Source organism: Ensifer sp. ZNC0028, assembly GCF_000799055.1.
Lineage (GTDB): Bacteria > Pseudomonadota > Alphaproteobacteria > Rhizobiales > Rhizobiaceae > Ensifer.
Genome location: NZ_JTLA01000012.1, coordinates 1 through 52,103, shown reverse-complemented (window position 1 = coordinate 52,103; position 52,103 = coordinate 1). Strand labels below are relative to the sequence as shown.

The 52,103-nt window shown below is 62.7% G+C and carries 48 protein-coding genes, 1 tRNA gene and 3 pseudogenes; 29 read left to right on the top strand and 23 right to left on the bottom strand.

Going from position 1 to position 52,103, the window contains the following annotated elements:
* Nucleotides 1-218: pseudogene (locus L981_RS03565) on the bottom strand (globin); the annotation flags it as partial.
* A gap of 141 nt (nucleotides 219-359) precedes the next feature.
* Here L981_RS03565 and L981_RS03560 point away from each other — a divergent pair.
* Nucleotides 360-920 (top strand): TetR/AcrR family transcriptional regulator, encoded by a 561-nt coding sequence (locus tag L981_RS03560; RefSeq protein ID WP_043611737.1) that lies wholly within the window; start codon nucleotides 360-362, stop codon nucleotides 918-920.
* Nucleotides 921-1,040: 120 nt separating this feature from the next.
* Nucleotides 1,041-1,382: an SMR family transporter gene (locus L981_RS03555; protein ID WP_043611735.1), complete on the top strand. Its 342-nt coding sequence runs from the start codon at nucleotides 1,041-1,043 to the stop codon at nucleotides 1,380-1,382.
* A 19-nt stretch (nucleotides 1,383-1,401) separates the two neighbouring features.
* Here L981_RS03555 and L981_RS03550 read toward each other — a convergent pair whose 3' ends face one another.
* Nucleotides 1,402-2,424, bottom strand: a complete 1,023-nt coding sequence (locus L981_RS03550; protein WP_043611733.1) for a substrate-binding domain-containing protein — start codon at nucleotides 2,422-2,424, stop codon at nucleotides 1,402-1,404.
* 362 nt (nucleotides 2,425-2,786) lie between these two features.
* Between L981_RS03550 and L981_RS03545 the strand changes: the two genes are divergently transcribed.
* The 6 genes from L981_RS03545 to L981_RS03520 all read left to right on the top strand — a co-directional run bounded on the left by L981_RS03545 (nucleotide 2,787) and on the right by L981_RS03520 (nucleotide 8,970).
* Nucleotides 2,787-4,049 (top strand): ABC transporter substrate-binding protein, encoded by a 1,263-nt coding sequence (locus L981_RS03545; protein WP_043611732.1) that lies wholly within the window; start codon nucleotides 2,787-2,789, stop codon nucleotides 4,047-4,049.
* Nucleotides 4,050-4,165: 116 nt separating this feature from the next.
* The gene (locus L981_RS03540) at nucleotides 4,166-5,149 is read left to right on the top strand and encodes a carbohydrate ABC transporter permease (protein WP_043611730.1); all 984 of its coding nucleotides are present in this window, start codon (nucleotides 4,166-4,168) and stop codon (nucleotides 5,147-5,149) included.
* Nucleotides 5,149-5,979, top strand: a complete 831-nt coding sequence (locus L981_RS03535; protein WP_043611729.1) for a carbohydrate ABC transporter permease — start codon at nucleotides 5,149-5,151, stop codon at nucleotides 5,977-5,979. The genes L981_RS03540 and L981_RS03535 overlap by 1 nt, the downstream gene beginning before the upstream one ends.
* 12 nt (nucleotides 5,980-5,991) lie before the next feature.
* Complete coding sequence (locus tag L981_RS03530) at nucleotides 5,992-7,020, top strand: ABC transporter ATP-binding protein (protein ID WP_043611727.1); 1,029 nt, start codon at nucleotides 5,992-5,994, stop codon at nucleotides 7,018-7,020.
* Between the two features lie 109 nt (nucleotides 7,021-7,129).
* Nucleotides 7,130-7,921, top strand: coding sequence for a ThuA domain-containing protein (locus L981_RS03525; protein ID WP_371258817.1), 792 nt, complete (start codon nucleotides 7,130-7,132; stop codon nucleotides 7,919-7,921).
* A gap of 5 nt (nucleotides 7,922-7,926) precedes the next feature.
* Nucleotides 7,927-8,970, top strand: a complete 1,044-nt coding sequence (locus tag L981_RS03520) for a Gfo/Idh/MocA family protein (RefSeq protein ID WP_043611760.1) — start codon at nucleotides 7,927-7,929, stop codon at nucleotides 8,968-8,970.
* 36 nt (nucleotides 8,971-9,006) lie between these two features.
* Here L981_RS03520 and L981_RS03515 read toward each other — a convergent pair whose 3' ends face one another.
* Nucleotides 9,007-10,281: an alpha/beta hydrolase gene (locus L981_RS03515; protein ID WP_245281562.1), complete on the bottom strand. Its 1,275-nt coding sequence runs from the start codon at nucleotides 10,279-10,281 to the stop codon at nucleotides 9,007-9,009.
* A 340-nt stretch (nucleotides 10,282-10,621) separates the two neighbouring features.
* On the opposite strand from L981_RS03515, the gene L981_RS03510 reads away from it, so the two are divergent.
* Genes L981_RS03510 through L981_RS03485 form a run of 6 tightly spaced genes read left to right on the top strand, consistent with a single transcriptional unit; the run spans nucleotide 10,622 to nucleotide 16,993 of the window.
* Nucleotides 10,622-11,677 carry a dipeptidase gene (locus tag L981_RS03510; RefSeq protein WP_043611724.1) on the top strand — a complete coding sequence of 352 codons (1,056 nt, stop codon included), beginning with the start codon at nucleotides 10,622-10,624 and terminating at the stop codon, nucleotides 11,675-11,677.
* Between the two features lie 48 nt (nucleotides 11,678-11,725).
* Complete coding sequence (locus tag L981_RS03505; RefSeq protein WP_043611722.1) at nucleotides 11,726-13,366, top strand: ABC transporter substrate-binding protein; 1,641 nt, start codon at nucleotides 11,726-11,728, stop codon at nucleotides 13,364-13,366.
* A gap of 42 nt (nucleotides 13,367-13,408) precedes the next feature.
* Entirely contained in the window at nucleotides 13,409-14,470 is a 1,062-nt protein-coding gene (locus L981_RS03500) for an ABC transporter permease (protein ID WP_043611720.1), read from the top strand.
* Nucleotides 14,467-15,399 (top strand): ABC transporter permease, encoded by a 933-nt coding sequence (locus L981_RS03495; RefSeq protein WP_043611718.1) that lies wholly within the window; start codon nucleotides 14,467-14,469, stop codon nucleotides 15,397-15,399. Before L981_RS03500 ends, L981_RS03495 begins: the two co-directional genes overlap by 4 nt.
* Entirely contained in the window at nucleotides 15,396-16,229 is an 834-nt protein-coding gene (locus L981_RS03490; protein ID WP_043611715.1) for an ABC transporter ATP-binding protein, read from the top strand. The genes L981_RS03495 and L981_RS03490 overlap by 4 nt, the downstream gene beginning before the upstream one ends.
* A complete protein-coding gene (locus L981_RS03485) occupies nucleotides 16,226-16,993 on the top strand; it encodes an ABC transporter ATP-binding protein (RefSeq protein ID WP_043611713.1) in 768 nt (255 codons plus the stop codon). Before L981_RS03490 ends, L981_RS03485 begins: the two co-directional genes overlap by 4 nt.
* Nucleotides 16,994-17,067: 74 nt before the next feature.
* On the opposite strand, the gene L981_RS03480 is transcribed toward L981_RS03485, so the two are convergent.
* The 10 genes from L981_RS03480 to L981_RS03435 all read right to left on the bottom strand — a co-directional run bounded on the left by L981_RS03480 (nucleotide 17,068) and on the right by L981_RS03435 (nucleotide 26,381).
* Entirely contained in the window at nucleotides 17,068-17,805 is a 738-nt protein-coding gene (locus L981_RS03480) for a hypothetical protein (RefSeq protein ID WP_245281561.1), read from the bottom strand.
* A gap of 191 nt (nucleotides 17,806-17,996) precedes the next feature.
* On the bottom strand, nucleotides 17,997-19,229 hold the full coding sequence (locus L981_RS03475) for a class I SAM-dependent methyltransferase (RefSeq protein WP_043611711.1): 1,233 nt from the start codon (nucleotides 19,227-19,229) through the stop codon (nucleotides 17,997-17,999).
* 8 nt (nucleotides 19,230-19,237) lie between these two features.
* The gene (gene rfbG, locus L981_RS03470) at nucleotides 19,238-20,305 is read right to left on the bottom strand and encodes a CDP-glucose 4,6-dehydratase (protein WP_043611708.1); all 1,068 of its coding nucleotides are present in this window, start codon (nucleotides 20,303-20,305) and stop codon (nucleotides 19,238-19,240) included.
* A complete protein-coding gene (gene rfbF, locus L981_RS03465) occupies nucleotides 20,302-21,069 on the bottom strand; it encodes a glucose-1-phosphate cytidylyltransferase (protein ID WP_043611707.1) in 768 nt (255 codons plus the stop codon). Before rfbF ends, rfbG begins: the two co-directional genes overlap by 4 nt.
* Before the next feature lie 100 nt (nucleotides 21,070-21,169).
* On the bottom strand, nucleotides 21,170-22,279 hold the full coding sequence (locus L981_RS03460) for a DegT/DnrJ/EryC1/StrS aminotransferase family protein (protein ID WP_043611705.1): 1,110 nt from the start codon (nucleotides 22,277-22,279) through the stop codon (nucleotides 21,170-21,172).
* 99 nt (nucleotides 22,280-22,378) lie between these two features.
* Nucleotides 22,379-23,530 carry a methyltransferase domain-containing protein gene (locus tag L981_RS03455; RefSeq protein ID WP_043611702.1) on the bottom strand — a complete coding sequence of 384 codons (1,152 nt, stop codon included), beginning with the start codon at nucleotides 23,528-23,530 and terminating at the stop codon, nucleotides 22,379-22,381.
* Complete coding sequence (locus tag L981_RS03450) at nucleotides 23,527-24,384, bottom strand: phytanoyl-CoA dioxygenase family protein (RefSeq protein WP_043611700.1); 858 nt, start codon at nucleotides 24,382-24,384, stop codon at nucleotides 23,527-23,529. Before L981_RS03450 ends, L981_RS03455 begins: the two co-directional genes overlap by 4 nt.
* Entirely contained in the window at nucleotides 24,381-25,106 is a 726-nt protein-coding gene (locus tag L981_RS03445; protein WP_043611697.1) for a WbqC family protein, read from the bottom strand. The genes L981_RS03450 and L981_RS03445 overlap by 4 nt, the downstream gene beginning before the upstream one ends.
* 1 nt (nucleotide 25,107) lies before the next feature.
* Nucleotides 25,108-25,644, bottom strand: a complete 537-nt coding sequence (locus L981_RS03440) for a GNAT family N-acetyltransferase (protein WP_082005872.1) — start codon at nucleotides 25,642-25,644, stop codon at nucleotides 25,108-25,110.
* The gene (locus L981_RS03435) at nucleotides 25,629-26,381 is read right to left on the bottom strand and encodes a cephalosporin hydroxylase family protein (RefSeq protein WP_043611694.1); all 753 of its coding nucleotides are present in this window, start codon (nucleotides 26,379-26,381) and stop codon (nucleotides 25,629-25,631) included. Before L981_RS03435 ends, L981_RS03440 begins: the two co-directional genes overlap by 16 nt.
* Nucleotides 26,382-26,570: 189 nt before the next feature.
* Here L981_RS03435 and rfbC point away from each other — a divergent pair, with 189 nt between their 5' ends.
* From rfbC to L981_RS03410, 5 genes and pseudogenes are all read left to right on the top strand, one after another.
* Nucleotides 26,571-27,131, top strand: a complete 561-nt coding sequence (gene rfbC, locus L981_RS03430) for a dTDP-4-dehydrorhamnose 3,5-epimerase (RefSeq protein ID WP_043611691.1) — start codon at nucleotides 26,571-26,573, stop codon at nucleotides 27,129-27,131.
* 64 nt (nucleotides 27,132-27,195) lie between these two features.
* A pseudogene (locus L981_RS03425) lies at nucleotides 27,196-27,666 on the top strand (aminoacyl-tRNA deacylase).
* Nucleotides 27,667-27,894: 228 nt separating this feature from the next.
* On the top strand, nucleotides 27,895-28,209 hold the full coding sequence (locus L981_RS03420; RefSeq protein WP_043611689.1) for a hypothetical protein: 315 nt from the start codon (nucleotides 27,895-27,897) through the stop codon (nucleotides 28,207-28,209).
* A 275-nt stretch (nucleotides 28,210-28,484) separates the two neighbouring features.
* The gene (locus tag L981_RS03415; RefSeq protein WP_043611686.1) at nucleotides 28,485-29,162 is read left to right on the top strand and encodes a L,D-transpeptidase; all 678 of its coding nucleotides are present in this window, start codon (nucleotides 28,485-28,487) and stop codon (nucleotides 29,160-29,162) included.
* A pseudogene (locus L981_RS03410) lies at nucleotides 29,159-29,712 on the top strand (OmpA family protein). Before L981_RS03415 ends, L981_RS03410 begins: the two are co-directional and overlap by 4 nt.
* 113 nt (nucleotides 29,713-29,825) lie before the next feature.
* Here L981_RS03410 and L981_RS03405 read toward each other — a convergent pair.
* Nucleotides 29,826-29,902, bottom strand: a tRNA-Arg gene (locus L981_RS03405).
* A 367-nt stretch (nucleotides 29,903-30,269) separates the two neighbouring features.
* Between L981_RS03405 and L981_RS03400 the strand changes: the two genes are divergently transcribed.
* Genes L981_RS03400 through L981_RS03390 form a run of 3 tightly spaced genes read left to right on the top strand, consistent with a single transcriptional unit; the run spans nucleotide 30,270 to nucleotide 33,621 of the window.
* Entirely contained in the window at nucleotides 30,270-31,814 is a 1,545-nt protein-coding gene (locus L981_RS03400; protein ID WP_156133949.1) for a glycosyltransferase family 39 protein, read from the top strand.
* A 44-nt stretch (nucleotides 31,815-31,858) separates the two neighbouring features.
* Nucleotides 31,859-32,866, top strand: a complete 1,008-nt coding sequence (locus L981_RS03395) for a UbiA family prenyltransferase (RefSeq protein ID WP_052201556.1) — start codon at nucleotides 31,859-31,861, stop codon at nucleotides 32,864-32,866.
* Complete coding sequence (locus L981_RS03390) at nucleotides 32,863-33,621, top strand: HAD family hydrolase (protein ID WP_052201555.1); 759 nt, start codon at nucleotides 32,863-32,865, stop codon at nucleotides 33,619-33,621. Before L981_RS03395 ends, L981_RS03390 begins: the two co-directional genes overlap by 4 nt.
* On the opposite strand, the gene L981_RS03385 is transcribed toward L981_RS03390, so the two are convergent.
* From L981_RS03385 to L981_RS03375, 3 genes are read right to left on the bottom strand one after another with little or no spacing between them, the layout of a single operon-like run.
* Complete coding sequence (locus tag L981_RS03385; protein ID WP_043611680.1) at nucleotides 33,605-34,633, bottom strand: NAD(P)-dependent oxidoreductase; 1,029 nt, start codon at nucleotides 34,631-34,633, stop codon at nucleotides 33,605-33,607. The two genes, L981_RS03390 and L981_RS03385, sit on opposite strands and share 17 nt — an antisense overlap.
* Nucleotides 34,634-34,669: 36 nt before the next feature.
* Entirely contained in the window at nucleotides 34,670-36,142 is a 1,473-nt protein-coding gene (locus tag L981_RS03380; RefSeq protein WP_052201554.1) for a GMC family oxidoreductase N-terminal domain-containing protein, read from the bottom strand.
* Nucleotides 36,105-36,503 (bottom strand): hypothetical protein, encoded by a 399-nt coding sequence (locus tag L981_RS03375; protein WP_043611678.1) that lies wholly within the window; start codon nucleotides 36,501-36,503, stop codon nucleotides 36,105-36,107. Before L981_RS03375 ends, L981_RS03380 begins: the two co-directional genes overlap by 38 nt.
* A 193-nt stretch (nucleotides 36,504-36,696) precedes the next feature.
* Between L981_RS03375 and L981_RS33180 the strand changes: the two genes are divergently transcribed.
* On the top strand, nucleotides 36,697-37,140 hold the full coding sequence (locus L981_RS33180) for a GtrA family protein (protein WP_082005871.1): 444 nt from the start codon (nucleotides 36,697-36,699) through the stop codon (nucleotides 37,138-37,140).
* 68 nt (nucleotides 37,141-37,208) lie between these two features.
* On the opposite strand, the gene L981_RS03365 is transcribed toward L981_RS33180, so the two are convergent.
* The 3 genes from L981_RS03365 to xylF all read right to left on the bottom strand — a co-directional run bounded on the left by L981_RS03365 (nucleotide 37,209) and on the right by xylF (nucleotide 40,597).
* Nucleotides 37,209-37,994 carry an ATP-binding cassette domain-containing protein gene (locus L981_RS03365; protein ID WP_034793927.1) on the bottom strand — a complete coding sequence of 262 codons (786 nt, stop codon included), beginning with the start codon at nucleotides 37,992-37,994 and terminating at the stop codon, nucleotides 37,209-37,211.
* Nucleotides 37,995-38,006: 12 nt separating this feature from the next.
* Complete coding sequence (locus tag L981_RS03360; protein WP_043611676.1) at nucleotides 38,007-39,332, bottom strand: sugar ABC transporter permease; 1,326 nt, start codon at nucleotides 39,330-39,332, stop codon at nucleotides 38,007-38,009.
* A gap of 227 nt (nucleotides 39,333-39,559) precedes the next feature.
* Nucleotides 39,560-40,597: a D-xylose ABC transporter substrate-binding protein gene (xylF, locus tag L981_RS03355; RefSeq protein ID WP_043611674.1), complete on the bottom strand. Its 1,038-nt coding sequence runs from the start codon at nucleotides 40,595-40,597 to the stop codon at nucleotides 39,560-39,562.
* Nucleotides 40,598-40,943: 346 nt separating this feature from the next.
* On the opposite strand from xylF, the gene L981_RS03350 reads away from it, so the two are divergent.
* A complete protein-coding gene (locus tag L981_RS03350; protein ID WP_043611672.1) occupies nucleotides 40,944-42,170 on the top strand; it encodes an ROK family transcriptional regulator in 1,227 nt (408 codons plus the stop codon).
* A gap of 117 nt (nucleotides 42,171-42,287) precedes the next feature.
* Nucleotides 42,288-44,651: an EAL domain-containing protein gene (locus tag L981_RS03345; RefSeq protein WP_043611671.1), complete on the top strand. Its 2,364-nt coding sequence runs from the start codon at nucleotides 42,288-42,290 to the stop codon at nucleotides 44,649-44,651.
* Nucleotides 44,652-44,726: 75 nt separating this feature from the next.
* Here the strand turns inward: L981_RS03345 and iolG are convergent, their stop codons facing one another.
* Nucleotides 44,727-45,719 carry an inositol 2-dehydrogenase gene (iolG, locus tag L981_RS03340; protein WP_043611669.1) on the bottom strand — a complete coding sequence of 331 codons (993 nt, stop codon included), beginning with the start codon at nucleotides 45,717-45,719 and terminating at the stop codon, nucleotides 44,727-44,729.
* A gap of 336 nt (nucleotides 45,720-46,055) precedes the next feature.
* Between iolG and L981_RS03335 the strand changes: the two genes are divergently transcribed.
* Nucleotides 46,056-46,310, top strand: a complete 255-nt coding sequence (locus L981_RS03335) for a hypothetical protein (protein WP_043611667.1) — start codon at nucleotides 46,056-46,058, stop codon at nucleotides 46,308-46,310.
* 3 nt (nucleotides 46,311-46,313) lie between these two features.
* Here L981_RS03335 and L981_RS03330 read toward each other — a convergent pair whose 3' ends face one another.
* Both L981_RS03330 and L981_RS03325 read right to left on the bottom strand, forming a co-directional pair.
* Complete coding sequence (locus L981_RS03330; protein ID WP_043611665.1) at nucleotides 46,314-46,763, bottom strand: hypothetical protein; 450 nt, start codon at nucleotides 46,761-46,763, stop codon at nucleotides 46,314-46,316.
* 75 nt (nucleotides 46,764-46,838) lie between these two features.
* Nucleotides 46,839-47,810 carry a LysR family transcriptional regulator gene (locus L981_RS03325; RefSeq protein WP_043611663.1) on the bottom strand — a complete coding sequence of 324 codons (972 nt, stop codon included), beginning with the start codon at nucleotides 47,808-47,810 and terminating at the stop codon, nucleotides 46,839-46,841.
* Between the two features lie 287 nt (nucleotides 47,811-48,097).
* Between L981_RS03325 and chvE the strand changes: the two genes are divergently transcribed.
* From chvE to mmsB, 3 genes are all read left to right on the top strand, one after another.
* Entirely contained in the window at nucleotides 48,098-49,165 is a 1,068-nt protein-coding gene (gene chvE / locus L981_RS03320; RefSeq protein ID WP_034793892.1) for a multiple monosaccharide ABC transporter substrate-binding protein, read from the top strand.
* A gap of 98 nt (nucleotides 49,166-49,263) precedes the next feature.
* Nucleotides 49,264-50,799 carry a multiple monosaccharide ABC transporter ATP-binding protein gene (gene mmsA / locus L981_RS03315; protein ID WP_043611661.1) on the top strand — a complete coding sequence of 512 codons (1,536 nt, stop codon included), beginning with the start codon at nucleotides 49,264-49,266 and terminating at the stop codon, nucleotides 50,797-50,799.
* Nucleotides 50,799-52,007, top strand: coding sequence for a multiple monosaccharide ABC transporter permease (gene mmsB / locus L981_RS03310; protein ID WP_043611659.1), 1,209 nt, complete (start codon nucleotides 50,799-50,801; stop codon nucleotides 52,005-52,007). The genes mmsA and mmsB overlap by 1 nt, the downstream gene beginning before the upstream one ends.
* Nucleotides 52,008-52,103 lie beyond the last annotated feature (96 nt).

The window sequence follows — 52,103 nt, the reverse complement described above, 5'->3', positions numbered from 1 at the left end:
CCACGCTTTTCGACGTAGATCGGAGGCCCGCCGAGCCAGCCGGTCAGATACTCGTAGAATTTTTCTTCGCTTCCGGAAAGATCGGGCGGATGCACGGCGCGGCAGCGCGCCGCTTCCGGCAGCGTGTCCATCAGCTCGTAGAAGCGGCGCGTCAGCGCGCGAACCGTCGGGTCGCCGCCGATGGCTTCATAGAGGGTCGTGGTTTCCGGTTCCGCCATGGTCTGCGTCCTTCGTTCGTTCGGTCCTAACGCGCCGCGACCGGGCGGACAACGATTTTCAGAACACGGAATTTGCGGCGATTCATCGCGGACCTTCTCTCTTCTCTTGACAAACCGTCCAGACGGTATCTTTATGCAGACATGACAGAAGCTCATCGCCGCAAGAAACAGCCGGAACAGGTGCGCCAGCAATTGCTGGAGGTTGCCGCACGCCTTTCGCACGAGCAGGGGGTGGCCGGCATCACGCTCGATGCCGTGTCGCAGGCGGCCGGGGTCAGCAAGGGCGGGCTGCTGCACCATTTCCCGAACAAGCTCGCGCTTCTCGACGGGCTGTTCGACGATCTGGTGACGCGGTTCGATCGTGAGATCGAGGCGGCGATGGCGCGAGACCCGGCAGAGAAGGGTCGCTTCACGCGCGCCTACATCGACGTCTGCTTCGCGCTCGATCCCGCCACCGACGTGCCGGGTTGGCGCATGCTGACGATCGCGCTGATTGCCGAGCCGCATCTGAAGAGCCGCTGGCGCGACTGGGTCAGCCGGCGATCGGCGGAGTTTGCGGAGACGGATGGCTCGACCGGCTGCGTTCTTGCGCGCTTTGCCTGCGACGGTGTGTGGCTCGCGGATCTGATGCAGAGCCACGATCTCGATGCCGTGGCACGGATCGGTCTTGTTGAAAATCTCAAGGCGCTTTCGGCGCAATAGATCACTTCATCGTTTTATCGAAACATTGAAGTGATCTAAGTCTTTGAAATCACGCAGCTCCGGACGGAAAACCGCTTTGCACTTTTCCTGGAACTGCTCTGATCCGGAATGGAGTCTCCCATGAACCCCGCTATGCTCTATACCGTCCTGGTTGCAGCGATCGTTTTCGAGGTGCTCGGCACCTCGGCGATGCAGGCAGCGCAGCATTTTAGCCGCCTGGGGCCGACCGTGATGATGGTGGTCTGCTACGCGATCGCCTTCTTCTTCCTGTCCTACACACTGCGCTTCATCCCCGTCGGCATCGCCTACGCGGTCTGGAGCGGCCTTGGCATCGTCCTGATTTCGCTCGTCGGCTATTTCGCCTTCGGGCAGAAGCTCGATCTGGCGGCCATCCTCGGCCTCGGCCTGATCATCGCCGGCGTGCTTGTCCTCAACCTCTTTTCCAAGTCGACTTTCCACTGACGTGGCCAGCCGCCTGAGGTCATTTGTCCGGCGGAGGGGGCGCAGTCGATTCCCTGAGGATCAGTTCGACCGGCCAGAGCTCGTGAACCTCTTCGGTTGGCCGGCCTGAGAGAAGCTGCAGCACGAGGTCGGCCGAGCGGGCGCCGGCCGCGCGCATCGAAGAGCGCGTCGCCGAAAGCGACGGCACCATGTTGTCCGCCGTGAGGTAGGGGAAGACGTCGTCATGGGCGATGACCGAGACCTCGCGGCCGATCTCCAGACCCATCGACCGTGCTGCCCGGTAGATGCCGAGTGCCGTCATCATCGAGCCGGCGACGAAGGCAGTCGGGCGGGGCGTCTGTTCCAGGAACGAGCGCGCGAAGCGGAAACCGAGTTCGTCGGTGAAGTTACCGTGGGCGACGAGGCGCGGATCGAAGGGGATACCGCGCGCCTGCAGCGCGTCTCGATATCCCTTGTCGCGGTGAAGCGAGAAGGTGCGGCCCTGCCGGCCGTTGATCATGGCGATGCGGCGATGGCCGAGATCGATGAGGTGCGAGGTCGCGCGGCGGATCGCGCCCTCGTTGTCGATGTCGAGCCAAGCGTGCGGCACGTCGATATCGGAGCGGCCGTGCACCAGGAAGGGCATGCCGAGCTTGTGGAGGAGGGCGATGCGCTCGTCGTTCGGTTCGGGCGAGTGCACGATCACGGCATCGACGCGGCCGCTGACGGCAAGCCGACTATAGAGCTGGATTTCACCCGTGGGGTTCTTGTCGTCCATCGGGCTGACGAGAATGTCGATATCCTCGGTGCCGAGCCGTTCGGCAAGGCCGCCCATGAATTCGGAGAAATGGAACTCGCCGGAGCGGCCCATGACCACGCCGATCGCGCCGGCGCGACCGGTGGCGAGCCGCACGGCGTTGATGTTCGGACGATAGCCGAGGCGGGTTGCCTCTTCGGCCACGCGCTTGCGCGTCTTTTCGCTGACTTCGGGGTAACCGCTCAGCGCTCGGCTGACCGTTGTCGGCGAAAGGCCCAGTTGTTGTGCGAACTCCCTCAGTTTCATTCGATATGCGTTTCCTCAGCCTAGCCCGGTCCCAGAAGTATACACCTTCGCTGCCCGTAACAATCGGTTTGTCGGCGAGGTCGGGTGCCGTCAAAGGATGTCAGTTTTACCAAAGCGTTTTCAATTAACGCAGATCCCCTTTGATTTTACGGGGTGCTGCGAGAGGCAGAAGAATTTTGCCTTCCTCCGTTATTTATATGAAAAATAACGTGTATTTAGGGTTTGTCCACGCTTGAGCGACTTTTCTAAGTGTGTGGATTGACAGTTTTTCCATCTTCTGCCAACTTTTTCTCATCCAAACCGCTTTCGAATTTGCCGAGGAGCTTTCGTGCGGTGGAGGGGGAACAGGAGGAGTCGACCCAATGACAACCACGCTCAATGTGCTGAGTTTTTGTGCCGCAATCGTTGTAGCCGGGACGGCTGGCGCCGCCGAGCTTTCGCTCGCCGCCAACACGACCGGCAAGAACGTCCATTTCATTCGCGAACAGCTGGACATTTTCGAGAAGCAGACCGGGCACAAGGTGAGCCTGGTCACCATGCCGCCGTCGAGCAGCGAGCAGTTCAGCCAGTACCGGCTGTGGCTTGCCGCCGGAAACAAGGATGTCGACGTCTACCAAACCGACGTCGTCTGGGCGCCGCAGCTGGCCGACCAGTTCGTCGATCTGACGGAAGCGGCAAAGGACGTTGTCGGCCAGCACTTCCCGTCGATCATCGCTTCGCAGACGGTGAACGGTCGCCTCGTGGCCTTGCCGGTTTTCACCGACGCGCCGGCACTGTTCTATCGCAAGGACCTGCTCGAAAAATACGGCAAGACGCCGCCGAAGACCTGGGACGAGCTGGCGGCGACCGCCAAGGAAATCCAGGAAAAGGAGCGGGCCGCTGGCCAGGCCGATCTCTGGGGCTATGTCTTCCAGGGCAATGCCTATGAGGGCCTGACCTGCAACGCACTCGAATGGGTCAAATCGTCGGGTGGTGGCCAGATCGTCGAGCCGGATGGCACGATCTCGATCAACAACGAGAAGGCGGCCGCCGCGATCGACCGCATCAAGGGATGGGTCGGCACGATCTCGCCGCAGGGTGTGCTTGCCTACCAGGAGGAGGAATCTCGCGGGGTCTGGCAGACCGGCAACTCCGTCTTCATGCGCAACTGGCCCTATGCCTATGCGCTCGGCAATGGCGACGACAGCGCGGTGAAGGGCAAGTTCGCCGTCGCACCGCTGCCGACGGCCACCGATGGCGACCAGCCGTCGTCGACGCTTGGCGGCTGGAACGTCGCCGTCTCCAAATATTCCGACGATCAGGAAGCGGCGATTGCGCTGGCCAAGTTCCTCTCGTCGGCCGAGGTGCAGAAGCGCCGGGCGATCGAGCTTTCCAACCTGCCGACGGTTGCAGCACTCTACGACGATGCGGACGTCGCCAAGGCCCAGCCGTTCATGCCGGCCTGGAAGCCAATCTTCGAAAGCGCGGTGCCGCGCCCGTCCGCCGTCACCAAGGTCAAATACAACGAGGTTTCCGCCAAGTTCTGGAACGCGGTCCATAACTCGCTTTCCGGCAACGGCACGGCCGCGGAAAATCTCGAACTGCTCGAAGTCGAACTCACCGAGATGAAGGGCGACAACTGGTGATCCTCCCGGGGGCGAGGGGAGTGCTTCTCAAGCCTCCCTTCGCTCCACCGAGCCACCGCCATTCCTCTCCGACCAATCGCTCGGCCGCGCGCCGAATGGCAAAGGTGAGTACAGACATGACCGACCTTTCCGTCGCAGACCCGCCTTCCGCTCTCGGGCAGCAGGCGGGCATCCGCTCCGACCTTAATGCCGAGCGCATCCGCTCCGCCTGGATCTTTCTCGCACCGACGCTTCTGGTGCTGGCCCTCGTTGCCGGCTGGCCGCTCATCCGCACTGTCTATTTCAGCTTCACCAATGCGTCTCTGACCAATCTCGAAGGCGCCGAGTTCGTCGGCTTCAAGAATTACCTTTCCTGGATCACGCTGAAGAGCGGGCGCACGGTCTACAACGGCCTGCTTGCCGATCCCGCCTGGTGGAACGCCGTCTGGAACACGCTGAAGTTCTCGGCGCTCTCGGTCACCATCGAGACGGTGCTCGGTCTTGCCGTTGCGCTGGTGCTGAACGCAAACTTCCCGGGCCGTGGACTGGTGCGCGCGGCGATCCTGATCCCCTGGGCGATCCCCACGATCGTGTCCGCCAAGATGTGGGCCTGGATGCTCAACGACCAGTTCGGCATCCTCAACGATCTTCTGCTCGGCCTCGGCCTGATCAGCCAGAAGATCGCCTGGACCGCCAATCCCGAGACCGCGATGGTCGCCGTCTTGATCGTCGACGTCTGGAAGACGACGCCCTTCATGGCGCTGCTCATTCTCGCCGGACTGCAGATGGTGCCTTCCGATATCTACGAAGCGGCGAAAATCGATGGCGTGCATCCGCTCAAGGTCTTCTGGCGGCTGACGCTGCCCTTGATCCGTCCGGCGCTGATGGTGGCGGTGATCTTCCGTATGCTCGATGCGCTGCGCATCTTCGATCTGATCTATGTGCTGACGCCCAACAACGCCCAGACCAAGACGATGTCGGTACTGGCCCGCGAAAACCTGTTCGACTTCGACAAGTTCGCCTATGGCGCCGCGGCCTCGACGATGCTGTTCCTGATCATTGCGGCGATTACCGTTGCCTATATGTGGTTCGGCCGCGTCAATCTGGAGGGAGAACGCTGATGGTTGCCACCCTCGCCAAGCGCACGGCGTTCTACGCCCTTGTTGCCGCCATCATCATCATGGCCGTCTTCCCGTTCTACTATGCGGTGCTGACGAGCTTCAAATCCGGAACGGCGCTGTTCCGGGTCGACTACTGGCCGACCGAGATCTCTTTTGACAACTATGCCGGCATCGTCACCAGCAGCGGCTTCCTGCGCAACCTTGCCAACTCGCTCATGGTCGCAACGATCGTGGTCTGCGTCTCGCTGCTGCTTGCGGTCACCGCCGCTTACGCCTTGGCGCGGGTGCGGTTTCGTGGACGCGCGCTGCTGCTTCTGACGATCCTGTCGGTGTCGATGTTCCCGCAGATCGCGGTGCTTGCGGGCCTCTTCGAACTGATCCGAGCGGTCGGGATCTTCAACACGCCGTTGGCTCTGATCTTTTCCTACATGATCTTTACGCTGCCCTTCACGGTGTGGGTGCTCACCACCTTCATGCGTGACCTGCCGGTCGAGATCGAGGAAGCGGCGATCGTCGATGGCGCTACGCCGTGGGTGATCATCACCCGCGTGTTCATGCCGCTGATGTGGCCGGCGCTGGTGACGACGGGGCTGCTCGCCTTCATCGCCGCCTGGAACGAGTTCCTGTTCGCGCTGACCTTCACGTCATCCGACAGCCAGCGCACCGTGCCGGTCGCGATCGCGCTGCTCTCGGGCAACAGCCAGTACGAAATTCCATGGGGCAACATCATGGCCGCATCGATCATCGTCACCGTGCCTCTGGTCGTCCTCGTGCTGATCTTCCAGCGGCGGATCATCTCCGGACTCACGGCCGGCGGCGTCAAAGGATAAGGGGAGGAACCCATGGCAGAACTTCAATTGCGCAACATCCGCAAGTCCTTCGGCGCCTTCGAGGTGATCAAGGGCGTCAGCATGGATATCCGGGCCGGCGAGTTCATGGTCTTTGTCGGGCCGTCCGGCTGCGGCAAGTCCACGCTGCTGCGGCTGATCGCCGGGCTCGAGGACATCTCGTCCGGCACGCTGTCCTTCGACGGGCAGGTGGTCAACCAGCTGACGCCGTCGAAGCGCGGTATCGCGATGGTGTTCCAGTCCTATGCGCTCTATCCGCATATGACGGTGTTCGAGAACATGTCCTTCGGCATGCAGCTTGCGGGGAAGGACAAGGACCAGTGCAAGAAGCGAGTCGAGGCGGCCGCCGAAATGCTGCAGCTGACGCCCTATCTGCAGCGGCTGCCGCGGCAGCTCTCCGGCGGTCAGCGCCAGCGCGTGGCGATCGGCCGGGCGATCGTGCGCGATCCCAAGGTCTTTCTCTTCGACGAGCCGCTCTCCAATCTCGATGCGGCGCTACGCGTTGCCACCCGCATCGAGATCGCCAAGCTGCATCGCAGCATGCACAAGACGACGATGATCTATGTCACCCACGACCAGGTCGAGGCGATGACATTGGCGGATCGCATTTGCGTGCTACGGGATGGCCGGGTCGAACAGATCGGCACACCGCTCGAACTCTATGAAAGCCCGAACTCCGTCTTCGTCGCCGGTTTCATCGGTTCGCCGAAGATGAACTTTCTGTCCGGCGCACTGGCTGCGCCGTACGATGCCCATACGATCGGCATCCGAGCGGAGCATCTGGAGATCAAGGTGAGTGGGGGTCAATGGTCTGGAACGGTCGTGCATTCCGAAATGCTGGGGTCCGACAGCTACATCTATCTCGACATCGGCGCTGGCGAACCGGTCATCGTCCGGGAAGGCGGCACCTCGCATCACCGGCCGGGCGAGACAATTCACATCTCGCCGCTCGGCGGCAACATCCACCGCTTCGATGCATCGGGGCAGGCACTCGGCCGCGCACCCATGAAAGGGGCTGCCTGACGAGGACCCGATCAAGCTCGAAGACACCCAGAGCTTCGGGGTCGCCAATTCCTGGCGGCCCCATCTATCGTAAGACGACATGCCCACAACGGGCGAACACGCAAGGAGAATGACCGTGCCTATCAGAACAGTCGTTTGGGGCGAGAATATTCACGAGCAGACCAACGAAATCGTCCGCAGCATCTATCCAAACGGGATGCACAACACGATCGCGGCGGCGCTGAATACGGAAGCTGCGATCGAGGCGACGACGGCGACGCTGCAGGAGCCGGAACATGGCCTGAGCGTCGAGCGCCTTGCCAATACCGACGTGCTTTTGTGGTGGGGCCACAAGGACCACGGCGCCGTCAGCGACGAGATCGTCGAGCGGGTTGCCAAGCGCGTCTGGGAAGGCATGGGCCTGATCGTGCTGCATTCCGGCCATTTCTCCAAGATCTTCAAGCGGCTGATGGGCACGCCTTGCGCGCTGAAGTGGCGCGAGGCCGGCGAGCGCGAGCGCGTCTGGGCGATCAATCCGCGTCACCCGATTGCCGAAGGTCTCGACGAAAACTTCGTGCTTGAAAACGAAGAGATGTACGGCGAGCAGTTCTCGGTGCCGGAGCCGCTCGAAACCGTGTTCATCTCGTGGTTTGCCGGCGGCGAAGTGTTCCGCTCGGGGCTCACCTGGCGCCGCGGTGCCGGCAACATCTTCTATTTCCGTCCGGGACATGAGACCTACCCGACCTATCACGACGCCAATGTTCAGAAGGTGCTGCGCAATTCGGTGAAGTGGGCCTACAACGCCGACAACCGCTACACGGCCATCCATGATGCGCCGAACGTGCCGGTCGAAAAGGCGCTGGAGCCGATCGTCGAGCGCGGTCCACGGCTGCACCAGGCCGGCGAAGCGGGATACAGGTGAGCATCATGCGTCTTCTCATTGTAGGAACCGGTGGCATGGCGAACAGCCATGCCCAGGCCTTTGCCAAGATCGAAGGCGTCGAGATGGTCGGCGCTGTCGATGTCGATCCCGCACGGGCCAAGGCTTTTGCCGACAAGCACGGCATTGCCGAGACCTTCACCTCGCTCGACGAGGCGATCGCCTGGGGCAAGTTCGATGCAGCGACGAACGTGACGCCGGACAAGGCGCATCATCCGACGACGCTGGCGCTGATTGCGGCCGGCAGGCATGTGCTCTGCGAAAAGCCGCTTGCCGAGAACTATGCCAAGGCGGCGGAAATGGCCGAAGCGGCCGAGCGTTCCGGCCTGGTGACGATGGTCAATCTCACCTACCGCAACGTGGCGCCCTTGCAAAAGGCGCGGGCGATGGTGCTTGCCGGTGAGGTCGGCAAGCTGCGTCATCTCGAGGCTTCCTACCTGCAGAGCTGGCTCGTTTCCAAGGCCTGGGGTGACTGGGCGACGGAATCGCAATGGCTGTGGCGGCTCTCGACCAAGCACGGTTCGAACGGCGTGCTCGGCGATGTCGGCATCCATATCCTCGATTTTGCCGGTTATGGCGCGGGCACGGATGCCGCCCGGATCTTCGCGCGGCTGAAGACCTTCGACAAGGCGCCCGGCAACCGCATCGGCGAGTATGACCTCGATGCCAATGACAGCTTCGTCATGACGGCCGAGTTCGGCAACGGCGCCATGGGCGTCGTCCATGCCAGCCGCTGGGCGACCGGGCATCTGAACGAGCTCCGGCTGAGGCTGCACGGCGACAAGGGTGCGCTTGAAGTGGTGCACACGCCCGATGGGTCGACGCTGCGCGCCTGCCTCGGCGCGGACGTGGAAACCGCGACCTGGCGCGATGTCGATGCGGGCACCGTTGCGACGAACTACGAGCGCTTCGTGGCTGCCGTCCGCAAGGGCAAGACCGAAGAGCCCGGGTTCCGCCATGCCGCAAACCTGCAGAAGGTCCTCGACCTGGCCATGGAGACGGAAGCCGGGCGGCGCGAGCTTCCCGTCTAAAGCGCCCTTTGCGCGTTCGTATGAACGCGGGGCGCTCTAGCGCGAGTGACGGTCGGGGGTGGTGCTTTTGGCAACTCCCCCGCTTTGCGGCCCGGTCCAAGGCGTCACCGCCGAACCGACGGTGTTTTCCATCGACTGGCCGAGCCGCCGCACCTGCGCGTCGTAGTTTCTGCGGGTGTTGGGGTCGAAAATCATGATCGGTGTCGAGACCGCAAGGCTTGCCGCACTGCCGACCGTCTGGGTGGCGCCGAGCGTGACGGCCCCAAGACGCTCGCCGAGCCCGACATCGGAATCGGTTACGGTCTGACCGGCGATCAGGCGGTTGCCAAGCAGCCGCACGACTTCCGGACTTTCGGCGAACTTGCCGTGGTTCAGCTTGTCGCCGCCCTTCAGCGCCGTCAGGTCGATGACGCTGATGCCTGCCTGCTCCAGCTGCGTGCGGTAGGGCTCGGCGGTCGGGTCGATCTGTCCGAGACGGTCGACATTGCCGGAAATGCGCCGCGACAGGTTCAGCGCCCGGTCGTCGCGCGACACGAACAGCGTGAACTTCGGCCGCTTTTCGCCCATGGCGCGGAGCTGTTGACCGAAGACGTCGACGTCGAGATCGGGTGAGGCGAGAATGACGTCGGTGATCTTGGGGGCGATGCGTCCGTCACGGATCGCCATCTGGCGCAGCGCCTCGACTGTCAGCCACGAGCCCATGGAGTGGGCCATCACGGTGATCTCACCAACCGAGGGATTGCTCGCGGCGCGCTTGAGAAGTTCCTCCAGCGCGTCGCGCGAATAGTTGGTGCTTTCCTTGTCGTAATTGTAGTCGAAGATGCTGGCGCGCGAGGGCCAGGTGAAGATCACCGGCGCGACGTCGGTGCCACTGTCATGCACGATCTGGGCAAAACGGTAGACGGCGTCCTCGTAGCGGTTGTTGAAGCCGTGCACGAAGATCAGCACGCGTCGCGTCTTCGGCAGATTGCCCTTCAACCAACTCTGAACGTCGTTGCCCTCGTTGAGCGGGGTTACGCTGACGGTCGAGAAATCGCGCTCCGGATTGGCCGGCAGTTTCTTCGGCCACTGCACCTGGCCGACTTCGCGGTTCTTCTCGGGCGGAATGGAGACAACGATTTCCGTTAGAGAAAGCTGTACCGACCGTTCGCCGCTGAAAAGCACGCCTGGCTCTGCGGTCGGCGCGCGTGTCGTCGCCACCATCAGGTCGACCTGCGAGGCGCCGCCCGTCGTGCCCGAAGGCACGAGCACACCAACCGGGCGGCCGGCGCACGCCGCAAGCGTTGCGGCCAACAGAAGTGTTGCGGCGATGCGGCTCCAGTGCCCCTTCGAGGTAGAAAACGGACGCAGCAACCAACCCCCCAGTGCCGCATCATGCGGCGCAACCGGCCCGAAACATCCGGACCGGTTGTCTCCATGCATGAGAAACGGCCGATTTTCACCCCTCGACCGGCCCCAAGCGCCTGTGAGGGCTGCGTTTGCCGGCGACGATGCGGCAATCATGCAACATTTCGCTACAGGCAGGCCTGGGTAAAACCCCCTTATATTCATTGAAAAGGCTTTGGGCTTTCACTAGCATCGCTTCGACTTTCCCTTGGACGTGACCCGAACGGCCCGTCCGATCTCCCTGAAATGATAAGGAAATTCAGGAATGCAGGCGGTTTTCGATGGCCATAACGACGTGCTTCTGCGTCTGTGGCAGAACGCCCGGAAGGGCCAGGACCCGGTACGCGAATTCGTCGACGGCATCGACCAGGGCCATATTGATGCGCCGCGCGCCAAGGCGGGCGGCCTCGTCGGTGGCCTCTCGGCAATCTACGTGCCCTCGGGTGATCTCGTCCTGCAGCCGCCGAACGAGAGCGGTCACTACGAAACACCGCTTTCGGCACCGCTCGAACACCTGCCGTCGCTGGCGATCGCCATGGAGCTCGCCGATATCGCCGTGCGCCTCGACCGGGCAGGGGCGTGGAAGCTCTGCCGGTCGACCGCCGAAATCCGCGGGGCGGTCGAAGCCGGCGTCTTCGCCTCGGTCCTGCACATGGAAGGCTGCGAGGCGATCGGCGCGGACCTTTCCGCGCTTGAAACCTTCTATGCGGCGGGCCTGCGTTCGCTTGGGCCTGTCTGGAGCCGCCACAACGTCTTCGGCCATGGCGTGCCGTTCTCCTATCCGATGTCTCCGGACACCGCACCCGGGCTGACGGATGCGGGCTTCGAGCTCGTGCGCGCCTGCAACCGTCTGGGCATCCTGATCGATCTTGCGCACATCACCGAGAAGGGCTTCTGGGACGTGGCGAAGACCACCGACCAGCCTCTGGTCGCCAGCCATTCGAATGCGCATGCGCTGACGCCGGTTGCGCGCAACCTGACAGACAAGCAGCTCGACGCGATCCGCGAAAGCAAGGGCCTTGTGGGGCTCAACTACGCGACGACGATGCTGCGCGCCGACGGACAGGAGAATGCTGCAACGCCGCTTTCCGACATGGTGCGCCATGTCGATTATCTCGTCGAACGCATGGGCGTCGAGTGCGTCGCACTCGGCTCGGACTTCGACGGGGCGACGATCCCCGAGGGGATTGCTGATGCTGCCGGTAGCCAGGCGCTCGTTGCAGCGCTCAGAAGCGCCGGATATGGTGATGCCGAACTGGCAAAGATATGCCGGGAGAACTGGTGGAGAGTTCTGGGGCAGGCTTGGCACGAGGCCGCCTGAATCCATGAAGAAGGGGCCCAAAAGGGCGCAAACGAGGGAACTGCAAACATGATGCACAAGCTCAATGGACGTCTTCGTCTTCTGACGGCTTCTGCGGCGCTGGCCATGGTGATGGCTGCAACCGCACCGGCCTTCGCGGAAACGCCGAAGGACACGCTGGTCGAAGCCTTTGCGATCGACGACGTCATTACCATGGATCCGGGCGAAGCCTTCGAGCTGACCGCGGCCGAAATCACCGGCAACACCTACAGCATGCTGGTGCGCCTCGACATCAACGACACGACCAAGGTCGTCGGCGACCTCGCCGACAGCTGGACCGTGTCCGACGACGGTCTGACCTATACGTTCAAGCTGAAGCCTGGCCTGAAGTTCGCTTCCGGCAACCCGGTGACCGCTGAAGACGTCGCCTGGTCGTTCGAGCGCGCCGTGAAGCTCGACAAGAGCCCTGCCTTCATCCTCACCCAGTTTGGCCTCACCGGCGACAACGTGACGGAAAAGGCCAAGGCAACGGACGAGCAGACCTTCGTCTTCACCGTCGATCAGGCCTATGCGCCGAGCTTCGTCCTCAACTGCCTGACGGCAACCGTGGGCGCCGTGCTCGACAAGAAGCTCGTTCTCGAAAACGTCAAGCCGGTCACGCCGACGGACGAGTACAAGTACGACAACGACTTCGGCAACGAATGGCTGAAGACCGGCTATGCCGGTTCCGGCCCGTTCAAGCTGCGCGAATGGCGCGCCAACGAAGTCATCGTGCTTGAGCGCAATGACAACTTCTATGGCGAACAGGCCAAGCTCGCCCGCGTCATCTATCGCCACATGAAGGAAAGCTCGGGCCAGCGCCTGGCGCTGGAAGCGGGCGATATCGACGTGGCGCGCAACCTCGAGCCTGGCGATTTCGACGCCGTTTCGAAGAATGGCGACCTTGCCACGACGAACGCGCCGAAGGGCACGGTCTACTACATCAGCCTCAACCAGAAGAACGCGAACCTCGCCAAGCCCGAAGTGCGCGAAGCGTTCAAGTACCTGGTCGACTACGATGCCATCGGCTCGACCCTGATCAAGGGCATCGGCGAGATCCACCAGAGCTTCCTGCCGAAGGGCGTTCTGGGTGCGCTTGACGAGAACCCCTACAAGCTCGACGTCGCCAAGGCGAAGGAACTGCTCGCCAAGGCTGGTCTCGCTGACGGCTTCACCGTCACCATGGACGTTCGCAACGGCCAACCGGTCACCGGCATTGCCGAGTCCTTCCAGCAGACCCTCGGCCAGGCCGGCGTGAAGCTCGAGATCATCCCGGGCGACGGCAAGCAGACGCTGACGAAGTATCGTGCCCGTAACCACGACATGTATATCGGTCAGTGGGGCATGGACTATTTCGATCCGAACTCGAACGCCGAAACCTTCACCAGCAACCCTGACAACTCCGACGAAGGCAAGAACAAGACTCTTGCCTGGCGCAATGCCTGGGACGTTCCGGAGCTGACGAAGAAGACCAAGGACGCTCTGCTCGAGCGCGACAGCGCCAAGCGTGCGGAGACCTACAAGGAACTGCAGAAGACGGTGCTGGGCGAAAGCCCGTTCGTCATCATCTTCCAGCAGACCGAAGTCGCCGGCTACCGCGGCAACGTCAAGGGCCTGAAGCTCGGTCCGAGCTTCGACACCAACTTCGTCGCCGGCATCACCAAAGAATAAGCCGTCTCGAAGGAATAAACCGAAAGGATCGTTCCCTTGAGCATGAGCGGAACAGGGACAGTGGACGGGCGCAAACGCGCCCGTCCCGGTAAGATCGTGGCAGCGGTGCTGCGCTTTCTTGTCGTTGTCATCACCACCTATCTCGGCCTTCTGGCCGTCACCTTTTTCATCGGCCGGGTCATTCCGATCGACCCGGTTCTGGCCGTTCTCGGCGACCGGGCGCCGACGCATGTCGTCGAAAGGACGCGCGAGGCGATGGGGCTCAATTTGCCCCTCTACCAACAATTCTTCATCTATGTCCGCCAGGCGCTGACCGGTGACTTCGGCATTTCGGTGCTGACGACCAATCCTGTCATGACCGACATCCGCCGCGTCTTCCCGGCGACCATGGAACTCGCGACGCTCGGCACGCTCATTGGCGCCCTGTTCGGCGTTCCGCTCGGCGTGCTTGCAGCCGTCAAGCGCGGCAGCATCGCCGACCAGATCGTGCGCGTCATCGGCCTCGTCGGCTATTCCGTGCCGATCTTCTGGCTGGCACTTCTGTCGCTGCTGGTGTTCTACGCGCGGCTGAAGTGGGTCGCCTATCCCGGCCGTATCGATATCGTGTTCGAATACACGTTCACGCCGATCACGGGCTTCTATCTGTTCGATGCGCTCTGGCAGCGGCAGTGGGACGTGCTGTGGGACGTGTTCCGCCACATCATCCTGCCGGCCTCGCTGCTCGGCTATTTCTCGCTGGCCTATATCAGCCGCATGACGCGCAGCTTCATGCTCAACGAGTTGCAGCAGGAATACATCGTCGCGGCGCGCGCCAAGGGCCTGTCGGAGACCCGGATCATCTGGGGCCATGCGCTCCGGAACGCGGCCGTGCCGCTCGTAACCGTGATCGCACTTTCCTACGCAGGCCTGCTCGAAGGTTCGGTCTTGACCGAAACCGTCTTCGCCTGGCCGGGTCTCGGTCTCTACATCACCAATTCGCTGCAGAATGCCGACATGAACGCCGTGCTTGGTGGCACCATCATCATCGGTTCGGTCTTCATCGGCATCAATCTCCTGTCCGATCTTCTCTACCGGACGCTCGACCCGAGGACGCGCCAGCGATGAGTACCGTTACCGAAACCCGTCCGATGACGCGTCGCGAATGGCTGCTGTCCGATCGCCCGCAGTCGCGCACCCAGGCCCGCCTCGGCCGCGCCTACATGACGTGGCAGCGCTTTGCCGCCAACAAGCTCGCCGTTCTCGGCCTGCTCATTCTGCTGGCGCTGGTCTTCGTTGCCGCCTTCGCCGATCTCCTGGCGCCGCATTCGCCCTATATCGGCGATCTCGCCAACGCCCGTCTGCTGCCGCCGGGAACTCCGGGCTACCTGCTTGGCACCGACGATCTCGGCCGCGATATTCTCTCGCGGCTGATCCACGGCTCGCGGCTGACGCTGGCCGTCGTGCTTCTCGTCGCGATCATCGCAGCACCTGTCGGGCTCATCGTTGGAGCGGTCGCCGGTTATGCCGGCGGCTGGGTCGATGCCGTTCTGATGCGCATCACCGACATCTTCCTTGCCTTCCCGAAGCTCGTGCTGGCGCTCGCTTTCGTCGCCGCGCTTGGCCCGGGTATCGAGAATGCCGTCATCGCCATCGCGATCACGTCGTGGCCGCCCTATGCGCGCATCGCTCGTGCGGAAACACTGACCGTGCGCAATTCCGACTACATTGCCGCTGTTCAGCTCATGGGCGCGTCGCCGATCCGCATCGTCTTTCGCCATGTGATGCCGATGTGCATGTCGTCGCTGATCGTGCGTGTCACGCTCGACATGGCCGGCATCATCCTAACCGCCGCTGGCTTGGGCTTCCTCGGCCTCGGCGCTCAACCGCCGCTGCCCGAGTGGGGTGCAATGATCGCGTCTGGCCGCCGCTTCATCCTCGACCAGTGGTGGGTGGCAACCATGCCCGGCATCGCGATCCTGATCGTCAGCCTCGGCTTCAACCTGCTCGGTGACGGCCTGCGCGATGCGCTCGATCCGCGGGAGAGCGGCCAATGAGTGCGCTTCTGACCGTTGAAGACCTCAAGGTCTCGTTCCCGACCCGCACCGGCCTCGTAGAGGCCGTGCGCGGCGTCTCCTTCACGCTCGGCCGCGAACGCCTCGGCATCGTCGGCGAAAGCGGCTCCGGCAAGTCGCAGACCGGCCGGGCGATCATGGGGCTGACGCCGGGTCATGCGCAGGTGACGGCAAAGCAGTTGAACTTTGACGGTATCGACCTGCTTGCCGCATCGCCGAAGGTTCGAAGGGACCTGAGGGGCAAGCGCATTGCCATGATCCTGCAGGATCCGAAGTACTCGCTGAACCCGGTGATGAGCATCGGCCGGCAGATCGTCGAGACGCTAAGGCAGCACGAGAATGTCGGCCGCAGCGAGGCCCGGGAGCGGGCGCTCGACATGCTCTCGGCGGTGCAGATCCGCGATCCGAAGCGTGTCTACGATCTCTATCCGCACGAGGTTTCGGGCGGCATGGGCCAGCGCGCGATGATCGCGATGATGCTTGTTGCCGGGCCGGAACTGCTGATCGCCGACGAGCCGACCTCGGCCCTCGACGTGACGGTGCAGCTCGAAGTGCTCGGCATCCTCGACAAGCTCGTCGCCGAGCGCGGTATGGGTTTGATCTTCGTATCGCACGACCTGCGGCTCGTCTCGTCCTTCTGCGACCGGGTGATCGTCATGTATGCCGGCCGGATCGTCGAGGAACTGGCCGCATCCGAGCTTGCCAATGCCAAGCATCCCTATACCCAAGGTTTGCTGAACTGCATGCCGGCGATCGGATCCGATCGTCATCCGCTGCCGGTTCTCGACCGCAAGCCGGAGTGGGCCCAATGACCTCTGCCGTTTCCGTTTCGAACCTTTCCGTCACCTATGACGAGTTCAAGGCGCTGAACGATGTCAGCGTCGAGATCGCACCGGGCGAATCCTTCGGGCTGGTCGGCGAGTCCGGGTCCGGCAAGTCGACCTTGCTGCGGGCGATCGCCGGTCTCGCGCCGGTCACGGGCGGCACCATTCGCGTGCATGATCGTGTCCTGCAGGGGGCAAAACGCGACAAGGCCTTCTACCGCGCCGTGCAGATGGTGTTTCAGGATCCTTACGGCTCGCTGCACCCGCGTCAGACGATCGACCGGCAATTGCTGGAACCGCTGGCGGTCCACGGCGTTGCCGACGGCGAGCGCCGCATCCTGAAGGCGCTGGACGAGGTCGGTCTCGGGTCGGGTTTCCGTTTCCGTTATCCGCACCAGCTTTCGGGCGGTCAGCGCCAGCGCGTTGCGATCGCCCGCGCGTTGATCCTCGAACCCTCGATCCTGCTGCTCGACGAACCGACCTCGGCGCTTGACGCTTCGGTGCAGGCGGAAGTGTTGAACCTGCTCGAACAGGTCCGGCGCGACCATAAGCTGACCTTCATCATGGTCAGCCATGATCTCGGCGTCGTCACCCATATGTGTGACCGTCTGGCTGTGATGCAGGGTGGACGCGTGGTCGAGCGTTTGTCCTCAGCGGACCTCGTCGCCGGGCGTATCGGTGAGGATTACACGCGCAGCCTCATGGTCGCGAGCAAGGGCTTTCAGCGCAAGGACGCTGCCGTGACTGCGTGACGGTACCGATACAAGCGGGGCCATCGTCCCGCTTGTATCGCTTCGTTTCGAAGCATCCGGCCCAGCCCGGCCGCTTACGCGCTTTGCCGCCAGACCGAGGTCGAGTCGGTGATCACCTTCTGGATGCGGCGCTGCTCGCGCCATTCCCGACCCATATCCTTGATGACCGGCTGCGCCTCGGGCGAGAAGATATAGTTGCGGCGGCTGGCGACATAAGCCTCGATCGCCGGATTGACGCCCGAATAGAACTGCTTCTCCGGATCGCGCGAGAGGTCCATCAGACCGGCGCATTGGCGCGCGAAGTCGCCGCGAAGGATCGACGGCGACGTCGTGAATTTCGGGAACGTGCGAAACAGCGGGATCTTGATCCCAAACAGATACGCGTATTCGTTGCGCCGGTGGAAATGGCCCTTGCGGCGGATATCCCAGTTCTGATCCGCCGTATGGAACGAGACCTGGCTTATCGCCGGATCGGCGAACGGCGTCAGCAGTTCCTCACCCATGTCCCGCAGCGAGATCCAGTCGTCCTCCAGATGGAAGACGTAGTCGGCGCTGGTGGCCGACCAGAGCTTCGCGACGGCCGCGCAAAAGCCCGGGCTCTCGGGCTGGAAAACGGTTCCGTCGGGGAAATGGTTGCGGAAAATCTCGACGCAGGCGCGATGGTCCTCTTCCGACCCGAACACCGGATCGAGATTGAGATAGGCGCCGCGCAGGTCGAGCCTGGAAAAGATTTTGTCCCGGAAACTCGCCAGCGTCTGGGCAAGCAGGTCCGGGCGCCGGGTGGCGACAAGGCATAGGTCAATCGTGGACATAGCACCTCCTTGGGTGCATTTTTTTCAACCGTCAATACCCACGCCGCCCCTGACGTTCACTTAGATCGTGCCGAATTTACGGCAAAGTCACCGAATTTACGGCAAAGCGACCTAAGGCGATCAATAAAGTCGATTTTGGGTGGCTCAACGCGGTCTGGTTGAGAACTGTCCACACGTCCCGGTCTCTCGTATTAGAAGACGCTCAGCTTCGGAATGGCGACGACGAAGCGGCCGCCCCAGTCGCGAATTGCCTCGTTGTCTGCGACGATTTCGGTCTTCAGATTCCAGGGGAGGATGACCAGATAGTCGGGCTTCGCATCCTCGATCACCGTCGGCGCGTGCACGGGAATATGGGTGCCGGGCAGGAGCTTGCCCTGCTTAAGGTCGTTGCGATCGACGGCGAAGGCGATCTCGCTGGGCGACAGGCCGCAGACATTGAGGAAGGTGTTGCCCTTCGCGGCGGCGCCATAGGCGGCTACGGTTTTTCCCTCTGCCTTGGCGTTTGCCAGGAAGTTCTGAAAATCCTTGCAGACGGCGGCAATGCGGTCGTCGAATGCCGTATAGGTCTCCATCCGCATCAGCCCGGCAAGCGCCTCGGTCGCCCGCAACCGCTCGAGCTCCAGCGTCGTCTCGCGTACGCCGGATCTCAGCTGCGCATAGACGCGCAGCGAGCCGCCATGGGTCGGCAGTTCCTCGACGTCGAATACCTTGAGGCCGGAGCTTTCGAAGATGCGTTCGACGGCCGCCAGAGACAGATAGGAATAGTGCTCGTGGTAGATCGTGTCGAACTGCACGCCTTCCATCAGGCGCAGCAGGTGGGGGAACTCGAAGGTCGCCACGCCATCGGGCTTCAGCAGGATGGCGAAGCCGCCGACGAAGTCGGCGATATCGGGAACATGGGCGAGCACGTTGTTGGCCGCCGTGAGGTCGGCGCGAATGCCGCGCTTGACGAGTTCCGTTGCCGTCTCCCGTCCAAAGAAGGCGACCTCGGTCGGCACCTGGCGTTCCTCGGCCAGCCGGGCGGCATTGGCGGCCGGCTCGATGCCGAGTGCCGGGATGCCCTTGGCGACGAAATACTGCAGCAGATAGCCGTCGTTCGAGGCGATCTCGACCACCTGCGAATTGTCGTCGAGCGCGAAGCGCTCGGTCATGCTCTCGGCATAGCGGCGCGCGTGTTCGAGCCAGCTTGTCGAGAAGGAGGAGAGGTAGGCATAGCCGTCGGTGAAAATCTCGTCGGCCGGCACGTTTTCCGTCGTCTGCACCAGCAGGCACTCGGAGCAGACCATCGCCTTCAGCGGGAACGAGCGCTCGCGGGCGATGGCTTCCTGCGTCGGTTCGAGAAAGGAATTGGACCAGGGTGTGGAACCCAGGTCGGCAACGACGGTCTTGAGCGGTGTCGAGCAGAAACGGCAGTTGTGGGACATCGAAGTCGTTAGCCTCTCATGAATGCGTCGATTTGGCTGAGTGTCAGGTCACGGGCATCGGCGCCGCGGCGCCAGCCGTCGTACCAGCGCGCGGTCCAGGCGATGGCCTCGTCCTGGGATAGTCGTGTTGCCCATGGCAGCGTCCTTGCGGCGAGCGCCGGGTCGAGGCCGAGCGTCTTCATCTCGTGCGGCTGGTCCTCGGATGAGGTGTCGCGCCATTGCGCGGGCAAGCCCATTGCTGTCTGGATCGCGGCGGCAACGTCGCGGACGGGGATCTGTCGCTCGTCCGGAGCCGGGCCGAAATTCAGCGCGGCCACATCGGTCTCGCCGCCATGAAGCGCCTCGGCATAGACGAAGTATCCGTTCAGGCAGTCGAGAACGTGCTGCCAGGGCCGTGTCGCCATCGGGCTACGGATGTCCAGTGTCTCGCCCGAAAGGGCAGCGCGAACGATATCCGGAACCAGCCGGTCGGCGGAAAAATCGCCGCCGCCAAGCACGTTGCCGCCACGGGCGGTCGCCACCCTTATGCCGCGTTCACGCAGATAGGAATCCCGCCAGGTCGAGACGACCAACTCGCAGGCGGCCTTCGAACCGGAATAGGGATCATGGCCGCCGAGCACGGCGTCTTCCAGAAAATGCCGGCCGCTTTCGTCGTTGCGGTAGACCTTGTCGGTGGTGACGACCAGAACGGTCTTGAGGGAAGGGGCCGCGCGTGCCGCCTCCAGCAGGCGCACCGTGCCCATGACGTTGACGTCGAAGGTTTCGACCGGCGTCCGGTAGCTCTCGCGAACCAAAGGCTGGGCCGCCATGTGAAGGACGATCTGCGGGTCGCAGGCGCGCACGGCAGATGCGAGGGTGTCGCCGTCGCGGATGTCGGCGAAATGTTCGTCCGTGGCCGTTTCAGATCCGAGCAGTGCGTGCAGCGAGGGACTGGTCGCCGGCGACAGGCCGTAGCCGGTCACTTCCGCGCCCATCTGCGTCAGCCACAGGCGGGCCCAGCTTCCCTTGAAGCCGGAGTGACCCGTCAGCATTACCCGCTTTCCGGCCCAGAAGGACGGGTCTGCAAGTCTGCTCATGCCCAGACTTTCCAGGGGGCCGCTCCGCTCTGCCAGAGGTCTTCGAGCTGGTTCTTGTCGCGCAGAGTATCCATCGGCCGCCAGAAGCCGGTGTGCTCGAAGGCCATCAACTGGCCGTCTGCGGCGAGCCCTTCCAGAGGCCCCGCTTCGAACGGCGTCTGATCGCCTTCGATGCGATCGAGCACCGAGCGGTTGAGGACGAAGAAGCCGCCATTGATGTGGCCGTTGTCGCCTGCCGGCTTTTCGATGAAACTTCTGACCCGTCCGTCGCTGACGGCGAGCGCGCCATAGCGGCCGGGCGGAACCACGCTCGTGACCGTCGCCTGGCGGCCATGATGGCGGTGGAATTCGGTGAGCGCCTTGATGTTGATGTCGGCGACGCCGTCACCATAGGTGAGGCAGAACGTATCGCCGAGATGGTCGGCCACGCGCTTCAGGCGTCCCCCGGTCATGGAGTCCGTTCCGGTATCGACGAGCGTCACGCGCCAGGGCTCGGCCTTGTTGGAATGAAACAGGGTCTCGCCCGTCGCCATGCAATAGGTGACGTCGGAGGAATGCAGCACGTAGTTGGCGAAGTATTCCTTGATCATGTAGCCGCGATAGCCGAGGCAGATCACGAAATCCGAGAAGCCGTAGTGGCTGTAGATCTTCATGATGTGCCACAGGATCGGCCGTCCGCCGATTTCGATCATCGGCTTTGGCCTGAGATGGCTCTCCTCCGAGATACGCGTGCCATAACCACCGGCGAGAATGACGATTTTCATGCGACCCAGTCCCGTGCTTGCGTCCGCCCCCGGCACGACGCATTCCTGACTTCTAATATCCGGGCGAGCTTGCGCGTGGGTGGTCTCCGAAACGCTGTGGTCAGGCGGCGAGGCAGCCGCGCAGGACCTCGACCACGCGGCCGATCTCGTCGGATGTCATGTCGTGATAGCTCGGCAGGTTGATCGCGCGCCCCGGCAGGTCATAGGCCATGGCGTTCGCAGGCGCCTCGTCAAAGGGCGGCAACGAACTCAGCGGCCAGAAGAAGACGCGGGCGTCGATGTTCTCGGCCGCAAAGGCACCCTGCAGAGCCTCTCGGGTGACGCCGGTTTCCGGTGCAAAGACGACGGTCGGCATCCAGAAGCCGTTCTTCGTTCCCTCGGGCTCCGGATTCATGGCAATGGCGTTCACGCCAGAAAGTTGCTCGCGATAGGCGTAGAAGATCTCGCGCTTGCGATCGACGAGCTCGCCGACGCGCTCGATCTGTGCGAGGCCGATGGCGGCCTGCAGGTTCGACATCTTGTATTTGAAGCCGATCTCGTCCGGCCAGAACTGCTTTTTCTGCCCCCGCGCGCGGCCGTGATTGGAAAGCGTCAGCACCTTTTCGTAGAGCGTCTCGTCGCTGGTGACGAACATGCCGCCTTCGCCCGTCGTCACGGTCTTAGTGCCGTGGAAGGAGAAAGCGCCAAAAGCGCCGAGCGATCCGGCCTTGCGGCCATGCCACTCGGATCCGAGCGCCTCTGCGGCATCCTCGACGACGGGGATGTTGTGCCGGGCACCGATCTCAAGCAGGCGGTCCATGTCACAGAGATTGCCGTAGATATGGACGGCGATGATCGCCTTGGTTTTCGGCGTAATCGCTGCTTCCGCCTTTTCCGGATCGACGCACCAGCTGTCTGCAAGGACGTCAACGAAAACCGGTTTTGCCCCGAGGTGAACGATAGGCGCAGCCGATGCCGTCCAGTTGGTGTCCGCAAGGATCACTTCGTCGCCGGGGCCGACGCCGAGCGCGGCGAGCCCCATGTGCAGCGCGCCGGTGCAGCTCGACGTCGAAATCGCGTGCGTCGAGCCGAGATGCGCGGCAAAGGCCGCCTCGAAGCGGTTGATATAGTCGTAGCAGCGCTCGCCCCAGCCATTGGCCGCCGCATCGGTCGCATAGGCCACTTCACGGTCGGTGATCGAGGGTTTGGTGTAGAGGATGCGGGGTTTCATCGGGAGCACTTGGTGAATCGGGAGGTCGTACGGGGCGAGGGGTGCCGGGCGGGATTTCACGATGTTTCGTCCCGCTCCGGCCTCTTGCTAGTGCGCTCGTCAGAGCCAGACGTGGTCAAGCCCATCCCGCTGCAGCCAGGGTTGCGCGGCAATCGCAGCACGGGCCTTGAGCGGGTTGAGGCCGATGAACAGCGCTTCGGCCTCCTGCGGCAGTTCCTCGGGCGAAAGCACCGGGATGCCGAAATGGGTGGCGCCCTTCATGTTCTCGTTGCGGTCGAGGAACGCCACGACGTCGACGGCCTGACCGATCCGGCAATAGATCCAGCTTCCGTAGAAACCGGCGCCGTAGATCGCGACCTTACGCTTGGCGTAACGCTCGCTACCGCCCTGAAGCGTTTCGGATGCACGATCCCAGAAGGAGCAGATGTCGCGAGCCTCCTTGGCTGCATCGGCGGGCTCAGCCGATGTGCCGGACATCTCGACAGGCCCCTCCGTGCGGCGCGCTACGACGAAGAAGGCGCCGGGGAACGAGGCGTTGTCGATCGCCTCAACCTGGAAGCCGGCCGCCGCCAGCGCGTGGGCGATCGATGCGCCGCTGAAGTGGTTGAGATGGTCGGCCACCGCCATGTCACCCGGATTGCCGGCGACGTCAGGCACGGAAAACAGGAAGGCGCCGTTCAGCCGCAGGAGGTCGCGCACGTCGCGCATGAAGCCGACGGGATCCGCCACGTGCTCGATCACGAAATGGCTCATGACGGCGTCAAAACGACCATGCCAGGTTTCCGGCACGGAATAGACGGTCTGTGCCGCTTCCGGCACCCAGCCTTGCCATGCGGCCACATAGTCGGCACTGACATCAAAGACATGGGGGCGGAGATCGTCGCGAACCGCCGTCATCTTGCGCAACGTATCGGCCTTGGCGGCGCCATAGTCGAGGATGTTGGCGCCTTCCGGCAGGTCGAGCAATCGCAGCGCCAGCGCCGCCTGATGGTCGGTGCGATAGGTGATGGTTCCGTCGGCCGCGACCGAAAAGATCTGGTCGTGGTTCTCGCTGTTCAGGGAGATCCGATAGCCGGTGTCGTAAAAAGCCTGGATGTCGGGAATATCGTCGCTCTGCGCGTGGCCGCAGGTCTCGCAGACGAAGACGCGCGTCGCGACGTCGAGCAATGTCATGATCGACGTCAATGCGGGGGCGGGCACCTCATAGGTCGCACTCCCGATATGGCCGCCACAAACCCGGCAGGCCGTCATGCAAGCTCTCCTTCCGGTGCCACCAGCTCCGGCAGCACTTCAGCGAACTTGACGCCGGCGGCGAACGAGCCCTTCCAGCCGATGCGGACGCCGACGGGTTCGGCGAAGTTGAAATAGCGGAACTGAATGCTCCAGCGCGGCGTCTGCGAAACGTTGTGGCCGGACTGATGCAGTGTCAGGAAATCCATCAGGATCAGGTCGCCGGGCTTGCTGAGCGGGGCAACGTGCTTGTAGCGCGCCAGGCGCTCCTCGCCCTTGTGCAGGTGCAGCGCGTAGGCGCCAGTCTTGCCGACACCGGCATCGTCCTCATAGACGGGGACCAGCCCTTCGGCCTGCGATCCTTCGGCGATCTGAACCGGGCCCATATCGGCCGTCACCGGCAGCAGCGGGGTCCAGAAGACGATTCCGTCGAGGCTGCGCAGTTGCGATGGGAATTCCTGGTGCCACTGTGCGCGGAACTTCTCTTCCCCGGGATTGTCGATGCGCATGCCATAGCCGCCGGCGGCAATGCCCGGCATGCTGCCGGGGCGCAGCGCCTTGAAGACATCGTCGTTGGCGGCAGAACTCACCAGGCGCATGAAGGCGGGTATCTGCTTGACTGCATCGTAGACCTCGCCGCCCCAGGAGCGGTTGACCGCAATCAGCTTGCGGTAGGCGATGGTCATCGCCTCATGCGCAGTACCGGTCGGCGCATCAACACCGTACTTCTTGCAGATCAGTTCGAGAACCTGGCGCACGCCCTCCTGGATTGGGGCGACCTCCGACTGGATGTCGTAGAAGCCGGGAACGACGTGATAGCCATTGGCGTTGAATTCCTGGCGCGCGCTTTCGGAGATGATGGTGCCCTTTTTCATGATACGCCTGTTTCCTCCTTCAGGAATTCCTGCCATGGGGTGGTCGTTGGTAACAAATGCTTGCGTGCGTCCGGGCCGGTGCGCGCGATAAGGTCCAGCACGGAAACATAGGGCGTGAAGGTTTCGCGAGGCTGTGGCCACGGCGTGCAGCTGTAATTCATGTATTCGACGTTGACGCCGGCCGCCTCGAAAGCGTGATGATCGAGGTAATTGGCCGCACCATGCCCGGTCAAATAGCGCGTGCCTCCCGCCGAAAGCACCAGGTCGAGCACCCGTTGCCACGAGGTGCCATCGATCGCCATTTCGCTCGATCGGCGTGAGGCCCGTTCGGCGCCGATGCCGAGATAGCGGGCAGGGAGGTCGATGCTGGCAATCAGAAGATCGCAGATCGCGTCGTGGGCATAAACCTCGTCGAAGATTGCCAGCGCATCATCGATGTAGGGCGCGGCGCTCAGCGACTGGCGCAGGAGCGAGCGATGGCTGGTCCGCCAGGTGTCGCCGGTTGCCGACAGGTTCTGGATCTTCTGGAAGCTGCCCTTGCCGGCAAGAGGAATCGTCATCCAGCTTCGGTCGTCACCGTTCAGGAGCTGGATACGATTGGTGAAGCTGCCTTTCGAAAATTGCGCATCATCGAGATAGATGTAGCTATCGGCGAGCATCAGCTGCTCGAAGAAGCCCGGCCAGGGAAAAAGCATCGGCTGGGAAATGACGACGGCTGTCATGTCAGGTCAGTTTCAGCTTTCGCTCGAGGAGGAGAACATTATGGGTCTCGCCGAGACTGTCGGTGAAGTGATCTTCCAGCGTGCCGACAACATGGTAGCCGACCGAGAGGTTGAGTCGCAGCGCGGCAAAATTGTCGACCCGGACTTCCGAGAGCAGCTTGATCAGGCCAAGCTCTTCGCGGGCGACGCGCACGAGTTCTCTCAGCGTGGCCTGGCCGAGGCCTCGCCCGCGCGCCTTCGCGGCCAGCGAAATGCCACCGAAACCGGTGCGGTTCTTTCGGTGAACCTGGCTGACCTGGGTGTATCCGACGGGCTCGTCCGCTGCGGTGTCGACGATCATCCGGAACATGCCGCCCGGATCCTGGCGTCGGCGCTCGACCCAGGCCCGCAACGAGGCGTCGTCCAGCGCGTCCGGAACGGTCAACAGCAGCGATTGCAGCGGCAGATCCCGGCGCAGTTCGAAAAGGAGGGGGAGATCGTCCTCGATAACATCGCGAAAGGCAACGCGGCCTACGTCCGATCCTACTTCTTGACGCAACGCAGGTAGCCTCCTGGCGAACTGGAAAGGACGAGCTTACCGTTCAGTACCTCATCGACCGCGAAGCGATCTGTTTCCTTGAGATAGGCGTTGAGCGCAGCATACGGCTCGTCGCCGGGATGCCAGACTTTTGAGCGCTTCGTCGGTGTCTGGGATGCTTCGCCCCAGCCAAGCAGCGTGTCGGCAACGACCGCATACTGCCCCTCGGTCACCAGCGGACCATAGGTGCGCAATTCATCCAGTACGTGGTCGCGGCTGTGGTCGCTGTCGAGCACGATCATCACCGAAGCGCCCGGCGGAATCTCGGCCTTCACCTTCTCAAGCGTCTCGGCCGCAGTCGACGGGCCCTCGATCAGCTTGATGCGGGGGGACATCGGGTGATTTTCGATGGAGTCGCGATTATGGGCGCGGATGTCGATATCGACGCCAATGACCTTGCCCTTGCCGATCAGCTGCAGCATCGCCGCCATGAAGATCACCGAGCCGCCGCGCGCGACGCCCGTTTCGATGATAATGTCGGGCTTGGTGTTCCAGATGACTTCCTGGGTCGCCATCACATCGGCCGGCATCTGGATGATCGGCACGCCCATGAAGGACCAAAGATAGGAGTAGTCGTACTTGTCGAGCGTTACCAGGGTGTCGAGCGACTGCTGGAAGGCGTCCTCGTCCTTGCCGAGCGCGAGCGCCATTTCCGTCTTGTGGGCTTCGAATGCGAGACGATCGTCTTCCACTGCCATTGCTGCCTGACACCCTTTTTTGGATACAACCTACGGATACGCCTCGACCGCGAATCGCGATAAATGGCGCTTTCACCGATTCGTAACGCTTTCCTGTGAACGCTTTCATGTCGGCAATTGCAAATACGGTCAAGGCCGGTTTCTTAAGGGCGAAAAGACGGGTAGAGCTTGGTTCTGGCGGAAGGAACCATGTCGCGATTCGATCGAATTTCTACACCCATAGCGGGTCTCATCGTCGTCGAGCGGCAACGCAGGGGCGATGATCGCGGTTTCTTCTCGCGCTTCTTCTGTCGCGAGGCGCTGGCCGATTTCGGTGGCGATGGAAAGATCGCGCAGATCAACCACACCCTGACGCAGGCAGCAGGCACGATCCGTGGCCTGCACTTCCAGCAGGCGCCGCACGACGAGGCGAAATTCGTCTCTTGCCTTTCCGGCGCGGTTTTCGATGTGGCGGTCGACCTGCGGCCGGATTCGCCGACCTATCTGCAATGGCACGGCGAAGTGCTGAGCGCGGACAACGGCCGCTCGATGATGATCCCCGGCGGTTTTGCCCATGGGTTCCAGACGCTGACCGAGGATTGCGAGCTGATCTATCTGCACGACAAGCCCTATGCGCCCGAGGCCGAAGGCGGGCTCAACCCACTCGATCCGAGGCTCGCGATCGACTGGCCCTTGCCGGTCTCGCAGATGTCGCCGCGCGACCAGGCGCTCCCCTTGCTGCCGAACAGGATCGCCGCCGCCCGTCGTTGACTTCGTGAGGGATGGGAGGACAATGACCTCTCCGCGCCACCACGAGAGAGAAGGGGTGTCGACGATGACGATCGCCAGAAAACTTCAGGACTATATCGACGGTTCGGGTGTCGCCTACGACACCGTTGACCATCACCGCACGGCGACCACCAGCTAGACGGCACGAGCCGCGCATGTACCGGGCAGCCGGCTTGCCAAGTCCGTGGTCGTTCACCACGAAATGGGCTACGTGCTCGCCGTCGTGCCGAGCACGCACCGGGTCGAACTCTCGACCCTGCAGGACGTGATGGACCGCCGCCTCGGCCTCGCGTCGGAAGAGGAAGTCTGCAATCTCTTCGCCGATTGCGACATCGGCGCCGTGCCACCGGTCGGTTCGGCCTATGACGTTCCGGTTCTGCTCGACGAAAGCCTCGGCGATGTGACTGACGTCTATTTCGAGGGCGGCGATCACCGGACGCTGGTGCATATGAGCGGCGCGAATTTCCGCAACCTGATGCGGGGCGCACAGATCGCCCGCTTCAGCCATCCGGCGTGACGGGCCGGTCAGAACGCGCTCACTTGCGCTAGAGTGCCGCTGGCCGCCATTCCGTGGCACCATCCGCTTGAAGCGGGAAGGGACCGCCAACCGGTGGTCGAGAGTTGCTCTACCCGATTTTGGCCAGTCGGGCTTGTCAAAGCGCACGCTTGGCGGCACCATCGCGCTCGACGGACACCTTTATCTAGCTGGGTTGGGGGATCGATGGTGCGCATACGCTCTGCGAATATGTCCAAGTCTCTGGCAGTACTGCTGGTTGCGGCCGGCGTTCAGGCCTTCTGCTCTTCGGCACATGCCGAAGGCGTCCTGTTTGATCAATTTCCGTTTGCCGTCGCCTGCGAATACAAGGGCACGCAGCACGCCTTCTATCTGTCCAAGGTGACGGAGGACGGCACCGCGACCTACATGGCCTCGGACAACTTCGCCGGCACGATCACGCTGCATGGCGAGGCCAAGGCAGTTGGCTCCGATGCCGGCGGAAGCTGCCTTGGAAAGACGCTCGCGGAGCTGCGAGCCTCAGGGCAGGCACGCGATATCAAGTAGTCTGCCTTGTGTTGTCGGCGATCGTGGCCGATGCTTGCCCGGTGCTTGAGATGCGCCCGGCGCAGCGTCGCTTTGTGGAGGTGAGGCGAAGGGAAGCTCATCTGTTGTGAGCTTTGATGGTGTCTCCTACCTGCCCTGTTGGCGTCCACAGTGAGAAGAGCCGATCTATTGGGCGGCCGTCATGAAAGAATCGATGCTTGAGAATTTTCTGTTGTAGCAGTTCAAAAATCTGATTTACTGCAGCCTCGCTAATTGGCTTTCGGGGGATATTGCCGATGGTGTGGACCCGCAGGGAAACTATGCTTGGTGGTTTGGCGCTGCTTGGCGCCAACGCGCTTCAGAGCCCGGCACTCGCAAAGGCGACATCCTATTTTTCCGGCCCGGCCGTCGATAACGGCGTCACGTACCGGAGCACCAATTTCGCCAATATCGACAGGAAATGGCAACGCCAGGTCGTCAAATACTTCAGCAGCGAGCCGATCGGCACCGTCGTCGTCGATACCAGGCACCACTTTCTCTACCTGATCATGGAGAACAAGACGGCCATCCGCTATGGCGTCGGCGTCGGGAAAGAGGGTTTCAAGTGGTACGGCCGCGCGACGATCGACCGCAAGTCGCTCTGGCCGCGTTGGACGCCGCCGCCGGAGATGCGCGAGCGCCACCCCGAACTGCCTGAGTTCGTCGAGGGCGGCTCGCCGAAAAATCCGCTTGGACCCCGCGCCATGTACCTGCTGCGCGACGGCGTCGATACCGGTTACCGCTTCCACGGCACGCTGGAGCCCGGCAGCATCGGCAAGGATGCCTCCAGCGGCTGCATCCGCATGTTCAACGAGGATGCGATCGACCTCTACCAGCGTTGTCCGATCGGCACGGCGGTGCAGGTGCTGCCGCATATCGCCGACAAGGCCCCCGAGGTCAGCCAAGCAACCCCGGTCGCAACTCCGGTCGAATGAGGAATATCACCCGATGCCTGCTATGACCGGATTGACGAGGCTGCTGTCGGCGGCCGCCATTCTCTTGACGCTTGCTTCCTGCAACACCACCGAAATCGCCGCGGTCGAAGAGCCAGCAGCCGTGCCGATGACCGGAAAAACCGACGACCCGGCGCCCGGCTTCGAGACCGTTTCCGTCGGCACCGAGGAGGACTTTATCCTCAATGTCGGCCGCCGGACCTACTTCACCCAGGATTCTTCCACACTCGACAGCGTCGCCAAGGCGACGCTCGACAAGCAGGCGACCTGGCTCAACAGCAACCCGCGCTGGCTGGTGAAACTGCAGGGCTTCTCCGACGACAGCGGCTCCGCCTCCAAGATGGAAACCCTGTCGCAGAAACGCGCCGACGCGGTGATGGCCTATCTGGTGTCCAAGGGCGTCGACCCCAACCGCCTCTGGGCCAAGGGCTACGGCAACGACCGCGAAGTGCGCGACTGCACCGAGCGCTCCTGCAAGGTCCAAAACCGCCGCGTTGTCTCCAATCTGAGGATGGAACGCGACGCGACTTGAGCGGGCTCTGTTCGCAAAAGCAGAACTCGATCGCGAGAATCATTGTGCGCAGGCGGATGAGCGCTTTTGCGGGTCAGTTCGCTTAAAGGCGGACAGTCTGGCTGAAACTTAAATGGCGCACCCGACAGGATTCGAACCTGTGACCTTTGGAATCGGAATCCAACACTCTATCCAGCTGAGCTACGGGTGCATCCGTTTGGCGGCAGGGCCGCCGAAGCAGGCTGTGAGCGGTTCTTAGCCTAGCTTGCGCGTCGCTTCAATGGTCATTGCAAGAGATTGTGGTAGAAACAGCCATCCTGTGCCTGCGTTGTGATCGCGGCGCATCGCTTCGGGCAATGGCGCCGGGCGATAGCCAACCCAAATGACCGGATCACCCACCCGATGTAGCTAGAATTGGTCAGGCAAACCGCCTTGCGACGAGGCGCTGTGCGTTATAAATTCGTCATTATAGATAATTCTAAATTAATATACCCAGTGCTCGAGTAGGCAAGCGTTCCAGTAACCAAGTGCTCCAGTACCCAGTGCTCGCGTAATTGCTTCAGGCGAGGGGGCAGATTTTGGTCAACCGATATCTCACGACCGGCGAACCGGCGTTGGAGAGGCTGCGCTCCGATCCCGTATTGATGTGTCTGGTTGCGCTCGCGGCCGTGCTTTTCGTGCTGAACACCTGGAACGGTATCGGCATCCTTCCGGATTCGACGCGTTACATGCAGATCGTCAGCACGCCCTATGACGCGCCGCTCTACGCGTGGATGCTGGCTGCCGGGGGATCCCTTGGATTTGCGCTCGAGCATGTCGCGCTCGGCATTGCCTTTCTGCTTTATCTTCTCAATACCTGGCTCGTCGTTTCGCTGTTCAGGACGGCGCTGCCGGACCAGCCGTTCTTCGTGACCGTCGGAACGCTTTTGATTATCGTCAATCCGACTTTCCTCTGGACGAGCACCATCGCGATGTCGGAGGCGCTGTTCCTGGCGCTGACGTTTCTCGGTATCCGTTTCTTCATTCGCTACATGCACGGCGAGGGGCGGGGGCCCTTGCTTGCCTCATCTGCCTGCGTCGGGTTTGCCATGCTCGCTCGCTTCGTGGCGCCTCCGGTGGGGGCAGCCTTTGCCACCATCGCGCTCTTCTACAATTCAGCGCGGTCCCTTCGCCAAAGGCTTTTCGATGTCGCCCTCCTGTTCGTCGGTAGCGCCGGTATCTTTCTTGCCTGGGTGATCGTCAGCAAGCTGCTGGTCGGCCGGTCGGTCGGCCGCGCGCTCTGGTTCTATGGCAATGCCGATGCCGACCGCTGGCTGGGCGGACTGTCGCTTCTGGCGAGCTTTCTCCTGCCGAGCCAGGTGCCGCAGGTGATCCGCATCCCGGTGCTGCTTCTCGCGCTCGTCGCCGCGACGGTTGTCCTGGTGCAGACGCTGAAGCGAAACTGGCCCGAACGCCGGCCGGACGACCGCGATCTGATGACACTCATCTTCGGCCTGTTTGGATATTTCTACCTGCTGTTCGTCGTGCTTGCCGTGCATGTGGAGGCGAACCTGCAGCTCAACACGCGCTACTCGCTTCCCTTCTATGTCGCCATCATCTTCGTCCTGGTGATTGCAGCGGCAGACTATTGCGGTCGCGTCGATGCCGCACCCGTCGTTCGGCGTTCGCTGGCGCTGATCCTGCTCTGCCTTCTTGCCATCAACGGACTGCGCAGCACCGCCCAGACGGCGGAAGCCTTTCGCGAAGGGGTGGGCTTTCAGAGCACGGCGTGGAAGTCGTCGCCGATCGTTCGCGCCGTCAGGGCGTTGCCGGCCGATGCGGTCATCTTCACCAATGCCTGCGACCCGCTCAATTTCCTGACGCGCCGCTCGACGGACTGGATACCGTCCCATAGCGAGCGGCGCACCGGCCTTGAAAGCGATGCCGGTCCGCTCGACCTGCAGCTCGAGCGGTTTCGCGAGGATATGGCGCAGAAGAATGCCTATGTCGTCTTCGTCGATGCGATCGACTGGCGGTTCTACCTGGTGACGGAGAAAGAACTCGTCAAGCTCGCCAAGCTGAAGCTCGTGCGCTCCGAGAGCGACGGTCGCATCTACCAGACGGCAAATACCGGTGCGCCGTAGGCGCCCGAGACAGGCGTGCGTGGTCTCTAGACAAGGAGAGAGACATGCCAGTGAACCCTGAAGAGACGACGCGCATCGAGGCGTTGGGCGCCCAGCCGCAGGGAAGGGCGAGCGACTACCTGTCGCTGGCCCGGTTCGACCATGTCACCAAGCACGTCTTCATCCTGCCCGGGCTGATCCTCGCCTGTGCCCTCAGCGAGCCCGATCCGGCGGCTCTGGTCATCAACATTCCCGTGGGGCTTCTGAGCGCCGTCGCGATCGCATCGGCCAATTACGTCATCAACGAGTGGCTCGACCGGGAGCGCGACGCGGCCCATCCGACCAAGTCGCAGCGTCGCGCCGTCGTCGTAGAGATGCAGCCGCGCATCGTCTACGGCGAATATCTGCTGCTTGCCGCCATCGGACTGCTGCTTGCGTCGGTTGTCGGCAAGCTCTTCTTCGCCACGTCGCTGCTCTTCCTGCTGTCCGGCATCCTCTACAACGTCGAGCCGATCCGGGCGAAGGACAAGCCCTATCTCGATGTGCTGACGGAGTGTCTCAACAACCCGATCCGCTTCCTGCTCGGCTGGGCCATCGTCGACCAGGTGACCTTGCCGCCAGTCAGCGTGCTTGCGGCCTACTGGATGGCCGGCGCCTTCCTGATGGCGGCCAAGCGGCTCGGGGAATATCGCGACATCGCCGCGAATGCCGGGGTCGCCGTCCTGAAGAAATACAGGCGGTCGTTCGAGTACTACACCGAGGAGAGCCTGACCGTTTCCTGTTTCGTCTACGCGATGATGACGGCTTTTCTGCTCGGCGTTTTCCTGGTGAAGTACCGGGTGGAATACATCCTCGTCTTTCCGTTCATCAGCGGCCTCTTCGCCGTCTATCTCTGGCTTGCCACGCGCCCCGGATCGGTGGTGCAGCGGCCGGAAAGGCTGTTTCATTCGCGCCGGCTGGACGTCATGCTGACCTTGACCGTCGTCGTCTTCCTGTTCGCGAGTTTCGTCAACGTGCCGATGCTGGACTTCATGGCCGCCTCGTTCCTCGTACCGATATCGTCGCTGCAATGACCGGTTCGACGCTGCCAAATGGGCTCGTGCATTGGGATCGAGTACGCCTCGTGGTGTTCGATCTCGACGGGACGCTGTACGACCAGCGGCGGCTCAGGGCGCGAATGCTGCTTCGGCTGGTTGCAGACGCGGCGCGCAGGCATAGCCTTGGCACCATCCGCATCCTGCGCGCCTTTCGCGACTGCCGGGAGGAATTGGGCGATGCGTTGGCGACCGATGTGGCAACCCGTCAATACGAGTTGACCGCCGAGCGGTGCGGGCGGTCGCCGGAGACCGTCAGGAAAACCGTCGAGGAATGGATCGAACGGCGTCCGCTCGATCTCCTTCCTGCCTGCCGGTGCCGCGGTGTCGAGCGGGTGTTTGCCGGCCTTGCGGCTCAGCGAAAGACGATTGCCGTTTTGTCTGACTATCCGGCTTCGGAGAAACTGAAGGCGCTTGGCCTTGGCGCCAACATCGCCGTTTCCGCCATGGATCCGGAAGTCGGCGTTCTGAAGCCGCATCCGGCCGGTCTTGCCCATGTGCTTGCCTGTGCGCAGGTGCCGGCGGAGCAGGCGATCATGATCGGCGACCGGGTGGAGCGCGATTGGGCCGTGGCGCAGAGCCACGGCATGCGGGCGCTCATCCGCAGCGCAAGGCCGATCGCCGGCGTCGATACGTTTCGCGGTTATGACGACGAGATCTTCTGGCCGGTGACGGAGCTGCTGCCGATGGGCGCGCCGGCTCCAGCGCCCCGCTCGCTCACGATATCATCTTGAGCAGCCACAGAGCGCCCTGTTTGAGTGGGGCGCGGTGCGGGCTTTTTGCGGTGATGGCGGAGGCGACCTTCGCGCTCTGCCGATACCAATCGTAGCTCTCCTGCAGCATGGCTTCGTTGGAGTATTTCGGCCGCCAGCCCATGGCAAGCAGAGGCTCGACGTCGAAGTAGCATTCCTTGTGGTAGGTAAGATAGTGCCACGGCACCAGCGGCGAGACCCTCAGCCAATGCAGCGCCCGGAGCGTGTTGATGGTGGCGGCAGTCGGCAGGCTCCGGACCTTCGAAGTGCTGCCGGCGTAGCGGATCAGGGCCTCCAGGTCGTGACGCAGCGTGCCAAAGCGGTCGGTACCGACATTGTATGTGCCGCTCCGGCCGGCCTTGAGTGCCAGCATGTAGAAATCCATGAGATCATGGGCGTGGACGAACTGGAACTTGATGTTGCCGGAACCGATGACATAGACGGCGCGGTTTTCGCTGATCCACTCGAAGAGGATCTGGAAGATGCCGAGCCGGCCGCCGCCAAGGGTCGCCCGGGGGCGGATGGTGATCAGCGTCATATCGGCGGCCGCGCAGATGGCCTCGGCGACCTCTTCGCCGGCGCGCTTCGATTTGCCATAGGGCTCCACCGGACGAAGCGGGGTCGCCGCGGTAATCGGGCCGGACGGCGGGATGCCGTAGGCGGCGGTCGAGCTGACATGGATCAGCGACCGTACGCCCGCGCTTGCGGCTTCCTCGCAGACGATGCGGGTCCCCTCGACATTGACGTTCCAGTAGTCGCGCCCCGCATCCGTCTGCGCCACCAGCGCCGCATTGTGGTGAACGACGTCGACGTCGCGCATGGCGGCGCGCACGCCGTCGCGGTCGAGCACGGAGCAATTGACGAACTCGATATCGGCCGGGCGGGAGCGATCCTCCCAGAGGTCGAGCACCCGCACCTCGTCGCCGTGTTCGCGCAACCGTCGTGCTGCGAGGTTGCCGATGAAACCCGATCCGCCGGTAATCAAATGTCGCATGTGTCCCTCCAGCCCCTGTCTGCGGGAATTGTCCGATCAGATCGCCCGATCCTCGAGCGCGCGTGTGATGTTGCGATGCGCGACGGCCATCACCGTTCCTTGCGGATTGACGACCGTCGGGCCGCACAGAAGCGAAGCGTCGGCGATGTAGAGATTGTTGGCGCCATGCACGCGCCCGAACGAACTCGCCGCGCATTTTTCGGCATCCTCGCCCATCGGGCAGGAGGAGAAGAGGTGAAGTGCGGTGGCGTTTGCCTGCTTCGGAGGAAGCGTTTCGGGAAGCTTGGCGATATCGGCCAGCGATTTCAGCACGGGATAGCCCGGAATGCTCGGATAGACTGCAAGGGCGCCGGCAGCAAAGAGAACCTCCGCGAGGCGTGCGAGGCCGACGGCCAATTCCTTCAGGTCCGAGGGCTGAAGGCCGACCCGCACCAGCGGATCGCGAAAGCCGGGCAGGGATCTTACCTTGCCGGATCCGCCGGTGCTCTGCACGTAGTAGATCGCCATGCGCCGCCAGTCCCGATCGACCGCGTCGATCATCTCCGGATGCGCCGCCATGGCAAGCGCCAGGGCCGGCCGCTTGCTCATGGAGCAGCCCATGCTGAAGCGCGGGTCGAATTCCTTGATCTGGTGGACCGGCTCGAGTTCGCCAGGGGTGTTGAGCTCGTCGGGAAAGACTGCCACCACCTTCAGCATCGGATGGAAGCGCAGGCTGTCGCCGACGTGGCGGGTGATGCCGGAGCGGCGCAGCAGCCACGGGGTCTGCACCGCGCCGCCGGCAACGAAGACGGTTTTTGCCTTCAGCTCGATCTGGCGTGTGCCTCCCGCCCCCTTGCTGTGCGCATGCACCGTCCACTGCCCGTTCGCATGGGTAAGCCTGGTTGCGCAGGTATCGGCCAGCAGCATGCCGCCGGCGTCGAGGAAGCGCGGCACGAACGTTGCCGACATCGATTGCTTTCGGCCCGGAGATCCGCCGGCCCCGGCGGCGGCGTAGGCATAGAGGCGCGGCACTTCGAGGGAAGACCAGCCGAGCCGCTGCGCACCCTCGTCGAGCCGCGTCGACAGCTGCGGTGCGGGGCCGGGCAGGTATTCGACCCTGGCGACCGCCTCGCAGGCGTCGAAATGCGGGGTCAGATCTTCGAGTGTCAGGGCATCGACCCGATAGTCGCGGATCCAGCGGTCGAGCACCGTCTGCGGTGTGCGATGGTAGAGGCCGCGGTTGATCTCGCTGCCACCGCCGACGCAGCAGCCCTCGACATAGGCGATCTTGGTCGCGCCGAAGCCGATGTTGATGCCGGCGTTGCGGTACTTCTGAAGGATTTCCTCGCGGGAGAAATGCGGCGCGGACTCAAGCGCCAGATGCGGACCTTCCTCGATCATCAGCACGGACTTGCCCGCTTCCGCGCAGCGGGTGGCGGTCACCGCGCCGCCCGGGCCGGAGCCGATGACGATGATGTCGGGGGCGAGCCTCTCAGGGGCCAGCCGGCGCTCCGGTTGCGACAGGTTCATGCTGGTAGTCCTGGCCGTAAAGGTCTGAGTAAATACAGAATAATGCCAATGACATGTGGAACTCGACGAAACGCCGCCGGAACTCGAGGCGGGATTGCCGCCATTTGTCGATTTCGGCCAGTCGGTCGTCGAGCGAAAGCTGATGAAAGAACTTGCCTCTGCGCAGCAGCGGCCAGGCATTGAAAAGAAGCACGAGACTATGGAAGGGTGGGCGCAGATAGTCGGGCATCTGACGATGAACTTTCAGCAGAAATTCCGCCGCACGGACGCCCAGGGCGCCACGGCTGTCATCGGTCGCGCCGCGTTCATGCGCGATCGTCTCGCCGAGCGCCAGGATGGCCTGCTGAAAGTGCTGCGACATGGCCCGAGCCCCGTTATCAAGCCGACCCCTCGTAAGGAGCCTGACGCTGTTTTGATAAAGACGGTTGTCTGCTCTTTACTGCCTGTATTTCTAGCTGCTCTTATAAGCAAAAGCTACTAAAACGTTGTTTTCGGCCAGGCGACGACCGTCTGTGCGCCAGTCGCCGGACGTCGCTCGATGCGAAAGGCACGGGATGAGACGCCTTCTGGATATGAGTTTTGTTCGCTATTTCGCCTGCGGCTGCATCGCGGCGAGCCTGCAGGTGGCCACGCTCGCCGCGCTGGTCGAGACAGCGCGGCTCGAACCGGTCTATGCGTCCACCATCGCCTTCTACTTTGCCGTCGTCGTCAACTATTGCCTGCAGCGGCGCTTTACCTTCCGATCTGACGAACCGCACCTGAAGGCGCTGCCGAAGTTCTTGGCGGTGTCGACCTTCGGCGCCGGAATAAACGCGGTTGCGTTCCTGCTGCTATCGACCGTCATGCACTATGTCGTTGCCCAGGCACTGGCGCTGCTCCTGGTCTTTTCGGTGAACTATGCCCTGAGCCGGACGCTGATTTTTCGCACTGGCAGCGCTGGCGAAGCGGGCGGCACGGAGCCGGCCCGTGCGGCGGGGCGAGCCTCATCGGGCAAATAGAAACGCCGCGCCCGGGGGCGCGGCGTCGTTGAGAGCGCGGTCTTGCGCGATGAAGCCGACCGCTTGGCCTACGCCACCTGCATGGCGCCGGGGCCGGGGATCGCCTTGGGCGGTACCTTGCCCATGATGATCATGCCGAGCACCTCGTCCTTGGTGACGTCCTCGGTGCGGGCCTGGCCGACGACCTGGCCGTTCTTCATCACCGACACGCGATCGGCGAGGTCGAAGACGTCGTGGATGTCGTGACTGATCAGGAAGATGCCGATGCCTTCGCGCTTCAGCTGTTTGATGAGATCGCCGACCTGGGCGGTCTCCTGCGGCCCAAGGGCTGCCGTCGGCTCGTCCATGATGAGGATGCGGGCGTCGAAGAGGATCGCGCGGGCGATCGCCACCGATTGCCGTTGGCCGCCCGAAAGCGCCTTCACCGGCTCCTTGAAACGCTGGAAGTTGGGGTTGAGGCGCCCCATGACCTCGCGGGCCTTGGCCTCCATCGCCACGTCGTCGAGCGTGCCCCACGGCGTGCGCAGTTCACGGCCGAGATAGAGGTTGGCGGCGGCGTCGACGTTGTCGGCGACGGCGAGCGTCTGGTAGATTGTCTCGATGCCGTATTTCTTGGCGTCGCGCGGGTTGTTGATGTCGGCGGCCTCGCCGTTGATCAGGATCTCGCCGGCATCGCGCTTGTAAGCGCCCGAAAGGATCTTGATCAGGGTCGACTTGCCGGCGCCGTTGTGGCCGAGCAGTGCCACGACTTCGCCGGGGTAGAGATCGACGGAGGCGTTGTCCACCGCGTGGATGCCGCCGAAGGAGATGGAAATGTTCTTCATTTCCACAAGCGGAGTGCGTTGGTCTTTCATGGATCGTACTCCTTACTTGGCGCGGGCGCGGTAGACGGTGTCGAGCCAGACGGCGACGACGAGGACCACGCCGACGACGATGCGCTGGAACGGACTGTCGATCCCCAGGAGCACCATGCCCGACTGCAGGGATTGCATGACGAGCGCACCGATCATGGCGCCGGCGATCGTGCCGACGCCGCCGGCAAGCGAGGTGCCGCCGATGACAGCTGCCGCGATCGTATAGAGCTCGTCGAGTTCGCCTTGCGCGTTGGTCGCGGCATTGAGGCGGGCGGTCGAGATTGCCGCGGCGATGGCGCAGAGGACGCCCATCAGCGTGAAGATCTTGACGGTAACCCAGCGGGTCTTGATGCCGGCGAGTTCGGCCGCCTCGGGGTTGCCGCCGAGCGCAAAGACATAGCGGCCGAAACGCAGGCGGGTGGCGATGAAGGTCATGACGATGCCGACGGCGATCGCCATCAGCACCGGTATGGCGATGCCGTGCGAGATCATGAGGCCGCCGTCCGGCCAGGCGATGCCGTTGGCGTCGGCATATTTACGGGCGATGTTGGTCGGCCAGTAGTAGCTGTTGGCAACGGTGATCGCGCCGAGAACCAGGATACAGCCGAGGATCGCCAGGAAGTACTCCGCCCAGACCGGGCGCAGCGGGAAGCGGAAGCGCTTGCGCTGCTTGCGCGAATTGAGGATGGCGGCAACGATGGCGATGCAGGCGAGGATGCCGACGATCCAGCTGGCCGTTGCGCCGATCGAGCCTTCTGTGCCGCCGCCCATCAGGCGGAAGGTGGCGTTCATTGGTGCGACCGTCTGGCCGCTGGTGACGAACCAGGTGGCGCCGCGCCAGACGAGCAGGCCGCCGAGCGTGACGATGAAGGCGGGCACATTGAGGAAGGCGACGATCGAGCCCTGCAGCGCGCCGATGGCGGCGCCGACGGCGATGCCGCTCAGAAGGGTGATGATCCAGATGGCGGGGTGTTCGAGGCCGAGATATTGCGGCAGGAACTTCGCCTGCATGACCCCCATGACCATGCCGCAGAAGCCGAGCACGGAGCCGACGGAGAGGTCGATGTTGCGGGTGACGATGATCAGCACCATGCCGGTCGCCATCACGGCGACAGATGAGGTCTGAACCGTCAGGTTCCAAAGGTTGCGTGGCGTCAGGAACAGCCCGCCGGTCATGATCTGGAAGCCGACCCAGATGATGACGAGCGCGCCGACCATGCCGAGCAGCCGGGTGTCGATCTCGGTGGCGCGGAAGAAACGTTTTACCGGGTTCTCGTCCGCTGTACGGGCGCGATTTGTCTGTGCGCCCTTTGTGTTGCCTTGTGTGATGTCGGCCATGGACGTGCCTTCCCCCCACTTATGTTGTTGATGTCATCGCGTCAGTGGCACCAAGAGCCCCAAATGGACGCGACAAGTCCGGTGCGACGGCAGAAACCGAGCCTGCGTGCTGATTGTTGCGGTCGCGGAAGCGGTATTGTCCGCCGCGTCCGCACCTTGCGCAAGCGCCGCAACGGGTTGCGTTGCGGCGCTTGTCTTTTGTCAGCGCTCAGTTCTGCTGGTGCGGCTTATTTGCAGGCCGCGACGTCGCCCTTGACGCCCTGGCAGGCTTCAGCCTTGGAGATCCAGCCCGCGTCGATGACGACGTTCAGGTTGTCCTTGGTGATCGGCAGGGGAGCCAGGAAGACCGACTGCATGGCCACGCCCTTCGGGCCGCCGTTGAAGGTGGTGACGCCAGAGACTTCTTCCATCTTCTTGCCGCCGGCAAGTTCGACGGCGACTTCTGCGGCGCGCTTGCCGAGCTCGCGCGAGTCCTTCCAGACCGAAACGGTCTGCGTGCCGAGCGCAACGCGGTTCAGAGCCGCCTTGTCTGCGTCCTGGCCGGAGACCGGAACGGAGCCGGCCAACCCTTGAGCGTCGAGGGCAGCGATTGCGCCGCCCGCGGTGCCGTCGTTGGAGGCGACGACCGCATCGACCTTGTTGTCGTTGGCGGTCAGGAACTGCTCCATGTTCTTCTGGGCGTTTTCAGGCTTCCAGCCGTCGGTATAGGCTTCGCCGACATTCTTGATCTTGCCGGCGTCGACGGCTTCCTTCAGCACTTCCATCTGTCCGGAGAAGAGGAAGTCGGCGTTCGGGTCAGAAGACGAGCCCTTGATGAAGACGTAGTTGCCTTCCGGCTTCACCTTGAACACTTCGCGGGCCTGCATGCGACCCACTTCCTTGTTGTCGAAGGTGATGTAGAAGGCGGCCGGGTTTTCGATCAGGCGGTCGTAGCCGACGACCGGAATGCCTTCGGCAGCAGCCTTTTCGATCGCCGGGCCGATGGCGTCGCTGTCCTGGGCAAGCACGATCAGTGCATTAGCGCCCTGGGCGATCAGCGATTCGATATCGGTCAGCTGCTTGGCGGCGGACGACTGTGCGTCAGCGGAGATGTACTTGTCGCCCGAGGCTTCGAGGGCTGCCTTGATGGCGGCTTCGTCGGTTTTCCAGCGCTCTTCCTGGAAGTTGGACCAGGAAACGCCGACGACCAGGTCCTTTGCCTGGGCAACGGAATGCAGGGAAACGATGACGGCAACGCCTGCCATCAGCTTCAAAACGGATTTCATTTCATCCTCCCGAGTGAGGGCCGGCCGAGCGTGCGAACCTCCCGCACCATCCTCTGCCAGCCTTAGACGCTGTCGTAGATCGTGCCGCTACACCGTGCGGAATTATTTTCTCGACAGTCGAGAAAATGAATGTCATGGATTTTTGAGGCTGTCAACACGGCGTGAAAGCGTCGGTTGCGGCATCAACAAGGTGCTCCGCGAGCGGTCGCGTCCGATGTTTCTCGACCGTCCCGAAAATCGGTGCCACAAGGCTGTCGACAAGGTGTTCGGCGCCTTGTCTTGCCGGTCAACAGATGCTTTGGGAGGGGCATGTGTTCGAAGGATCCGCCACTGACAGGGACGTCTCATGCTGACCAAGTCCAGCACTGAGCTCGTGCGTCAGCAAAACAGCGCGTTGGTCCTTGCGGCGCTCCGGCGGTCCGGCAATCTTTCCCATACGGAAATCTCTTCCGAGACCGGGCTTGCCTCGGCGACCGTTTCGGCGATCACCGCGGAGCTGGAAAAGGCCGGCGTGCTCGCCAAGGCCGAGCAGCAGGTCCAGGGCGGGCGCGGGCGGCCACGGGTGCTGTTCACGCCACGCCGCGATCACGGCCATCTGATCGTCGTCCGGATCTCGTCCGACATCGTGCAATATTCGCTGGTCGATTACGGCGGCACGTTGCTCGACCGCTTCGACGAAACCCGAAACCACGACGAGCGCGGTACCGCCCCTTTCGCCCGGGCATTCGTCGATGCGCTCGAGCGCCTGTTGCAACGGTCGAGACTGGAGCGCAGCCAGGTGCTGGCCGTCTCGATCAGCAGCAAGGGCCTGGTGGACGGCGCGTCCGCGCGGCTCTTGTGGTCGCCGGTGTTCGGACGGGAGGAGCTCGATTTCGCCGCGCTGCTCGCGCCGGACTGGCGGGCGAAGGTCATGCTCAGCAACGAAACCCTTCTGGTCGCGCAGGCACTCGCCGCCCAGGCCGAGCGCAAGCCGGAGAGCGGCTTCAGGGCCCTTGCGGCGATCTCGCTCGGGCACAGCATCGGGCTCGGGGTCGCGCGCAAGAGCCAGAGCGGCGAGATGGACGTCAGCGCGCCGAATTTCGGCCATATGCTGCACATGCCGTCGGCGGGCCTTTGCCGCTGCGGCGCCTATGGATGCATAGAGGCGGCGGCCGGCTTCTACGGCATCCTGCGCGCGGCCTTCGAAGTGCCGGCCGATACCATTCCCGCCAAGTTCGTACCGGTTACGGAACTCGACAAGATTGCAGCCAGCGCACGGCAGGGCCACCGCATGGCCGGCTACGCCTTTCGCCAGGCCGGCATCGCGCTCGGCAACGGCATCTCGCGCATGTTGAGCCTCTATGAGCGCATGCCCGTCCATGTCACCGGACCGGGCCTGCGCTACTTCGATCTGATGCTGCCGGGGATCGAGGAGGGGCTCGCCCAATCGATGCAGATCCGGCTTCAGGGGGCGCCGGAAATCACGGTCGTTGCCGACGAGCAGCGCCTGGTTTTCGAGGGGCACCTGGCACGGGCGCTCGGCGCGATCGATGGCGATACCGCCAGCGTCGGCGCATCCGCGATGCACGGTTGAGGCGAATTTTCGGCGCAACCATTTTTGGGGTTGTGTCGAAGGTGAACAATTCCAGCGATGCAATTTACAGTTATTTAGCGACTCCTTGTCAAGGTGAGCCTGACGCGGGAGACGATTATGTTTTCAGTGATTGCATGCATACGCGACGATCATGACTGGCGCCTCATCCTGGTTGCCGCGATCGTCTGCCTGGCAGGCAGCGTCGCGACGATGCTGCTCCTGTTACGCGCGCAGCGAAGCGAAGGCAGCCAACGCGGTTTGTGGATCGCGGCCAGCGGCTTTGCCTGCGGTATCGGCGTCTGGTCCACCCATTTCATCGCCATGCTCGCCTATGATGGCGGCGTTCCCGTCGCCTATGGCGCCTGGGGCACGCTCCTCTCGGTGGCCGTGGCGATCGCAGCGTCCTGGCTCGCCTTTGCGATCGGTCTTGGCGGGCGCTCGCATCTTTCGATGACCTGCGGCGGCCTGCTGCTCGGCGCCGGCATTGCGGCGATGCACTTTACCGGCATGCGGGCGATCGAGATCCAGGGGCATATTTCTTACGATCCCGAAATGACGGTCTCCGCCGTGCTCGCCGGGACGATGCTGGCCGGGGCCGCGCTCTACGCCTTTCAGCTCTTGCGTGGCGTGCGGCGCATGGTCGTCGCGTCGCTGCTTCTGGTCGTCGGCATCTGTGCGCTGCATTTCACCTCGATGAGCGGCATCACGCTGGTGCCCGAGGCCAATGTCGCCGTTGCCGAGACCATCCATCCCGCCTGGCTTGCGGGCGGCGTCATTGCCGCTTCGACCACCTTGATCGTGCTCGCCTTCGGCGCGCTCTTTCTCGACCGGCACCTGACGGATCTGCGCGGGCTCGCCAATGCATCGCTTGAAGGCATGGCGATCATCTTCGATGGCGTGATCGTGGACGCCAACGAACGCTTCGCAGGACTGACGGGCCGCAAGCTGTCGGAGCTTTCCGGACGGCCTCCGGCAGACATCTTCGTCTTCGGCGAAGAGGGATTGGACGCCCACAGGCACGACGATGGTCCGGGCGAAATCGATCTTCTGAACGCGGAAGGCCGCACCATTCCGGTGGAGTTCATGTGCCGGACGATCGAATATCGCGGCCGGGAATGCGACGTTATCTTCGTGCGCGACCTTAGGGCGCGCAAAGAAGCCGAGCGCACGATCGAACATCTCGCCCATCATGACGCGCTGACGGATCTGCCGAACCGCGCCTTCTTCGACCGCAGGCTGGCCCAGACGCTGGCGGCGGCGGCTGCGAGAAACGAGGAACTGGCGATCCTCTGCCTCGACCTCGACCGCTTCAAGGCGGTCAACGACATCTTCGGCCACGGCGAGGGCGACCGCATCCTGAAGAAGGTCGCCGATATCCTGCGGGCGGCCGTCGGCGAGCAGGATACGATCGCCCGGCTCGGCGGAGACGAATTTGCGATCATCCAGGTGGGCGGCAGGGAGCCGGAAGCGGCGCGGCAGCTGACGGACCGGATCCTCGCGCTGTTTGCCGCCGAGATGGACACCAATCGCGACCCGACCGCCGTCGGCGTCAGCATCGGGGCTGCGATCTTTCCGGCCGACGGGCAGACGGCGGATCAGTTGCGCAACAATGCTGACACGGCGCTCTACCGCGCCAAGCAGAGCGGCAAGGGCATCGCCTGCTTCTTCGACCGTGAGATGGACGAGGCAGTCCGCACCCGCCGCCAGATCGAAAACGACCTGCGCCATGCAGTGCTTCGCCGGCAGTTCTTCCTCGAATACCAGCCGCTGGTCGAGGTCCAGAGCGACAGGATCATCGGCTACGAGGCGCTTTTGCGCTGGAGCCACCCGCAGCGCGGTCTGGTCGGCCCGGACCTGTTCATTCCGATTGCCGAAGAGAGCGGTTCGATCATCCAGATTGGCGAATGGGTGCTGGAGCAGGCCTGCACGGAAGCGGTGAAATGGAACGAGCCCTTGCCGGTTTCCGTCAATGTTTCCCCTGTGCAGTTTCTGTTGCCCAACCTCTTCGACCAGGTCGCGGGCATACTGCGGCGGACTGGGCTTGATCCGTGGCGGCTGGAGCTCGAGATCACCGAGAAGGCGCTGATGCACAATCGCGACGACGTGCTTGCGACCCTGGTCAGGCTGCGCATTCTCGGCGTCAGGATCGTCATGGACGATTTCGGCACCGGGCATTCGTCGCTGAGCAACCTGCAGAACTTCCCCTTCGACAAGCTGAAGATCGATTGCAGCTTCACCGCGGCCTTGGAAAAAGATCCTTCGGCCCAGGCGATTGTCAGGGCGATCATCGCGCTTGGCCACAGCCTCCGGCTGGCGGTGGTGACCGAGGGCGTCGAAACCGAGCGTCAACGGCAGATCCTTGCGGAGGAAGGCTGCCTGCAGATGCAGGGCTTCCTGTCGGGACGGCCGGGCGCTGCGCCCAGCACCGGTTGGGACGGTGCGGCGGCGCGGCATAAAATACCGGCACAGGCCGACAGCTGACGGCGGTTGCAATCCGATAAAAAAAGGCCGGGCGCGAGTGGCGCCCGGCCTTTGTCTATCCCTCGCAATGCGGGATCAGGCGACGCTGATCTGGCGCTTCTCGACGACGGACTTCACAGCCGCATCGGCAAGCGCGAGGGCCGCTAGGCCGTCCTTGCCCGATGGCGTGATTTCCGCGCCCTTTTCGATTGCGGCGATGAAGCTCTCGATCTCGTTGGCATAGGCTTCGGTGTAGCGGGTCATGAAGAAATCGTGCAGCGGCGGGCGGGTGTAACCGTCGCCATTGGCGATCTCGATCGAGACCGGGCGCTGGTTCTCGGCCGAAGCCACGCCCTTCGAACCGTGCACTTCGATGCGCTGGTCGTAGCCGTAGGTGGCGCGGCGGGAATTGGAGATGATCGCCTGCTTGCCGGACGCCGTCTGCAGGATGACCGAGACGCTGTCATAGTCGCCGGCTTCGCCGATCGCCTTGTCGACGAGAACGGCGGCTGTCGCCGTCACCGAGACCGGCTCTTCGCCGAGCAGGAAGCGGGCCATGTCGAAGTCATGGATGGTCATGTCGCGGAAGATGCCGCCCGAACGCTTGATGTAGTCGACCGGCGGGGCGCCCGGATCGCGCGAGGTGATCGTCACCATTTCGACGTCGCCGATCTTGCCGGCGTCGATCGCCTTCTTCACGGCCATGAAATGCGGGTCGAAGCGGCGGTTGAAGCCGACCATCAGCTTGGCCTTGGTCTCGCTGACGACCTTGAGGCAGGTCTTGACGCGCTCGGCATCGAGATCGACGGGCTTCTCGCAGAAGATTGCCTTGCCGGCGCGGGCGAAACGCTCGATCAGGTCGGCATGGGTGTCCGTCGGGGTGCAGATGACGACGGCATCGATGTCCTTGGCGGCTTCGATCGCCTCGATGGTGCGGACCTCGCAGCCATACTGCTTGGCAATGGCATCGGCGGCGGCCGGGAAGGCATCGGCGACGGCAACAAGCACAGCGTCGGGATTGCCGCTGACGGCTTTCGCATGAACCTTGCCGATGCGGCCGGCGCCCAGAAGACCAAATCTGACTGTCATCTCTGTTTCTCTCGAATTCCGGTTCGCGACCGGGAAGGGGCGTGATGATCGGCGCTCATCGCGCAAAGGCGCCGCGGAACGCTGCTTCCGCGAATGGTTTGGAGAATTGCCACGAAAGACCGCGCGTTGGAACGCTGCGCTGAGCGCCTCTCCCTTGATACCTCCATTTCCACTCGGCCGCTTCTTATTTGGAATGAAGTCGCCGATGTAGATTATTTCGGAATTTTTATTCCATTTTTATTGCGTCCGTCAAGGGGAGTCGGAGGCCATGGCCTTGCCGTCCGCGACGAATTTCCCCTAAATGGGACGCACGCGACAAGGCGACCAGAGGACAGAATGCTCAAATTCATCGATCCGGACCATCCCTTCTACCGCCCACTGTGGATCCGTCTGCTGATCGTGGGCTTCTGCGGCGTCTGGACAGTGGTCGAATTCCTGGGCGAGCAAACGATGTGGGGGATGATTTTCCTCGCGGTCACCGCCTATGCCTCGGCGGCTCTCTTGGTTTTCTACAAGCCGAGCGAGAAGGGCGTCGAGAAAGCTGGGGACGAGGGGCAAGGCAAGGGCGACGGGAGCGACGCTGCCGGCTGAGGTTCACGGCGCCGGGGTGATGGCGCGCATCTGCTTTGCGGCTTCGTCGATCAGCATGTTGGCGAGCTTCATGCGCACGGTGGCATTGGCGCGAAACGCGGCCGGTAGCCGGTCCGGGTGGTTCAGGGCCGCGAAGGCCCGCCGTTTTGCCGCAAGGGTCATCTGCGTTTCGCCGTCGACAAGCGCCAGTTCCTCGGCCACGTCTGCAAGCGTCGTACGGCTAAGATAATCCGGCATGACCGGTGGAGGCGGCGGCTCCACGAAAGACGCATCGAGATAGGCGCGCTCGACGGCGCCGAAGGCAGCCGAGCGAACGCTTTCGGCCGCAAAGGTGTTGTCGAATGCCGGGGCATAAGGCGTGGCGACACGCGTCGCTTCGGCCGGTGCCGGTTCGATATCCTCTTCCGATTTCAGCCGCTCAAGCACCGACTGAAAGACTGACATTCCAAACATGACGTCTCCGATCGCCGTGCAAAATGGCAGGCGGAGATTATCCCGGGCTGATCAGCGTGATCATGCCCGGGCTGATCAGGCGCGGCCCTGCTTGAGGATCAGGTCGTAGAGCAGCTTGGCGCTCGGCGGCAGCGCGCGTCCCTCGGCGGTGATCAGCCCATAGGGTTTGATGCGGATCGGGATCTCGGTCTTCAGGATGCGGATTTCCCCGGCCGGCGTGCCGTTGCCGGCAATCAGGTTGGCGACGTCGAGCGCCACCGGTGCAATTGCGTTGGTGTTGCGCACGATCGACAGCGTCAGGATGATCGACGAGGTGTTGATCACGGTCGCCGGCAACCGTACCCCGGCCGCGACGAAACTGTCTTCGACCGCGCGCCTCAGAAGCGTGCCGGGCGGCTGGAATACCCAGTCATAGGAGGGTAGGTCCTCGGCGACGACCATGGGCTTGTCGAGCAGTGGATGGCCGTCGCGCACGATCAGGCAGACCTCCTCGTAGCCGATCTCCACCATGTTGAAGAGCCGCGGCGGCTGGTCGTCGGGGATGCGGCCGATGATGAAGTCGTGCCGGGCGGCGAGCAGTTCCCTTGCCAGGACGTTGCTGTTTTCGATCTGGACGTTGATCTCGATGCCGGGATAGGCGGTCATCACCTGGCGGATGGCGGGCACCGCGAGGTTGAGCGCCGGGCCTGTGACAGAGCCGAGCGAGACCGAACCGCCGCTGCCGGTCTTCAGCTCGTTGATCTCGCGCGATGCCTCCCGCAGCTCCAGAAAGATGCTGCGCGCGCGCCGCGCCAGCGCTTCGCCGTAGGGCGTCAACAGGACGCCGCGCGCCACGCGTTCGCACACCGGCGCCTTCAGCATGGTCTCGATTTCCGAGAGCATGCGCGATGCTGCCGGTTGCGAGATGCCGAGAGCGTCGGCGGCGGCGCTGATACGGCGGTGATCGTCGATCGCGAGAATCAGGCGGAGGTGACTGATCTTCAGGCCCGAGCGGAAAAGCGTCGAATCGACGAGTTCGCCGGCGGTGCTCGGTTTCTGATCGCGCATTTCAACCTCCGCGTTTTTTTATTTGATTTTCAGGGATTTTCAAAAATCACACTGTTTGCGCTCGATATATCATTTTTGGTATGTATTCAAAGCAATATTGTATTTGACAGTTATATGGTTTCATTCCAGTTTTTGCTTATGTGCCAGCGCATGTAGGAGCATGCGAGGCGGGGAGGCCTCTCCTTCACCTTGACCGCAGCCGGAGACGAAGATCTCGGGCGGCGGATTGCTGCGCATAGACGGAAAGGCTCTCGCCTGCCGGCTTCAACTTTTTTGGGAGAGAACTGATGAAATTGATGACTTCGCTTCTCGCAGCCGCCGCGATTTCGATCGCGTCCTTCGCTGCACCGGCATTTGCGCAGGACAAGGGCACGGTCGGCATTTCCATGCCGACGAAGACGTCGACCCGCTGGATTTCCGACGGCGAGACCATGGAGAAGCTGTTCAAGGAAGCGGGCTACACGCCGGACCTGCAGTTCGCTGACGACGACATCCCGAACCAGCTTGCCCAGATCGAGAACATGGTGACCAAGGGCGCCAAGGTTCTCGTCATCGGCGCCATCGACGGCACGACGCTCTCCGACATCCTGCAGAAGGCACACGACGCCGGCGTCAAGGTGATCGCCTATGACCGCCTGATCCGCGACTCGGGCAATGTCGACTACTACGCCACCTTCGACAACTTCCAGGTCGGCGTGCAGCAGGCAACCTCGCTCGTCCAGGGCCTCAAGCTCGACGGCGCAACCGAGCCGAAGAACATCGAGCTCTTTGGTGGTTCGCCTGACGATAACAACGCCTTCTTCTTCTACGATGGTGCGATGTCGGTCCTGCAGCCGCTGATCGACAGCAAGAAGATCGTCGTCAAGTCCGGCCAGAAGGGTATGGACCAGGTCGGCACGCTGCGTTGGGACGGTGCCGTTGCCCAGGCCCGCATGGAAAACCTGCTGTCGTCGAACTACACCGACGCCAAGGTCGATGGCGTTCTGTCGCCCTATGACGGCCTGTCGATCGGCATCATCTCGGCGCTGAAGGGCGTCGGTTATGGCTCGGGCGACATGGCGATGCCTGCCGTCACCGGTCAGGACGCCGAACTGCCGTCGGTCAAGTCGATCCTTGCCGGCGAACAGTATTCGTCGATCTTCAAGGACACCCGCGAACTCGCCAAGGTCACCGTCGGCATGGTCAACGCGATCATGGAAGGCAAGGAGCCGGAAGTGAACGACACCAAGACCTATGACAACGGCGTCAAGGTCGTACCGTCCTACCTCTTGAAGCCGGTTGCCGTCGACAAGTCCAACATCAAGGACGTGCTGGTTTCCTCCGGTTACTACACCGAAGACCAGATCAACAACTGATCTTTTTGAGCGTGAGGGCCCGTGCATGCGCGCGGGCCCTTTTATCCAGATGACGGAGCCGGTACTCTCTTCAAAGACTGCCGCTGGAATGACTGAACATGGACAATATCATTCTTGAAATGCGGGGCATCACCAAGACGTTTCCGGGCGTCAAGGCGCTGGACAATGTCAGCTTCAAGGTCCGCGAAGGCGAGATCCACGCACTCGTCGGCGAAAACGGCGCCGGCAAGTCGACGCTGATGAAGGTGCTGAGCGGCGTCTATCCCGCCGGCACCTATGACGGCGAGATCCACTATGGTGGCGAAGCCCGCCGTTTCTCGACGATTTCCGACAGCGAAGACCTGGGCATTATCATCATTCACCAGGAACTGGCGCTGGTGCCGCTGCTGTCGATCGCCGAGAACATTTTCCTCGGCAACGAGATCGCCAGCAACGGCGTGATCCACTGGCCGCAGACCTTCGCCCGCACACAGGAACTCTTGAAGAAGGTGGGCCTCAGCGAGAGCCCGGCGACGCTGATCACCGACATCGGCGTCGGCAAGCAGCAGCTGGTCGAGATCGCCAAGGCGCTTTCGAAGAAGGTGCGGCTCTTGATCCTCGACGAGCCGACCGCCTCGCTCAACGAAACCGATTCCGATGCGCTTTTGAAGCTGCTGATGGAGTTTCGCACGCAGGGCATGACCTCGATCATCATCTCGCACAAGCTGAACGAGATCCGCAAGGTCGCCGACCAGATCACCATCCTGCGCGACGGCGGCACGGTCGAGACGCTCGACTGTCACAGCGAGGACATCGGCGAGGACCGGATCATCAAGGGCATGGTCGGCCGCGCCATGGAAGACCGCTATCCGCCACGCGAGCCCAAGATCGGCGAGACGCTGCTTGAGGTGAAGAACTGGAACGTCTTCCATCAGCAACACCGCGACCGGCAGTTCCTGCACGATGTCAATTTCACCGTGCGCGCCGGCGAGGTCGTCGGCATCGCCGGGTTGATGGGCGCAGGGCGCACTGAAACGGCGATGAGCCTCTTCGGCAAGTCTTGGGGCCACAAGATCTCAGGCGACGTGAAGATGCGCGGCAAACCCGTCGACGTCAGCACCATTCCGCGGGCGATCGATGCGGGGCTTGCCTATGTCACCGAGGACCGCAAGCAGCTCGGCCTCGTGCTGATTAACAACATCAAGGAGAACACGACGCTCTCCAACCTGAAGGCGGTGGCCGCGAACGGCGTCATCGACGATCGCAAGGAAGCGAAGGTCGCTTCCGACTATCGCTCGAAGCTGCGCATCCGTTCGCACTCGATCTATCAGGAAACGGTCAACCTTTCGGGTGGCAACCAGCAGAAGGTCGTCTTGTCCAAGTGGTTGTTCACCAATCCGGAAGTTCTCATTCTCGACGAGCCGACACGCGGCATCGATATCGGCGCGAAGTATGAGATCTACACCATCATCAACCAGCTTGCCGCCGAGGGTAAGGGCATCCTGATGATTTCATCGGAAATGCCGGAGCTGCTTGGAACCTGCGATCGCATCTACGTCATGAACGAGGGCCGCATCGTCGCGGAGCTTTCGAAGGCGGAAGCGAGCCAGGAATCCATCATGCGTGCCATCATGCGTTCAGGGGAGAAACACTAATGGTCGCCGATACGAGCACCCAAAACAACAAGCCCTCGATCGGGGACTACCTCAAGAACAACATCCGCGAATACGGCCTGCTGGTCGCGCTCGTCGTGATCATGCTGTTCTTCCAGTTTGTCACCAATGGCGTCCTGTTCAAGCCGGTCAACATCACCAACCTGGTGCTGCAGAACTCGTTCATCGTCATCATGGCGCTCGGCATGCTGCTGATCATCGTCGCCGGGCATATCGACCTGTCGGTCGGCTCGATCGTCGCCTTCATCGGCGCGATTTCGGCGATCATGCTGGTGAAATGGGGCCTGCCGGCCATCGTCGTCATCCCCGCCTGTCTGATCGTTGGCGGCATCATGGGGGCGGCACAGGGCTATTGGGTTGCCTACCAGAAGATCCCGTCCTTCATCGTGACGCTGGCCGGCATGCTGGTTTTCCGCGGGCTCACCTATGTGGTGCTCGGCGGCCGCCCGATCGGTCCGTTCCCGAAGGAATTCCAGCTGCTGTCGACGGGCTTCGTTCCGGACTTCCTCTATTTCCTCAACCCGGCGCCCGAGACCATCCAGAACATGGTGGCGCTCGTCGCCGTCATCGCGCTCGTCGGCTACGCGATCTATGCGGGCATTCGCGACCGCAAGATCAACGAGCAGCACGGCACGGAAAACGAGCCGTTCATCTTCTTCGCCGTGCAGATGGCGGTCATTGCCGCCGTGGCGCTGTTCATCGGGTTCCAGCTTGCGACCTATCGCGGCCTGCCGAACGTGCTGATCGCCATGGCCGTGCTGATTGCGCTCTACACCTTCATCACCACCCGTTCGACGATCGGTCGCCGCATCTATGCGATGGGCGGCAACGTCAAGGCGACCAAGCTGTCGGGCATCAATACCGAACGGCTGACCTTCTACACCTTCGTCAACATGGGCGTGCTTGCCGCACTCGCCGGCATGATCATCACCGCTCGCCTCAACTCGGCCACGCCGAAGGCCGGCGTCGGCTTCGAACTCGACGTCATCGCGGCCTGCTTCATCGGCGGCGCCTCGGCGTCGGGCGGCGTCGGCAAGATCATCGGGGCTGTCATCGGCGCCTTCATTATGGGCGTGATGAACAACGGCATGTCGATCATGGGCATCGGCATCGATTACCAGCAGCTGATCAAGGGCCTCGTGCTGCTGGCTGCCGTGTTCTTCGATGTCTACAACAAGAACAAGGGTTGAGCGCAAAGCCATAAGACCCGGCGTAAACCAGTAACATTCACCGGCGGCTGCGGCTGCCAGGATCGGCGGATTGGTCCGCCGGAATTGGGTGGCGAG

What these genes read in the sequence shown, in the direction of transcription:
- L981_RS03560 (WP_043611737.1), top strand. Translation starts at nt 360, where the DNA reads ATGACAGAAGCTCATCGCCGCAAGAAACAGCCGGAACAGGTGCGCCAG.
- L981_RS03555 (WP_043611735.1), top strand. Translation starts at nt 1,041, where the DNA reads ATGAACCCCGCTATGCTCTATACCGTCCTGGTTGCAGCGATCGTTTTC.
- L981_RS03550 (WP_043611733.1), bottom strand. Translation starts at nt 2,424, where the DNA reads ATGAAACTGAGGGAGTTCGCACAACAACTGGGCCTTTCGCCGACAACG.
- L981_RS03545 (WP_043611732.1), top strand. Translation starts at nt 2,787, where the DNA reads ATGACAACCACGCTCAATGTGCTGAGTTTTTGTGCCGCAATCGTTGTA.
- L981_RS03540 (WP_043611730.1), top strand. Translation starts at nt 4,166, where the DNA reads ATGACCGACCTTTCCGTCGCAGACCCGCCTTCCGCTCTCGGGCAGCAG.
- L981_RS03535 (WP_043611729.1), top strand. Translation starts at nt 5,149, where the DNA reads ATGGTTGCCACCCTCGCCAAGCGCACGGCGTTCTACGCCCTTGTTGCC.
- L981_RS03530 (WP_043611727.1), top strand. Translation starts at nt 5,992, where the DNA reads ATGGCAGAACTTCAATTGCGCAACATCCGCAAGTCCTTCGGCGCCTTC.
- L981_RS03525 (WP_371258817.1), top strand. Translation starts at nt 7,130, where the DNA reads ATGACCGTGCCTATCAGAACAGTCGTTTGGGGCGAGAATATTCACGAG.
- L981_RS03520 (WP_043611760.1), top strand. Translation starts at nt 7,927, where the DNA reads ATGCGTCTTCTCATTGTAGGAACCGGTGGCATGGCGAACAGCCATGCC.
- L981_RS03510 (WP_043611724.1), top strand. Translation starts at nt 10,622, where the DNA reads ATGCAGGCGGTTTTCGATGGCCATAACGACGTGCTTCTGCGTCTGTGG.
- L981_RS03505 (WP_043611722.1), top strand. Translation starts at nt 11,726, where the DNA reads ATGATGCACAAGCTCAATGGACGTCTTCGTCTTCTGACGGCTTCTGCG.
- L981_RS03500 (WP_043611720.1), top strand. Translation starts at nt 13,409, where the DNA reads ATGAGCGGAACAGGGACAGTGGACGGGCGCAAACGCGCCCGTCCCGGT.
- L981_RS03495 (WP_043611718.1), top strand. Translation starts at nt 14,467, where the DNA reads ATGAGTACCGTTACCGAAACCCGTCCGATGACGCGTCGCGAATGGCTG.
- L981_RS03490 (WP_043611715.1), top strand. Translation starts at nt 15,396, where the DNA reads ATGAGTGCGCTTCTGACCGTTGAAGACCTCAAGGTCTCGTTCCCGACC.
- L981_RS03485 (WP_043611713.1), top strand. Translation starts at nt 16,226, where the DNA reads ATGACCTCTGCCGTTTCCGTTTCGAACCTTTCCGTCACCTATGACGAG.
- L981_RS03480 (WP_245281561.1), bottom strand. Translation starts at nt 17,805, where the DNA reads ATGTCCACGATTGACCTATGCCTTGTCGCCACCCGGCGCCCGGACCTG.
- L981_RS03475 (WP_043611711.1), bottom strand. Translation starts at nt 19,229, where the DNA reads ATGTCCCACAACTGCCGTTTCTGCTCGACACCGCTCAAGACCGTCGTT.
- rfbG (WP_043611708.1), bottom strand. Translation starts at nt 20,305, where the DNA reads ATGAGCAGACTTGCAGACCCGTCCTTCTGGGCCGGAAAGCGGGTAATG.
- rfbF (WP_043611707.1), bottom strand. Translation starts at nt 21,069, where the DNA reads ATGAAAATCGTCATTCTCGCCGGTGGTTATGGCACGCGTATCTCGGAG.
- L981_RS03460 (WP_043611705.1), bottom strand. Translation starts at nt 22,279, where the DNA reads ATGAAACCCCGCATCCTCTACACCAAACCCTCGATCACCGACCGTGAA.
- L981_RS03455 (WP_043611702.1), bottom strand. Translation starts at nt 23,530, where the DNA reads ATGACGGCCTGCCGGGTTTGTGGCGGCCATATCGGGAGTGCGACCTAT.
- L981_RS03450 (WP_043611700.1), bottom strand. Translation starts at nt 24,384, where the DNA reads ATGAAAAAGGGCACCATCATCTCCGAAAGCGCGCGCCAGGAATTCAAC.
- L981_RS03445 (WP_043611697.1), bottom strand. Translation starts at nt 25,106, where the DNA reads ATGACAGCCGTCGTCATTTCCCAGCCGATGCTTTTTCCCTGGCCGGGC.
- L981_RS03435 (WP_043611694.1), bottom strand. Translation starts at nt 26,381, where the DNA reads ATGGCAGTGGAAGACGATCGTCTCGCATTCGAAGCCCACAAGACGGAA.
- rfbC (WP_043611691.1), top strand. Translation starts at nt 26,571, where the DNA reads ATGTCGCGATTCGATCGAATTTCTACACCCATAGCGGGTCTCATCGTC.
- L981_RS03420 (WP_043611689.1), top strand. Translation starts at nt 27,895, where the DNA reads ATGTCCAAGTCTCTGGCAGTACTGCTGGTTGCGGCCGGCGTTCAGGCC.
- L981_RS03415 (WP_043611686.1), top strand. Translation starts at nt 28,485, where the DNA reads ATGGTGTGGACCCGCAGGGAAACTATGCTTGGTGGTTTGGCGCTGCTT.
- L981_RS03395 (WP_052201556.1), top strand. Translation starts at nt 31,859, where the DNA reads ATGCCAGTGAACCCTGAAGAGACGACGCGCATCGAGGCGTTGGGCGCC.
- L981_RS03390 (WP_052201555.1), top strand. Translation starts at nt 32,863, where the DNA reads ATGACCGGTTCGACGCTGCCAAATGGGCTCGTGCATTGGGATCGAGTA.
- L981_RS03385 (WP_043611680.1), bottom strand. Translation starts at nt 34,633, where the DNA reads ATGCGACATTTGATTACCGGCGGATCGGGTTTCATCGGCAACCTCGCA.
- L981_RS03380 (WP_052201554.1), bottom strand. Translation starts at nt 36,142, where the DNA reads ATGAACCTGTCGCAACCGGAGCGCCGGCTGGCCCCTGAGAGGCTCGCC.
- L981_RS03375 (WP_043611678.1), bottom strand. Translation starts at nt 36,503, where the DNA reads ATGTCGCAGCACTTTCAGCAGGCCATCCTGGCGCTCGGCGAGACGATC.
- L981_RS33180 (WP_082005871.1), top strand. Translation starts at nt 36,697, where the DNA reads ATGAGACGCCTTCTGGATATGAGTTTTGTTCGCTATTTCGCCTGCGGC.
- L981_RS03365 (WP_034793927.1), bottom strand. Translation starts at nt 37,994, where the DNA reads ATGAAAGACCAACGCACTCCGCTTGTGGAAATGAAGAACATTTCCATC.
- L981_RS03360 (WP_043611676.1), bottom strand. Translation starts at nt 39,332, where the DNA reads ATGGCCGACATCACACAAGGCAACACAAAGGGCGCACAGACAAATCGC.
- xylF (WP_043611674.1), bottom strand. Translation starts at nt 40,597, where the DNA reads ATGAAATCCGTTTTGAAGCTGATGGCAGGCGTTGCCGTCATCGTTTCC.
- L981_RS03350 (WP_043611672.1), top strand. Translation starts at nt 40,944, where the DNA reads ATGCTGACCAAGTCCAGCACTGAGCTCGTGCGTCAGCAAAACAGCGCG.
- L981_RS03345 (WP_043611671.1), top strand. Translation starts at nt 42,288, where the DNA reads ATGTTTTCAGTGATTGCATGCATACGCGACGATCATGACTGGCGCCTC.
- iolG (WP_043611669.1), bottom strand. Translation starts at nt 45,719, where the DNA reads ATGACAGTCAGATTTGGTCTTCTGGGCGCCGGCCGCATCGGCAAGGTT.
- L981_RS03335 (WP_043611667.1), top strand. Translation starts at nt 46,056, where the DNA reads ATGCTCAAATTCATCGATCCGGACCATCCCTTCTACCGCCCACTGTGG.
- L981_RS03330 (WP_043611665.1), bottom strand. Translation starts at nt 46,763, where the DNA reads ATGTTTGGAATGTCAGTCTTTCAGTCGGTGCTTGAGCGGCTGAAATCG.
- L981_RS03325 (WP_043611663.1), bottom strand. Translation starts at nt 47,810, where the DNA reads ATGCGCGATCAGAAACCGAGCACCGCCGGCGAACTCGTCGATTCGACG.
- chvE (WP_034793892.1), top strand. Translation starts at nt 48,098, where the DNA reads ATGAAATTGATGACTTCGCTTCTCGCAGCCGCCGCGATTTCGATCGCG.
- mmsA (WP_043611661.1), top strand. Translation starts at nt 49,264, where the DNA reads ATGGACAATATCATTCTTGAAATGCGGGGCATCACCAAGACGTTTCCG.
- mmsB (WP_043611659.1), top strand. Translation starts at nt 50,799, where the DNA reads ATGGTCGCCGATACGAGCACCCAAAACAACAAGCCCTCGATCGGGGAC.